This window comes from Collinsella aerofaciens (genome assembly GCF_039836695.1).
Lineage (GTDB): Bacteria > Actinomycetota > Coriobacteriia > Coriobacteriales > Coriobacteriaceae > Collinsella > Collinsella aerofaciens_BD.
In genome coordinates this window covers 1-55,655 of sequence record NZ_JBDPAC010000016.1, presented here as the reverse complement: position 1 = coordinate 55,655, position 55,655 = coordinate 1, and the positions used below count along the sequence as shown (strand labels likewise).

Genomic DNA, 55,655 nt, shown 5'->3' with positions numbered 1-55,655 from the left:
GCTTGCCCGTATCGTAGGCAATGCGCCGAATGCTCGCCATCGAAATTTATCGGTGGCCCACTTCAGACTGTAATGGGTACACCACCGCACGTGGACCGTTCCGGAAAATATATCCCGTTCTGGAGCCAAAAACTGGGCCGTAGTTTCCGCCAAGCATTCCATCCGGAAAGCGTGTCCCGTTCTGAGCCTGAATTCTGGGATGCACTTTCCGCTGAAGCTTCTACCGGAAAATGCATCCCATTCCGAGCGCTCATTCCGGGCCACGGTTTCCTCAGGTACAAGACGACGATCCGCCGCCCTTATCACATGCCTTCAAATATGCGATCCAGAAACACAAAACAGCAGATAGAATGCTCTTTTTTCAAAAAGTACACGTCCCGAAACTTACCAAGACTTCATATCCAGCTACCGTTCACGGTCGCCGATTACCGCCCACCGATTCAAACAAGAAATATGTCGCCAAAAGCAGGTCATCTACCTGCATGGTTAGATTTTGGTCAGCTTTTGGTCAGCTGAGCGGCAAGTTCCAGCTGATACGTTTTTGCTACCCAAAAGGAGGCGGTAGCTCATGACCCATTGCAATGACCAACTCATCGACCAGCTGTTGAACCAAGTCGAACAAGAGGGGCGCTGTCTGATTCCCCCGAGCGCGGCGATCCGAAAAGCGCTCCTTCGGCGCATCGGCAGCACGGTTGTCTCGCCCATGCCGGGGTTGTTTGCGCGAAAAACGCGCTGGGATGAACTCAACCGAGCGCAACGCCATTGCGAGATTATCCGCGCCCTTGCGATCATCCACCCCTATTGGTCGTTCTGCTCGTTTTCGGCAGCTTGCCTGCTGGGGCTCGAGGTCTCGTGGCGACACCTGAATGTCGTGCATGTTTGCAGCTCGACAAAGCCGTCGGCTCGCCCGGGCGCACATATTCAGCGACACCAGATTGAGTCGGCCGGAGCAATACGCAGAGCCGGCATATCGGTAACGCCGCCCATCCAAACGGCCACAGATTGCCTGCTGCAAACTGGTTTTGCCGACGGCATGCCCATTGCCGATTCGGCGATCTCAAAGCTCGGCCTTGCGTCGGAACAGCTGATGGAGGCCGTTGAGCAACGAGCGACTGCCCGCAATGGTCGCGCGATTCGCACCGCCCTCACAACGCTTCGATATGCCGACGCCCGCGCCGAGAGCGGCGGGGAATCGGTCGCCCGAGCCATCATGATCGAGACGGGCTTTGCGCCCGACTGGCTTCAATACGAGCTGACGGACCCCTTCGATTCGGCCAAGCCCATACGAACGGACTTTGCCTGGGAGCGCCAGGCGCGGGAACTCACGCTGGGCGAGCTCGACGGGCTCATCAAATATACCGACCAGACCATGCTGGCCGGACGCACCACCGCCGAGGCGCTCGTTGCCGAACGACAGCGTGAGGCGCACCTATCGCTCTACGGTCACCCTCTGCTGCGCTTTACCATGAACGAGGTCCGCTCGGCAGGAATGCTCGCCAAAAAGCTGCAGACGGCAGGCATCCGGCAGACCGCGCTGCCGACGTGGCTCAACGACGTGGAGCTGTAGGAGCTGCTAGGCCGTGCATCGCCGGATCGCATCCCCCCTATCTGGGCCGCGTTTTCCCAACGGCCACGCCAACGGAAAGCGCGGCCCAGCCTGGACGCTCAAAACGGGATGCACTTTCCGGATGGCGGGCCTGGCGGAAAGCGTGTCCCGGAATCAGGTCTCGGAACGGGTCGTGCTTTCCGGTTGAGTCCTTCAGCGGAAACCGCATCCCGGAATAAACGCTCAAACTGGGATGCACTTTCCAAACGGCCGGCCAGCGGAAAACACATCCCATTCTGAGGCACGATTCCGGGACGCAGTTTCCGCATGCGGCCCCGTTGGGAAAGTTAATCCCGTTCCGAGGCTGGATTCCGGGACGCAGCTTCCGCATGCGGAGGCGCTCCAAACAAAAGGCCCCGGCTCGCGATGGAGCCGGGGCCAAAGGCGCAGCGTATGTAGTTGATGCTGAGCGCGAACTGCCCGTCAGCAATGCCGTCCGCGCTCTACCCTACCCGCGGTGACGAGCGCGGCTGTAGGGCGTATCCACCATGGGCAGATCCGGACGCAGCTTGCCGTCAAATGCGCGATAGGCGTTCTGTACGGCGGGCGCCGTGGGGATCGTTGCGATCTCGCCGATGCCCTTGCCGCCGTATGCCACGGGCAGCAGCTCGTCCTTCTCCACGTAGATGGCGTGGATATCCGGTATTTCGGGCGCACGGAACAGCCCGAGCGTACCGTACCTTGCCTGGGGTACGCAGTCCTTGAGCGGCCAGTCCTCGGTAAGCGCATAGCCCATACCCATGAGCACACCGCCTTCGATCTGACCCTGGATGGAGATGGGGTTGACCACCTTGCCGGAATCGTGCGCGGCATAGACCTCGCTCACGCGACCGTCATCATCCAAAATGACCACATGCGTGGCAAAGCCGTAGCAGATGTGGCTCTTGGGGTTGGGAACGTCGGCGCCCAGCTTGTCGGTCGGCTCCAGGTACACGTAGCCAAACTCGCATCCCTCGAGCGCCTTGATGGCGGCCGCGGGATCCTGAGGATGCATACCCTGACCAGCGACGAGCTCCTGCGTGTGCAGCTGATAGGCGCGACCGTCGTCGTACTCGATCTTGACGCCGTCGCCATGTGCATTCACGGGAGCGGCGGGCGCAGACTTGCCGGCCTCGATGTCAAGCATGGCATCGCGCAGCAGGAAGGCGGCACCGCGCACGGCCTCACCGGTCACGACCGTCTGACGCGAACCAGACGTGGTGCCGGAGTCGGGAGCGTTCTCGGTGGAGCACTCGCCGTTGGCAATGCAGCGAAGCGGCAGGCCGCATGCCTCGGCAACGTCCTGCAAAAAGACGGTGTTGCAGCCCTGGCCGATGTCGGACGTGGCGGCATAGACCACAGCCACGCCGTCCTCGATGCGAATCTTGCAGCGGCCGGCATCGGGCAGGCCCACACCCACACCGGCGTTCTTCATGGCGCAGGCGATACCGGCATGTCCGGGATGCGCATAGTAGGCATCCTTGACCTCGAGCAGCGTCTCCTTAAGCGCCGTGGAGCAGTCGGCAATCTGGCCGTTGGGCAAAACCTCGCCCGGCTCGATGGCGTTTCGGTAACGAATCTCCCACGGATCCAGGCCGACCTTCTCTGCCAGCAGGTCGATCAGGCTCTCGAGCGCAAACTCGGACTGGCAAACGCCAAAGCCGCGGTACGCGCCGGCGGGCGGGTTGTTGGTGTAGTAGCCAAAACCGCGAATGTCAGTGTTCTGGTACTTGTAGGGGCCGACGGCATGCGTGCAGGCGCGCTCGAGCACCGGGCCGCACAGCGACGCGTAGGCGCCGGTGTCAAAGTTGATCTCGCAGTCCAGACCGGTAAAGTTGCCCTCGGCGTCGCAGCCCAGCGTAAAGGTACCGTCCATGGCATGGCGCTTGGGATGGAAAGCGAGCGACTCGGCGCGCGTGAGCTTGCACTTCACAGGACGCTGGAACTTATATGCGGCGAGCGCGGCCAGGTGCTGGATCGAAACGTCCTCCTTACCGCCAAAGCCGCCGCCCACGAGCATGGTCTCGACGACCACGCGCTCGGGCTCGTTGTCCCAGCCAAACATGTGGGCACACTCTTTGCGCGTGTCGTAGGCACCCTGGTCGGTCGACTGCACCTTGACGCCGTTCTTGTACGGGAAGGCAACGGCGCACTCGGGCTCCAAGAAGGCATGCTCGGTAAAGGGCGTGGTAAAGCGCTGCGTCACGGTGAACGCACTCTCCGCCAGCGCCTTGGCGGCGTCGCCGCGCGTCACATGGCGGCTCTGACACACGTTGTCCTTGAGCTCCACCGTGTTGCCGAAGGCAAAGAAGCTGTCGTGCAGGCGAGGGGCGTCGGCAGCCCTGGCCTCGACAATGTTACGCACGGGCTCCAGCGGCTCGTAATCGATCTTTACGAGCTTCTTGGCCTTCTCGAGCGTCGCCTCGTCCTCGGCAACCACCAGTACGATGGCGTCACCCACGCAGCGGGTGATATCGCCCGCCGCGATCATGACGTCCCAGTCCTGGATAAGGTGGCCGACCTGGTTGACCGGCACGTCCTCGGCGCGCAGGATGCCCACCACACCGGGCAGGGCCTCGGCCTTGGAGGTATCGATGGAGAGCACACGGGCGCGCGGATACTTGGAGCGCACGGCGCTGGCATAGGTCAGGCCCGGCTGATCGAGCTCGTCGATGTCGTCGGGATACTTGCCCTCGCCGAGCACCTTCTTGCGCACGTCAATACGGAAGGCGCGCTTGCCCACGCCGTAGTCATCGCCGCGCTCCAGGTCCTCGTCGATCTGCTTTTCGCCGCGGAGCACCGCAGCGGCCAGCGAGATGCCCTCGATAATCTTTTTGTAGCCGGTGCAGCGACAGACGTTACCGCGAATGGCGTACTTGATCTGCTCCTCGGTGGGCTCGGGGTCCTCGGCGATGAGCGCTGCGCCCGCCATGACCATACCGGGGATGCAAAAGCCGCACTGCACGGCGCCCACGGCGCCAAAGGCGTACACAAAGGCCTCGCGCACGTCCTCGGGCAGGCCCTCGACGGTCACGATGTTGCGGCCGGCGGCAAGAGCGGTGGTCAGCACGCACGCCTTGACGGCCGCACCGTCCACATGGATGGTGCAGGTACCGCAAGCACCTTCGGAGCAGCCGTCCTTGGCGGAATGGATATGCAGGTCGTCGCGCAGGTAGCGCAGCAGCGGTTTATTCTCCGTCGTCGTGCGCTCGACGCCGTTAACGGTAAAAGTGAATTCCTGTGCCATGGTGATTCCCTTCTACACGCCGGCGGCGATGCCGGTGCGGTCGTGGATGGCGCCATGCGGGCAGACGACGGCGCACATGCCGCACGACAGGCAGTCCACGCCGTCGATATGGGCGCAGTTGTCCTCGATGCGGATAGCGCCGGCAGGGCACTTTTTAGCGCACATGCCGCAACCGATGCAGCTCGTGTCGCAGATCTTGCGAGCGATGGCGCCCTTATCGGTGTTGTTGCAGCGCACCAGAATGTTCTGGTAGCCGGGGACGAAGGCAATCACGCGCTGCGGGCACGCCATGCCGCACAGGCCACAGCCCGTGCACTTGGAGCGATCCACGCGGGCGATGCCATCGACCAGCGCAATGGCGCCGTGGGGGCAGGCCGTGACGCAGGCGCCACAGCCAATGCAGCCTTCGCTGCAGCGGGCGTCGCCGCCTGCGGAAGCGCAACCACTTCCGCAGGCAACGTAGGCCACGTTATGTTGAATGGATTTGGCCATAAGAGACTCGCCTATTTCTTAAGAAGGTACGGATAGTTGTCGCGCACGGCCCTGATGGTCAGGCGGACGGCCTCGGGAAGACCGGTGTTGACGGCATCGACCGAGACGGTGCGGACCGTGCCGGCGACGCGGACCTTAAAGTGGTCCTCGTCCACGGCCAGGAAGCCCTCGTTCTCGGAGTTCTCCATGTCCTGCTCGCTCCAGAACAGGGTGAGCTTGTCCTTGTAGGGACGACCCTCCTGGTAGGGGCAGAACACGGCGCAGTTACCGCACTCGTTGCACATGCCGTCGACATGGACGACCTGATGCTTGGCCAGGCCCGGCACCTTAATTGCCACGTTGGCGCGGTTGGGGCACACGTCGCAGCAGACCTCGCACACCGAGCCGCAGCCCAGGCAGCGGGTCTTGGTGCAGTTGCGCTTGTCGCGGCACAGCGACCCCTTGCGCTCGTAGCAGGTATCCTCGCGGCCGGCCTGCTCGTTGCAGTCGGCGTACTTGTTAAAGTCCACGCCGGCGATGGCACGGGCGACCTCGGCGGCGTCGGCGATAGCCTCGACCACGGTGGCAGGACCGCGACGGCAGTCGCCCGCAGCCCAGACGCCCTCAACGCCGGTGGAGGTGGCGGCAAGACGGCCGCGACGGTCGTGCTCGACGCCCACGGCATCGTACAGGCTGGCATCGATGCCCTCGCCCACGGCGCAGATCACCGTGGTGGCGGAAAGCTCGACAGTCTCGCCCGTGGCGACGGGGCTGCGACGGCCGCTTGCATCCGGCTCGCCGAGCTCCATAACGTCGCAGGTCAGCACGGAGCCGTTGAGCGCCTTGGGCGCCAGCAGCTCGCAGAACTCAACGCCGTCGGCAAGAGCAAGATCGAGTTCTTCCTCGTCGGCGGGCATCTGCTTCTTGGTACGGCGATACACCAGGCGCACGTTCTTCACGCCGGCCAGGCGCTTGGCCACGCGGGCCGCGTCCATGGCGGTGTTGCCGGCGCCAATGACCACGACGTCCTCGCCCAGCTCGAGTTTCTCGCCCTTCTTGGCGGCCTCGAGGAACTCCAGCACATCGAGCTCGGCACCCTCGCCCAAGCCCGCAGAGCCGGGCATCCAGGCACCGGTGGCCACGACCACGTCAGTAAAGCCTTGAGCCTTGAGTTCGTCGATGGAATCAACGCGAGCGTTGAGCTGCACCTTGGCGCCAAAGGCCAGGCAGAGCTCGGCATCGTGGGAGATATCGTCGCTGGCGATACGGAACTCGGGGATCACGTGACGGACCACGCCTCCGAGCGAGTCGCGGGCCTCAAAGATGGTGACGGGCACGCCGGCACGCGTCAGGAAGAACGCCGTCGCCAGGCCGGCCGGGCCGCCGCCGATAACGGCAACGTTGCGCTCGCCGACGTTGGCAACAGCCTGGGCGCGCAGCTTGGGCAGCACGGCGGTCATGGCCTCGCGGGCGGCCTTGAGCTTGCTGGCGCGAATCTGGGCGCCCTCGGGCTCGTAGAACGCACGCTCGCAGGCACGGCCGCAGGGATGCGGGCAGATGGTGCCGGTAATGAACGGCAGGGCATTGCGCTCGATGATGATGTTGAGTGCGTCCTCGTAGCGGCCCTCGTCAACAGCCGCCAGGTAGGCGGGAATATCCTGCTGGATGGGGCAGCTCGTACGGCACGGCGTGGTAAAGCAGTCGGAAAGCGGGCTCTTGCCGGCAACCTTGCGGTCGGGCAGCGGGCGCAGCGGCTTCTTGTAGAGCGGGTTGGTGAGCGAGTCGGTCTGGATCGCAGTCACGGCCTCGAGAGAGACGCCCGCGAACGGCTTGCCATCCAGGTCGGTAAACTCACCGGCCATCTGGCTAAAGCGCTCGTAGCCACCGGGCTTGAGCACGTCGGTCGCCAGGGTGACGGGCCAAATGCCGGCATCGTACAGGGCGCGGATGTTGTAGACCGTAGCACCGCCGGAGTAGCTGATGCGCAGCTTGCCATCGAACTGCTCGGTAATGCGACGGGCGGCCTCGATGGTCAGCGAGAACAGCGAACGGCCGGACATGTACATCTCGGTGGAAGGCAGCTCGTTTCTCGTCACGTCGACGGGGAACGTGTTGGTCAGCTTGACGCCAAACTCCAGGCCGCGCTCGGCGCACAGGGCAATCAGGCGCTCGAACATAGGCACGGCATCGGCCCACTGCAGGTCCTCGCGGAAGTGCGTGTCATCGAAGACGATGTAGTCAAAGCCCAGCTCGTTCAGACGCTGGCGGGCAAACTCATAGCCCAGCAGCGTGGGGTTGCACTTGATGTAGGTGTTGAGGCTCTTCTCGGTGATCAGATAGGTCGCGATGCGCTCGATCTCGGCCGGCGGGCAGCCATGCAGCGTGGACTCGGTAATGGAGTTGGAGACGCGCGCCGGGATGGATTCGACAAATGCGGCGTCGACATGCTCAAACTTGTCCAGGTTGGCAAGCGCCCATGCGCGGCACTCATTCCAGACGTCAGAGCCGCTGGCGTCCTTCATGCCCTCGATGTAGGCATCGACCTTGGGGCTCTTGATGCCTTCCAGGTCATAGCCCACGGACATGTTAAAGACAAAGCCGTCCGGGCTGCCCAGGCCGTACTCGCGAGCGATCAGGTGGCAGGCAAACCATGCCTTCACGTACTCGGCAAAGGCCTGCGGAACCTCGAGCTCGGTCGACCACTCGCAGTTGTAGCACTCGTCCTGCGCCACGATGCAGGGCTTGTTGACGCACTTGGAGAGCTCCTCGCCGTCCATAACCTGAACGGTCTTAAGCTCAAAGAAGCGGGAACCGGCCACATAAGAGGCCACGATGTTCTGGGCAAGCTGCGTGTTGGGACCGGCGGCCGGGCCAAACGGAGTCTCGATGCGCTCGTCAAAAATGGGAAGCGCACCCTCCTGGTTGGTCGTGACCATCTTGCGCACGCCAAAGACGGCGCCCTGAGTCTTGTGCTCCTCGATGATCCAGTTCATCAGCTGCGAAAACGGGATCGGCCTCATGATGTCGCTCATAATGAGCTCCTCTCTGTAACGCCCGGCGAGACCGCGCGGCGGGCGCAAATACGGTGTAGCGCTAGCACAGCGCCGGCGACCCCGCGGAGGCCGCCTATACGCGCGTCGGATGCGGCGAAACATCCGACGCGCGTGAATCTACTTGTAATTAGTAGGCGCGATCGTTGAGCGTGCTCCAGAGCTTCTTGGACTCAGCCATGGTCCACGCGTTGATCTTGTCCTCATCAATACCGACAAACTCGCGATCCTTGTACAGGACGCGGCCGTTGATGATGGTGGTGCGGCAGTTTTTGCCCATCATGCCAAAGAGCATGTGGCCGTCGATATTCTCCTCGCTCAGCGGCGTAAAGGGCTTGTAGTCCATGACGATGACGTCGGCGGCAGCGCCGGCCTCGAGCACACCGAGCTTGCGATCGAAGTACTTGCTCGCCATCTTGGCGTTGTTCTCGAACAGCATGGTCATGGCCTCGCACCAGCCCACGTTGGGCATGGCGGCGTTGTGACGCTGAATGATCAGGAAGACCTTAAGGCTCTCGAGCATATCGTGGGTGTAGGCGTCGGTGCCCATGCACACGGGGATGCCGCGGCGGAAGAACTCGAGCACGGGGGCGCAGCCCACGGCGTTGCCCATATTGGATTCGGGGTTGTTGACGAGCCAGGTGCCGGACTCCTTGACGATATCCATCTCGGCAGGCGTCACGTGGATGCAGTGGCCCAGCATGGTGTCGGGACCCAGCAGGTTGTGCTGCAGCAGGCGCTCGACCGGGCTGATGCCACCGCGGTTGAGGCGGGAATCCCACACGTCGTTCATGCCCTCGCACACATGGATGTGGAAGCCGGTCAGGCCGTTGTTGGCCTCGGCCATCTTGTCCATGGTCTCGTCCGAAAGCGTAAAGGTGGCATGTCCGCCAAACATGGCGGCGATCATGTGGTTGTCGTTATCGCGACGCTCCTTGGCGGCCCACTGGGCAAATTCGGCGTTCTCGGCAATGGCCTGGTCGCATTTTTGCTGGCCGCGGCGATCAGAGACCTCGTAGCACAGGCACGAACGCATACCCAGCTCCTGAGCTGCGTCCTTAATGGTGAAGAGGCTTCCCGGGATCTCGCAGAAGCTCGCATGGTGATCGAAGATCGTGGTGACGCCATCGCGGATGGAGTCAAGAATCGTGGCGTAGGCGCTGGCCTTGGTGCCGTCGAGCGTCAGGTTGTCGTCAATCTTCCACCACTGCTGCTCAAGATTCTCCAGGAAGTTGGTGGGGTTGCAGCCCTTAATGGCAAGGCCGCGGGCCAGACCCGAGTAGATGTGGGTGTGGCAGTTGATGAGTCCGGGCATGATGAGGTTGCCCTGGGCGTCGACGTACTCGGCATCCGGGTACTTGGCCTTGAGCTCGCACTCGGGGCCCACTTCGACGATCGTATCTCCGTCAATGGCGACCGCACCGTTTGGAATGAACGGGGCCTGAGCATTGCGGGTAAAGACGGAACCGTTAGCGACCAGAAGCATGGATGCTCCCTTCGACATCAGGGGCGGGGTTTGACACCTCTGACATGGCGGAGTGCGAAGCGCCGGCCTACACCGGAAACGGGCCCTCTCCCGTCAACGCTTCACCAAAGGGACAAACCCTTTGAAGTGCGGCTTGGCGCCGCATGACGTCGGCGGACGAGGCGATGCGTCCGCCGACGAATAGCACCGAATTGGTTACTTCTTGCTCTCGGGCAAGACCAGATCCACGGCAGCGTCCTTGGCAGCATCGATGTGCTGAGCCACGACCGGCGTCTGCGGAAGAATCAGGTTAAGGACAATGGCCATGATGGCGGTGGGGGTTACAGCATTGGAGCCGATGACGGTGGGCACCCAGGTGGGCATACCCTCACCGGCAAGGCAACCGCTTGCCATCCAGATACCCAGGCCAAAGACGACGGAGGTACCGACGATGGTGGTAGTGCGCTGCGTGAGGCCCTCGCGGGTGAACATGCGCACGCCGTTCATGGTGATGGTGCCAAAGACGCCGACGGTCGCGCCGCCGATGACGGGCTGCGGGATAGCGGAAAGGACGGCAGAGAGCTGCGGGAACAGACCGGCGATGGCAAAGACGGCCGCGATGATCACAAAGACCCACTTGTTGACGACCTTGTTGGAGCAGATGATGCCCACGTTCTGGCCAAGGGCGCTGGTGGGAAGACCGCCCAGCAGGCCGCCGACCATAGAGGTGAGGCCCTGGGACACGATAGCGCCGGAGAGCTCGCGCTCGGTGGGCATACGGTCGATGGAGCCCAGGCAGGCGGCGGAGACGTCACCGATAACCTGAATAGCAACCATGGGGAACACGACGGCGAGGGTAATGCAGACCTCGGGATCAAACTCGAGCGCGTAGGGCATGAGCTTGGGAAGGGCGAAGACCTGAGCGGTGGCGACGCTGGAGAAGTCGATCATGCCAAAGGGGATGGAGACGATCATGCCGACGATCATGCCAAAGAACACGGATCCCAGCTTGAGCGTGCCCTTGCCAAAGTTGGCGAGCGCAAAGACCACGGCGAAGGTGATAAGAGCGACACACCAGGCCTGCGGGGTGCCCCACAGCGGCGTACCCATACCGCCGGCCATATACTTGACGGCCGTGGGATACAGCGAAACGCCGATGGAGAAGATGACCGTACCGGTCACGACGGGCGGGAACAGCCACTTGATCTTGCTGTAGGCCAGACCAAAGAGGACTGCGACGGCGCCGCCGACGATCTCGCCGCCCAGCAGCGCACCAAAGCTAAAGCCCGAGGCACCCATGGCCTGCAGGGCCGGCAGGAACGCGAACGAAACGCCCATGACGATGGGCAGGCCGCCGCCGATGCGACGGAAGGGAGCGAAGGCCTGAAGGGCCGTATCGATCGCCGAAAGAATGAGCGCGACCTGGATGATGTCGGTGCTCTGCTGGCTATTAAAGCCGTAGACGCCGGCCATGATGACCGCCGGGGTAATGATGCCGGCAAACGATGCCAGTACGTGCTGAAGGGCACACGGGATCATTTCCTTAACGGGAGGCATGCCTTCGCGAGTGAACAGGGCTTCAGTGCCGTTCGTAACCGTCTCCTGGGTCATTTGACCACCAATCCTCGAAGTAGTTGTTTTCGCATCTAACGCTCTATTGTGACGCAGCGCGGGGTTGAGGTTGTGCCTTCATTGCATATCGTATTAAAGATGATTCTCATTCTCAATAATAATTTTTTGTTATCAGACTATTCTTCAGCTGAAATAACGCATTTCCGCAGGTCAGGAAAGTGTCTGGTCAAAATAACATCTAACTTTTCTTTTGGTCAACCGTTTACCGCCAAATATCTACCGCTCATCTGTATTACGCAATGTACCTGCGGATATACGAGATGATGGGCAGCGTGTTACCATGAGAAAAAATTGTTATGAACATTTCCGATTTCACCCAAAGGAGTTGCCCGTGAACGAGACCGTACGCCGCTTTTTGCCGATGGTCGATTTTCTGGAGCAGATACTCGGCAAAAACAGCGAAATCGTGCTGCACGATTTCTCGGATCCCGACCACGCCATCGTCGATATTCGCAACGGCATCGTGAGCGGCCGCAAGGTCGGCGGCCCCGCCACCGATCTGGCGCTCAAGATCATGCACGACCCCAAGTATCGCGACCTGCCGTTTATTACGGGCTACGAGGGGCGCGGTGCCGGCGGCAAGACGTTGGAGTCAGCGACGTACTTTATCCGCGAGCATGACGAGATCGTCGGTATGCTCTGCGTCAACACCGATCTCTCGACCGTGCGTTCCATCAACGCCATGGCGCAGCAGCTCATGGCGTGCTTCGACGCAGCGCCGACGCGCACGGAGCCCGCCCCTATCGAGGTCGAAAGCCTTTCGGAGTCCACACAGGAGCTCATCGACCGCAGCATTGCCGAGTTGCTGAGCGCGCGCGGGCTGGATATAGCGTCGCTTGGTCAGAGCGACCGCGTGGACGTCATTCGCCACCTCAACGGCAACGGGGTGTTCATGCTCAAGGGCGCCGTGGCCTGCGCCGCCACCGCGCTGGGCATCTCGGAGCCCAGCGTCTACCGCTACCTGCAAAAAGTTCGCAAGGAGGGCTAACGAGCAAAATGGAGCGCGGCTCCACAAGCGATCCGTCACTTAACAAAAGACCCTGCAGCTCACACGCGCTGCAGGGTCTTTTTGCATGTCATGTTTAGTTGTTGCCAACGCCTTAGAGAGCGGCGACGACCTCGATCTCGACCAGACCGCCAGCCGGAAGGGCGGCAACCTGGAAAGCGCTGCGCGCGGGGAACGGAGCCTCGAACTTGGAGGCGTAGATCTCGTTCACGGCAGCGAAGTCGGCAATGTCGGCCAGGTAGACCGTGGTCTTGACGACATCGGCAAAGGTGGCGCCGGCAGCGGTCAGCAGGGCCTCAACGTTGGCGAGGGACTGCTTGGCCTGGGCCTCGACGCCCTCGGGCATCTTGCCGGTCGCGGGATCGATGCCCAGCTGGCCGGACAGGAACACCATGTTGCCGGCCTGGATACCGGGGGAATACGGGCCGATGGCTGCGGGTGCGTTATCGGAAGACACGACGGTCTTGCTCATGTTTTTCTCCTTACGATCAATTGAGAGAGCGCGAGCGCGGTGTTCACACCGGGAGGCACAGTTCGGTCTGAACACCGCGCTTGATTGGGATAGTACTCAAGGTTTCCGCGCGATGCAAGATTATTATCACGTTGCGAGAATATTTTATCGCCCAACGGTTTCCCTGAACCGCCGAACGGTTTTCCACGGGATCAGCCAGCCCAAGCCGCTGAAGACTTTGTCCTGCTTAGGCTGCGGGCGTCGCCCACCGCAGCGACGCCACTATACTTTTGAATATCTGAGCATTTTGAAAGGCAGGATATGACCGCAACCGCCAGTCGAACCACCAACCGCAGACCCGAGCTTTTAGCGCCCGCCGGAGGACCCGAGCCCTTTGCCGCCGCACTCGCCGCCGGCGCTGATGCCATCTACTGCGGCATGGGCAGCTTCAACGCCCGCCGCAAGGCCACCAACTTTACCGACGAGGCCTTTGAGCAAGCCTGCCGTGCTGCACACATGGCCGGGTCGCGCGTCTACGTCACGGTCAACATCGTTATCAAGCAGTCCGAGATGGACGATGCGCTGCAACTCATCCATCGCTGCTCCACGCTGGGCGCCGACGCCTTCATCATCCAGGACTGGGGCCTGTTCTTTGAGGTCAAGCGTACGATGCCCGGCATCGAGACGCACATCTCAACCCAAGCAAACATCCACGACGACCGCGGAACCCTTTGGTGCCGTGAGCAGGGCGCCGACCGCGTGACCTTGTCGCGCGAGCTCTCCATTGACGAGATCGCCGCCATCCACGACGCCGCACCCGATGTGGACCTCGAGGTCTTTAGTCACGGTGCCATCTGCTTTTGTTACTCGGGCCTGTGCCTGCTCTCGAGCTTTGCCATGGCGGGCCGCTCGGCCAACCGCGGCATGTGCGCTCAGCCCTGTCGCCTGCCTTACGAGCTGATCGACGAGAACGGCCGCTCGCTCTCCCCTGCCGGTCGCGAGCGCGCGCTGTGCCCGCGCGACACCAACACGTCGCTGCTTGTTCGCCGTCTGTATGACGCCGGCGCCGCATCGCTCAAGCTCGAGGGCCGCATGAAGGCGCCCGATTACGTGTACTCCATCGTTGATGTGTATCGTCATCAGATCGACGACATGCTGGCCGGGGTCGCCGTAGATAAGGACGAGGACGCCGCTCGCCAGCGCCAACTCAAGCGCTGCTTTAACCGCGACTTTACGCACGCCTATCAGGACGGCACCTCGGGCGACGAGATGATGAGTTACGAGCGCTCCAACAACCGCGGCCAGATTGTGGGCACGGTGCTGGGCAGCCGTCTGGCCAACCGCGACGTGCGCGGGCTCAAACCCGACGACCGTCGTCGCCGCGCCGCCATCGCCCGCATTGAGTTGTTTGAGCCCGTGGGCAAGGGCGACCTGCTGGAGCTTCGTCACGACAATGAGTTTGACCAGTTCCTGACCACCATCGCTGCCGAGGATGCCGCTGCCGGCGACATCATCGAGTGCCGCGTGCCCCGCAGCATGCCCGAGGGCTGCCGCGTGCGCATGATTCGAAGCCAGCGCGCCATCGATGCCGCCGGGGCTGCTCTCAAGCGCGATGTGCTGCGCCGCCGCGCCGTAGACGTGTCCGTTGTGGCGCGTCTGGGCGAGCCGTTTACTGTTACGCTCACCTGCTGTGACGACCCTTCACTTACGGCCACGGCCACGGGCTTTACCGTCGAGGCTGCCAAGACCCGCGCCGTCGAGGCATCCGATCTGGTTGAGCATGTGGGCCGCATGGGCTCCTCGCCCTTTGAGGCCGCGAGCTTTGATGTGGCGCTCGATGAGGGCTGCGGCATGGGCTTCTCCGCCGTGCATAAAGTGCGCGCCGCCGCTTGTAAGGCGCTGGAAGAGGCCATTCTGGCACCGTACGAGGAGCGCGCGAAAAAGCTCGAGTTGCCGGTGCTCGACAAATGTACGCGCCCCATGCCCGAGCACTACCGCGACGAGCCGCAGATCTGTACCACCGTCACCACGCTCGAAGCCGCCGAGGCAGCGCGCGCGGAGGGCGCCGCGCGCATCTACATGACCACCGACGCGCTCGATGCGGCCGGGCTCTCCCCTGCCGATACATTTGAGCAGGGTATCGTGCCCGTACTCGACGAGGTCTGCCGCGCCGTCGACCACGAGCGCGTCGATCCCTGGGTTGTTGCCGGCGCCACGGTCGCTATTGGCAACATCTCTGAGCTTGCCCTGGCCACCCAGGTTGGCGCCACGGCCGAGATTCGCTCTTGCCTGCCGGTTCACAACGCACCCTGCATGGAGGCGCTTGCCGAGCGCGGAGCCGGTGCGTTTTGGCTCTCGCCCGAAATCACGCTCGACGAGATTATCTCGCTCGGCACCGCCGCGCCCGCGGCTCTAGGCATCACCGTCTTTGGCCGCCCGCGCGTCATGACAAGCGAGCATTGCATTCTGCAGGTTGCCAACGGCTGCATCCACGATTGTGCCAACTGCCGCCTGCGTGCCCGCAAGCTCTCGCTCAAGAATATCGACGGAAAGGTCATGCCCGTCCGCACCGACATCCATGGCCGCTCTCGCTTGTACGACGCCTACCCCATCGACCTTACGCCGCAGGTACCACAGCTGCTCGATGCCGGCGTGCGTCGTCTCATGGTGGACGGAACGCTGCTCGATGCCGAAGAGGTGGGCCGCGCCGTCGCACGCGTCCGTCGCGCCGTCGAGGCGGCTCAAGCCGGCCGCAAGCCCGCCGCCCGCCTACGCGGGGCGACCTCGGGCTGCATGTTTGTGGGAATCAGCTAACCGAAAGGCTTACACGTGAACGAAGAACCTCAAGTCCTCTACTGCGACGCCTGGCTCATGGCCATCGACAAGCCCGCCGGCATGATCGTCCACGGCGACGGCACCGGCGAGCGCACACTTACCGACTACGCCAGCGACCTGCTGCTGGCGATGGGCGACGGCTTTGCCGCGACCGACATGCAACCGCTTAACCGCCTGGACCGAAACACCACCGGCGTGGTGTTGTTCTCGCTCGACAAGCAGACGCAGCCCGCTTTTGACCAGATGGTCATCGACCACGCGTTCGAAAAGCACTATCTGGCGCTCGCCGAGGGCAAAATCGACTGGAACGAGAAGCTCATCGACAAGCCTATCGCTCGCGATCGCCACGATAGCCGCAAGATGCGTGTCGGCGCCAGCGGAAAGCCCTCTCAGACGCGCGTCAAGGTGCTCAAGCGCCTTAAGAGCCGCCGTGGCCTGCCCACGCGCTCGTATATTGATGTCGAGTTGCTCACCGGCCGCAAGCATCAGATTCGCGTGCACCTGGCGAGCGAGCGTCATCCCCTGGTTGGCGACGACCTGTACGGAACGCCGCGCCCCTGCGGCCTGATGCTCCACGCCCACAGCGTGTCCTTCACGCATCCCGTAACCGGCGAGCATATCTATATCGAAGCCCCCTGCCCCTGGGAGCCCTAAACCACCACAATGGGGACAGGCACCTTTGTGGTAGTTTTGCCGCAATGGCTCAGCCGCGGTCCCAAAACGTCTCGATCTGTAACAGTTAGAACCCATTTTCCGGTCTATTTGTTATAGATCGAGACATTCGAATCCCTCTCAAGAAAAAATCTCAATCTGTAACACCTAGCCCACTTTTAACGGTCCAGTTGTTACAGACTTAGACAGAACCGGTAGATAACGAAAGCGGCAACGCCCGTGATGGACGTTGCCGCTTTTCTATTGAGAAAACTACTCGGTTTCCGTTGCTAACCACCACAATGGGGACAGGCGCCTTCGCGGCGGTTTTGGCCTTAGCCCGTCCCCTGCTGTTAGACCGTGATGACGTTGTCCATTGCCCGGTACTTGGCAGGGACCTCGCCTGCGGTAATAATCGTTGCGTCGCGGAAGTCCGCGAACTTGATGGGCGCCACCATGCCAAATTTACTGGCGTCCGAGATTACGAAGCGCTTGGCCGTATGGCGCATCGAGATACGCTTTACTTGCGCCTCCTCGATATCTGGCGCCGTGAAGCCCTGCTCGGCGGCAATGCCGTTAGAGCCCCAAAAGCCACAGTTGAAGTTGTAGCGGTCTAAGGTTGCCAAGGCATCGGGGCCAACGAGCGCCTCGGTCTCGGGTTTGAGCTCGCCGCCCAGCACCACGGTACGCATGCCGCGCAAAGCAAGGCGCTGAGCATGGAGCACGGAATCGGTCACATAGGTGACATCTTCAAGGTGTGGAAGATGCTCGATGAGCCTGAGCGTCGTCGAGCCCGAGTCGATGTATACAAAGCTCTCAGGCTCCACAAGCGCCGCCGCACGGGCGCAGATACGCTCCTTGTCATCGTTATGGAGGTCGCTGCGCTCATTAAGTGTTAGGTCGCGCGTCACGTGCGCGCGCTCAAGACTCGTCGCCCCACCGTGGACCTTGGCAATGCGGTGCGCTCGGTCGAGCGTCTGCAAGTCGCGCCGAATGGTAGACGCCGTCACGCCCAGGGCCTCAGCAAGCTCCGGCACGGTAACCGAGCCGGCTCGCTGCACCATCGACACGATCGCGTTGAGCCTATCTTCCGCAAGCATCGCTTACTCCTCCTCGGGGTACACAACTCCCCAGTCGGCGCGGAGCTTGGTCATAAGCTCCATAACATCAGAAGCATAGCCCAGAAGCTCACGCTTCGAATCATCGCCGGCAACGGCCTTCTCCAGGTCGGCCATCTCGTAGCACAGAGCGTATGCCTCGGTGCCAGCGTGGACCTCCTCACGGTGACCGTCTGCAGTCCACACGATGGTCGCGTGATCGGCACGCGGATAATCGTTGACCTCGATATAGCACTTGTCGAAGCTAATGACCGAACGCTTGGGCTGCTTGGAGTGGAGCGTGAGGCTCACCACGCCCAGCTGCTGTTCGGCATTACGGCAGACGATGCCGCCCGCAACGTCGACACCGGTCTCACAGGTGTTGCCCAGCGAAACGACCTCAGCGGGCTGGCTTGCCATAAAGAGGCGCATGACGGACAGGGCGTAGACGCCAATGTCGAGCATAGCACCGCCAGCAAGGTTAAGATTGTAGAAGCGGTTGGTCAGGTCGCCGTACTCCTTGTAGCTGCCAAAGTTGAGCTGAGCGAGGTTCATGTGGCCAAACTCGCCGGCATCCATGCGGCGGCGCAGCTCTTGATACAAGGGCATGTGGAGCACCGTGGTGGCGTCCATAAGGACAACGTTGTGCTCGTTGGCAATGGCGCGGGCCTCGTCGAGCTCGGCAGAATTGAGGGTGATGGCCTTTTCACAGAGCACGTGCTTGCCAGCTGCCAGAGCGGCTCGCAGGTAGGTGATATGCGTGTTGTGCGGCGTGGTGATATAGATTGCGTCAATGTTCGGATCGGCGTAGAGACCCTCGACCGTGTCATAGACCTTCTCAACGCCATACTGCTCTGCAAAAGCCTGAGCCTTGGACAGCGTGCGGTTGGCAACGCCCGCGAGCTTACGGCCGGCAAGGGCGAGAGACTGAGCCATTTGGTTGGCGATAACGCCACACCCAATTACAGCCCAACGAAGCTCGGGAGCCGTAAAAATGTTGTCGGGGAACGGCTGATCCTGGACCGAGGCGAACGCCGCCTTAGCGGCTGCTTCGGCGTCGAGCGGAGCCTGTTTGGAATCTGCCATGATGTGCCTCCTAAGTCATCGGAAGTCCTTCATTTCTAACAACCCTATATTCGCACAATTGCGCGCGTATCTGCTCGTGTTTGCGTATTTATTTGCTTGTCGGTCTTATTTAGCCATAGTTGGCAGATGTTTGCGCAGTTATGCGCATTGTCGCGCAAAACTATGCGCATAAATGCGCATGCGACGATCCTTGTGAAGCATAAAGAGGCGGAACACCAAAGCCCTAAAGAACAGAGTGGGCCGTGATACTCCACCCCTCTGAGGGCATCAGACATCAAAGGACCGTCCCAAACTGCCGGCAAAAAGGGAACGTCCCTATGTGCCGGCACCTAGAGACAGTCCCTATGTGCCGCTTTCGTTGAAGCCTATCCCAGATGACCAGATAAACAAATCTAAAGACTGTCCCCATCAACTAGCCGTTTAAGAACGTCCCCAACGACTACTCATTTAAGTCTGTCCCCAATGAGTAGGGATAGAAAAAGGCCCGGGTGCCGTGGGGCATCCGGGCCTTTGCTAGCAACTTGAAGTTGCGGGCAGCTTAGAACTTGTGGCCGCACTTCTTGCAGACGCGCAGCTTGTTCTTGCCGTCCTTCTCGTGACCGACGCGGGTAACCTTACCGCACTCGGGGCAAACGAGATTGACGTTGGAGGCATCGATGGGAGCCTCCTGCGAAACGATGCCGCCCTGCTGGTTGGCAGCGTTGGGCTTGACGGCCTTCTTGACGACCGAAACGCCCTCGACAACGACCTTGTTCTCGGCGGGGAGAGCACGCAGGATAACGCCCTGCTTGCCGCGATCCTTACCAGAGAGAACCTGGACCTTATCGCCCTTCTTGATATACATATATCTCCCCTAACTACAGGGTCTCGGGAGCGAGCGAGACGATCTTCATGTACTTCTTGTCACGAAGCTCGCGAGCGACGGGCCCGAAGATACGGGTGCCGACGGGCGAACCATCGTTGTTGATGACAACGCAGGCGTTCTCATCAAAGCGAATGTAGGAGCCATCCTTGCGGCGGATCTCCTTAACGGTGCGAACGACGACGCAACGGACAACGTCCTTCTTCTTGACGTTGGCGCCAGGGGTAGCCTCCTGGACAGCACCGATGAACACATCGCCGATGCCTGCATAACGACGCTTGGAACCGCCAAGCACCTTGATGCAGCGAATCTTGCGAGCGCCGGAGTTGTCGGCGACGTTCAGCATGGTTTGCATCTGAATCATGGTAGATGTTCCTCCGAACTAAGAACCGAAGAGAGGTGCGCAGCCTTTATACGGCCCGTGGTATGCAAGCCAGGCATACGCACATCTTCGGAAACGTACAAGTCGTAAGAGCGACTGCTTATTTAGCGCGCTCGACGACCTCGATGAGGCGCCAACGCTTCATCTTGGACATAGGACGGGTCTCCATAACGCGGACGGTGTCGCCCACGCCAGCCGTGCACTCCTCGTCGTGAGCGTGCAGCTTCTTGGAGCTGGTCATCATCTTGCCGTACTTGGGGTGACGCTTGCGCTCGGTGATGGTGACAACAATGGTCTTGGCACCGGAGACGGAGGTAACGACACCCGTACGGACCTTACGCGAGTTACGCGAATCAGTCATGTTCTCTCCTTAGGTCCTACTCGGCGACAGCGGACTTCTCCGCTGCGATCTCGCGGGCGCGCTGCTCCGTGAGGACGCGAGCGATGTCCTTCTTCACGGTGTTGACGCGAGCGGTGTTGTCCAGCTGGCTGGTGGCCATCTGGAAACGAAGGTTAAAGAGCTCGGCGCGCATTTCCTTCAGCTTCTCAACGAGCTGAGCGTCCGAGAGCTCACGAATCTCTGCGGGCTTCATTAGTTCTCCTCCTTGGCGGCGGCGGCGTCCTCAGCAGCCCACTTGGCCTCGAGAGCGGCCTCCTCAGCCATCTCCTTCTCGATGCGCTGCTCAGCGTTCTTAGCAGCAACAATCTTGGTCTTGATGGGAAGCTTGTGCTGAGCAAGACGCAGGGCCTCGCGAGCGACCTCCTCGGGCACGCCCTTGACCTCGAACATGATGCGGCCGGGCTTGACGACGGCCACCCACTCCTCGGGGTTACCCTTACCAGAACCCATGCGAGTCTCGGCAGGCTTCTTGGTGATGGGCTTATCGGGGAAGATCGTGATGTAGACACGACCGCCACGCTTCATGTAGCGGGTCATGGCAATACGAGCGGCCTCGATCTGACGGTTGGTGATCCAATGGGCCTCGAGAGCCTGGATACCAAACTCGCCGAAATGCAGCTCGGTATTACCCTTGGCCTGGCCCTTCATGGAGCCACGCTGCACCTTGCGGTGAAGAATACGCTTAGGGGCAAGCACTACTGACCCCTCCTCTCGGAGTTACGACGACGAGGACGGGAAGAGCCCTCGAGTGCAGGGTTGGGAACAGGCTGGCCCGGGAGCTTCTCGCCCAGGTAGATCCAGACCTTCACGCCGCAAGCGCCCATGGTGGTGCTGGCGACAGCCGTGCCGTAGTCGATCTTGGCACGGAGGGTGTGCAGAGGCACGCGACCCTCGCGGTACCACTCACGACGGCCCATCTCGGCACCGCCGAGACGACCGGAGCACTGGATACGGATGCCCTTAGCGCCGGCCTTGCGGGCGGACTGGACAGCCTTGCGCATAGCGCGACGGAAGGCAACGCGGCCCTCGAGCTGCTCGGCGATAGACTGAGCAACGAGGTTGGCGTCGAGCTCGGGGCGCTTGATCTCGACAACGTCGACGGAGAGCTGGCCCTTGGAGACGCCAGCGACCTTCTCGAGCTCGGTGCGGAGGGTATCGATCTCGGCACCCTTCTTACCGATGACAACGCCGGGGCGAGCGGTGAGGATGATGACCTTCACCTTGTCGCCAGCGCGCTCGATCTCGACGCGGGAGACAGCTGCGCGGGAAAGACGCTTCTCGAGGTACTTGCGGATCTCGAGATCGTTACCGAGGGTCTTAGCGTAATCCTTCTCTGCGAACCAGCGGGAGCGCCAGTTCTCGGTGATGCCAAGACGGAAGCCGGTGGGGTAGACTTTCTGACCCATACAGCTTTACGCCTCCTTTCGAGGAGCAACGACGACGGTGATGTGGGAAGTACGCTTCAGAATGCGAGAAGCGGAACCCTTGGCGCGGGGACGGATGCGCTTAAGCGTCGGACCCTCGTCAACATAGGCAGCGGCGACAACCAGGTTGTCGGCACGCAGACCGTTGTTGTTCTCGGCGTTCGCAACGGCGGAACGGAGAACCTTCTCGACATCCACGGCGACGGCACGGTCGCAGAAGTGGAGGATGTCGAAGGCCTGAGCAACAGGCTTGCGGCGGATCAGATCGACCACCAGGCGGGCCTTGCTGGGGGAAACACGCACGTACTTAGCGACGGCGCGAACCTCGGTGGCCTCAGTTTCAATAGACTTAGTTGCCATTTACGGTTAACCCCCTATTTGGCCTTGTGGCCACGGAACGTACGAGTCGGCGCGAACTCGCCGAGCTTGTGACCAACCATGGACTCGGTAACATACACGGGCACATGCTTGCGGCCGTCGTGGACGGCGATGGTGTGACCAACCATCTCGGGGAAGATGGTGGACGCGCGGGACCAGGTCTTCACGACGTCCTTCTTGCCAGCCTCGTTCATCGCGGTGATACGCGAGAGAAGGCGAGTCTCCACGAACGGGCCCTTTTTGAGACTTCTGCTCATAAGTGCTTTCTCCTAAAACTCGGTATCCGAAATTACTTCTTACGGCGACGAATGATGTGCTGGTTCGAGACCTTCTTCTTCTTGCGCGTACGAAGGCCCTTCGTCGGCTTACCCCAGGGGGTAACAGAGGGACGACCAGAGGTGTGGTTCTTGCCCTCGCCACCGCCGTGCGGGTGGTCGACAGGGTTCATGACGGTACCGCGGACGGTCGGGCGCACGTTCATGTGACGCTTACGGCCGGCCTTGCCGATGACGATGTTGGAGTGATCGGCGTTGCCGACCTCACCGACGGTGGCGCGGCAGGTAACGAGGATGCGGCGCATCTCGGAGGAAGGCATACGGACGATAGCGTACTTGCCCTCCTTACCCATCAGCTGGCAGGAGTTACCGGCGGAACGGGCGATAGCAGCGCCCTTGCCCGGCTGGAACTCGACGGCGTGGATGAGCGTACCGACGGGGATGTCGGCGAGGGGCAGAGCGTTGCCCGGCTTGATGTCGGCGTCAGAACCGGACATGATGGTCTGACCGACCTCGAGGCCCTTGGGGGCCAGGATGTAGCGCTTCTCACCGTCAGCGTAGTGCAGCAGAGCGATGCGAGCGGAACGGTTCGGATCGTACTCGATCGTGGCAACCTTGGCGGGCACGCCGTCCTTGTTGCGCTTGAAGTCGATCACGCGGTAACGACGCTTCACGCCGCCGCCCTGGTGGCGGGTGGTGATGCGGCCGTTGTTGTTACGACCGGCCTTCTTAGGCAGGGGCTCGAGAAGAGACTTCTCGGGCTTGGTGCAGGTGATCTCGGAGAAGTCGGAGATCGTCTGCCAACGCCTACCAGCGGAGGTCGGCTTAAGGTGCTTTACAGCCATTACAATCCCTTTCAATAGGAATCCGTTAGCCATCGCAGACAGGGATTCGAGGTTCTGCCTCGGGTGCGATGACACCGGACGTATACACGGTTCCGGGCGTGTCCATTATATACGCCCAAAACCTTGAGCTCCCGCCTCCCCTATTTGGGAGGCATGAGCTCACTCAACAGCAGCGAGTCTTAGGCCTGGTTGCCAAAGACCTCGATGGTGTCGCCCTCGGCCAGCGTGACGATGGCCTTCTTCCAAGAACGGGTCTTGCCGGCGACATAGCGCACGCGCTTGGTCTTGGGCTTGACCGTCAGGGTGTTCACGCGAACGACCTTGACGCCGAAGATCTCCTCGACAGCGTCCTTGATCTGATACTTGTTAGCATCCTTGGCGACCTCGAACGTGTACTTGTTCAGCTCCATGCCGGAGAAGGAACGCTCGGACACGATCGGACGGATGATGATCTCGTGGGCGGTCATTTATGCAAGCACCTCCCCGAAGTGAGCGGCGATGTCGGCGGGCATCAGCACAGCGTTGTTGTTGACGAGATCGTAGGTGTTGGCCTCGTCAGCGGTGATGATGAACGTCTTGGGAATGTTGCGGAACGACAGGTAGGCGTTGACGTCCTCATCGCGAACGATGATGGTCAGACGCTTGCCCTCAAGGCCGAGAGCCTTGAGCATGGCGACAGCAGCCTTGGTGGAAGGCTTCTCGAAGCCGTAGTCGTCGACGAGCACGAGCTCGCCATCGGCCAGCTTGGCGGACAGCGCGGAGCGCATAGCCAGCTTGACCTCCTTGTTGTTCATACGCTTAGCGTAGGAACGGGGCTTGGGGGCGAAGACAACGCCACCGTGACGCCACTGGGCAGCACGGATGGAACCCTGGCGGGCACGGCCTTTGCCCTTCTGACGCCAAGGCTTCTTGCCGCCACCGGAAACCTCAGAGCGACCCTTAGCAGACTGGGTGCCCTGACGCCAAGAGGCCATCTGGCACTTGACGATGTGGTGCATAACGTGGATGTTCGGCTCGATGCCGTACACCTCAGCGGCGAGCTCGGCCTCGGCGACCTTCTTGCCCTCGCTGTTCTTTACTTCAAACTTTGCCATTTAAGTGTTCTCCTTGGTATGACGCTGGGCTAAATGGGCTGGGCCCTTAGGCCATACGGATGGCGACGAGACCATTCTTGGCACCCGGGACAGCGCCCTTGACCAAGATGAGGTTCTGCTCGGCATCGATGCGGACAACGGAAAGGTTCTTGACGGTAACGCGCTCGTTACCCATGTGACCGGCCATCTTGACGCCCTTGAGGACGCGCGCAGGATAGGCGCACTGACCGATAGAACCGGGGTGACGCTGGAAGTGAGAACCATGCGTCATAGGACCGCGGCGCTGACCCCAGCGCTTGATGCGACCCTGGAAGCCCTTACCCTTGGAGGTACCGATGACGTCGACCTTCTCGACATCAGCGAAATCAGCGACGGTGACGACCTCGCCGACCTTGTGCTCCTCGCCGTTCTCGACGCGGACCTCACGAAGGAAGCGGACAGGCTCGACGCCAGCCTTGGCGAAGTGACCAGCCATGGGCTTGTTCACGTTCTTGGCCTTGATGTCGCCGAAACCGATCTGGACGGCGTCATAGCCGTCGGTTGCCTGAGTTTTAACCTGCGAGACAGCGCAGGGGCCAGCCTGGATGACCGTGACGGGAACGACGTTGTCGTCCTCGTCCCAAACCTGGGTCATGCCAATCTTGCGGCCGAGAATCATGCTGATCAAGATATGATCCCAACTCTCGCGTGGTCTTGGGACAATGCGTACACCACCGAGCGTACGCCCCTAGAGGACCACTACTTACACGACGTGCTCCCCAGCCTTGTATTTCGCCCCGACTACCTGACAACCCTATTAAGCAGGCATTTTGTCCAGCCAGAATACTCCCCTGGTTACACACAGCTGATTAGTATACACGGCTGCGGGCGTATCCATCGAGATTCATATTTCACTCACATTGTTTACGCAGGTAAAGTGCGTGGCACGTTCCCAGTGTGCGGCGGAGGGGGCGGGCCTGAGACATATTAAGGTTGCTGCTCTACAGTCCTGCTCACGACGGAGAGCACATTAAGTGCTCTCCTGTTCGTGCGGAACTCGCGACAACCTTAATATGTCTCAGGCCCGCCCCCTCCGCCGCACACTGGGAACGCCACGTTGATGTCTGCTAAACCTTGCTCGCTCAGGCTAATGACTTTGTTGGGGGTCCACTATTTGCTGGAGGGTGAACTTACATTGATGAGGCTCGCCTTCTGCTTGTGGCTTTGCCTCGTCAAAATCGAAGATCATGATGGCGCAGTTGGGGAGTTTTGCTGGGAGCTCGAAGCCCTCTGGGGCTGCAGCCTTGATGAATTGGCGGCTGGCGCTGCCGTGGCTTACTGCTAGAAGGGTTTCGATACCCTCGGAGCCCATGATATTGGTGAGGGTGTCTACCATGCGCTCTTGCAGTGCCTGGCTTCCTTCTCCTCCGAATGGAATTAAGTCCTCGCCCGGATCCCAGACGTCGGTGGGTAGCGCGTCGTGCGGACCTTCTTCGAAGGTGCCGTAGCAGCGCTCGATGATGCCTTCGCAGGACTCGACTACTGCGTCCGGGCCAAGGAGTTCGGTTGCGACGAGCTGAGCTGTGTCCATGGCTCGGCCTAAGGGCGAAGAGACCACTTTGTCGGGAACGACGTTGTGGGCTTTGAGCCACGCGGCTGCCATCCCGGCTTGCTGACGGCCCAGGTCGGTGAGCGGTGAATCGCAGCGGCCCTGGACCAGCTTTTTGACGTTGAACTCCGTCTGCCCGTGGCGGAGTAGATACAGTTTCTTCATGCTCTCCCCTTCTGCATAACCTGCTTTGCCGGCACAGCCTTACTCGTGGGTATGTCCTACGTAGTCTTCGTCGATCGTAATCTTGGCAATCGACCTGGGGTATTCCGATTCGACCCGTTGTGCCAGCGCGTGCTTTAAGTCTTCGGCACTCATTTGCAGATCCGAGGGACGCACGCAGTCAAAAATCACGTTGGTGTGCGTGGGGCCCGGCACGCAGCGCAAATCATGAATCGAAAGGCGGCTATCGATCTCTTGAGCCATAGCGTTGATGCGCAAGCGCATGCTCGCCACCTTTGGATCGTCGGTCACGATGGGGTCGTAGTGAAGTGTGACAATCATGCCGTCTTCGTTCCTAAACGACTGCTCGATGTTATCGAGCGTGTCGTGACTTTCCAGCGGGCTGGCTTCGGCCGCCATCTCGGCGTGAGCGCTTGCGAACTTCCTGCCCGGGCCGTAGTCGTGAACCATCAGATCGTGAACGCCCAAAACGCCGGGATAGCTCATGATCTTGTCTCGAATGTGCTTGACCAGCTTAGGATCGGGCGACTGGCCCAAAAGCGGGCTCACCGTATCCTGGATGAGTTCAAAACCGCTCCAGCCAATATAGGCGCCAACGGCAAGGCCGACCCATGCGTCAAGATTGATGTGCGTCACCTGCGAAACAATTGCGCACGCTAACACGGCGCCCGTAGCAAGAACATCGTTCTTGGAATCCTGCGCGGTCGCATGCAGCGTCTCGGACTCAATGCGATCGCCGAGCTTTTGGTTGAGAGCCGCCATCCAGAGCTTTACGACCATCGAAAGCACTAGAACTGCCACCAGGGCAAGCGAGAACTCGACAGGTTCGGGGTGGATGACGCGCTCGACCGAGGACTTCACCAGCTCAAGGCCGATCAGCAGCACGAGTGCAGCCACGACCAGACCCGAGAGATACTCGTAGCGACCGTGGCCGTAAGGATGCTCGGGGTCGGCCGGCTTGCTCGCCAGCTTAAAGCCCAGCACGCTCACGATATTCGAGCTGGCATCGGACAGGTTGTTCATGGCATCCGCCACAATCGAAACCGATCCCGACAGCACGCCAATTACGCCCTTCGCAGCGCATAGTGCCACATTGGCGAGAATACACACCACGCCCGTCAACGTGCCCACGCGCGCACGGTCGCCCTGCGCACGCTTAACAATCCACTCGACCATCTACATCTGCCCCCACGGTACTACCTATATATCTATTGCTCAAACGGATTGTAGTGTAGCCACTTTATCCCCCAGATACAAAAAAGGCCGCAACCCACACGGGCCACGGCCTTGGAATGTGGCAAAGGAATCGTCCTTGTGTCGCACAGGTTTACGCGCTTACTTCGGCCACGCTCTTCGAGGTTTCGGGTGAATCGGCTCCGTCCCCCATCGTCTGTCCCTTCGCCGGCACCACGCCAAAGCAGTAGCTCAGCGCCGCAGACACCGCAAATGCCACACCGCCGGCAGCACAGCACCATAGCAGGTTCGAGATGCCGCCCGTGGCAAAGCCAATGACCATGAGGACATTCGTCATGCCGATGGTATAGGCCGTAACGTGGCCCGCGGCTGCAACAAGGCCTCCGACGGCACCGCCAATGGCCATGCACGTCAGGCACCTGCCATATTTAAAGCCGCAACCGTACAGCGCCGGCTCGCTTACGCCGCCAAGCACGCCCGAGATTGAATAGCCCAGCATGAGGGCCTTCTCGTCCTTATCCGCAACGCGAAGCGACGCACCAAAGGGCATGCCCCAAACGGCAAACGTTGCCATCGTCGCGGCGATCAGAATGCACGAATCCGTTCCCACACTCATAAACTGCGCATAGGCGAGCGATAGGACAACGTTGCTGATGCCCGCAATCTTAAGGAACTCCCAACCCGCGGCAAGCCCCATGAGCGTGAGCAGCGACACGATGCCACCGGAATTGCCAAGCATAAACATAAGCTGGCCCAACAGCATGCCCAGATAGCTGCCCGCCGGCGCCGTAATACACAGCGAAACCGGAACCATGACAAGCATGGTCGCAAACGGAACGAACGAAAACGCCACGGCCTTAGGGATAACGCGCTGAAAGAAACACTCCACTCGCCATAGCACGGGCACCGAGATGAGAACCGGAATAACAGTCGTCGTGTAATCGTTGACCGGCGCGGGAAGCAGACCATACACGGAAGTCATCGATGCCCCCGTCGTCGATGCGGCATCGACGAGCTTAAGCAGATCGGGCGCAATCAATACGCCGCCCAGCATCATGCCTAGCTGCTCCGAGCAACCGAGCTGGCGGGCGGCCGCCCAACCAAGATAAATGGGCAAAAAGTAGTAGCCGGCGTTATAGAGCCAACTGTAGAACAGGCGATAGATTTCGGAATCGGCAGACCACAGGCCCAGCATACCTTCGCCCATAATGACGGCGACGGTGCGGAACAACGCCGCGCAGACAATAAACGGCAGCGCCGACATCATGCTTTTGGACAGATAGTCCACCACGGCCATGGCGTTTGATGAAACCGTCGTTGTAAACGAGGTGTTAGAAACTTGTGACATGGAACGCCTTTCCCAATGTGACATGCGAGCTTTCCCTTTGTCACATCGTGCGGTACTGACCGATTGCGCGGTACTTTTCGTAGCGGAGGTTTGTGAGGGTCGCGTCGTCGAGCTGCCCAAGCGTATCGAAGGCATCAAATGCCGAGGACATGACGGCACCGGCGATCTCCTCATGCGACAGGCCCCTATCGTCAACAATGCCGTCGATGATGCCGAGCGCCAACAGATCGGGGGCCGTGAGCTTAAGCGCCTCGGCGGCCTCATTCGCGCGCTCGGTATCCTTCCACAGGATCGACGCACAGGCCTCGGGGCTCACGACCGAATAGGCCGAGCTCGAGAGCATCAGGATGCGGTCGGCCACGGACAGCGCCAGCGCGCCACCAGAGCCGCCCTCGCCTGTCACCACCGAGACAATCGGCGTCTTAAGGCCGCTCATCTCCATGAGGTTCTGGGCAATCGCCTCGCCCTGACCGCGTTCCTCGGCACCGATGCCGCAAAACGCGCCCGAAGTATTGACCAGGCACAGAACCGGTCGACCAAACTTTTCGGCCTGGCGCATCAGGCGACGCGCTTTGCGGTAGCCCTCGGGATGTGCCATACCAAAGTTGCGACGCATACGCTCTTTAGTCGTGGTGCCGCGCTCGACGGCGATGACCGTTACGGGGCGTCCGTCTTTCCAGCCAATGCCAGCCACCACAGCAGCGTCGTCGCCAAAGTAGCGGTCGCCGTGCAGCTCCACAAATCCATCCAGGCCCAGCGAGATCATCTCGCCTGCCGTGGCGCGATCTGCCGAGCGGGTCTGCTTGACAATCTCGAGCGCGGTTTTTGGTGCGGCCGAGCGCTTGAACAAGTGTCCCAGCTTTTTGCCGCGGCGACCCGTATGCACGATCTCATGCGGTGCCCCCAGGCCGGGCGCGTGCCCTTCGTGCAGCGCCAGCAGCTCGCCTACCGTGAGCGCAATCTCGCCACGCGGAACAACGGCATCGCAAAAGCCGTGCTCCAGCAAAAACTCGGAGCGCTGGAATCCCTTGGGCAGGCGCTTGTGCATGTTCTGCTCGATCACGCGCGGGCCGGCAAATGCCGTCAGGGCATCGGGCTCGGCCAGGATAATGTCGCCCTCCATGGCAAAACTCGCGGTTACGCCTCCGGTCGTGGGGTCGGTGAGCACCGTGATATACAGGCCGCCCGCCTCGCTGTGGCGCCTAACCGCCGCAGAAATCTTGGCCATCTGCATAAGCGATGTCACGCCCTCTTGCATGCGCGCACCGCCCGAAACGGTAAAGCCGACAACTGGCAATCCCAGCTCGGTCGCTCGCTCAAATGTGCGACAGATCTTCTCGCCCACCACGGAACCCATCGAGCCCATCATAAAGTTGGCGTCCATAAAGAAGAGCGCCGTATCGCAACCGCAGATTTTGCCCTTGCCGCACACAACGGCATCGCGCTCGCCCGAACGCTCGCTCACGCTCTTGAGCTTGTCGGCATAGCCGGGAAACGAGAGGAAGTCCTCCGGCGCCAGATTGGCATCCCATTCCTCAAACGTGCCCTCGTCAACCGTCATGCGCATGCGGTCGCGCCCGCTCACGCGAAAGTGTTTGCCGCAACGAGGGCAGACCTCAAGGTTGTCGTGCAGGCGCGCCTCATCGATCACACGGCGGCACTCCGGGCACTTGATAAACACGTGACGCGCGGGAAACTCGGCGCACGACTCGGTCATTGGCCCCTCGAGGACGTTGACCGTCTTCGCTTTTCTATTCATCAGCATAGAGATGCCCCATCAGATCGGTGTGATACATGCCTGACAAGAACTCGTCGTTTGCCAGCACGTCGAGCTGAAGCTCGCTGTTTTCGCTCACGCCCTCAATCACGAGCTCGCCCAGGGCCGAGCGCATCTTACGAATAGCGCCGTCACGCGTGGGCGCACACACGATGAGCTTGCCGAGCATAGAGTCGTAGTACGGCGGAACGTTCGCACCGGTAAACATGGCGGAATCCCAGCGTACGCGCGGACCACCCGGCACACGCAACGCGGTGACCGTTCCACATGACGGCAGAAAGTCCGGCGTTTCGGCATTGATGCGGCACTCCATGGCGTGGTTGCGGACCGGCATGTCCTCCCGCTCAAAGGGCAGAGGCTGGCCGGCTGCCACGCGCAGCTGCCACTTGACCAAGTCGGTATCGGTCACAAACTCCGTAACCGGATGCTCCACCTGCAAGCGCGTGTTCATTTCCATAAAGTAGAAATTGCCGTCGTCCGAATACAAGAACTCGATGGTACCGGCCCCTTCGTAGCCGACGGCACGAGCCAAGTCACGCGCTGCCTTGTGCATGCGAGCACGAGTGTCGTCGTGTCCGTCGAGGCACGGCGCGGGGCTCTCCTCGATCAGCTTTTGATTGCGACGCTGAACCGAGCACTCGCGCTCGCCGAGCGAAAACACATGGCCCTGCTTATCGGCCATAATCTGCACCTCAACGTGGTGCGCCGGCGCGACGAACTTCTCCATGTAGCACTCGCCGTCGCCAAAGACGGCCTCGCCCTCGGCACGCGCCTCGATGAACGCCTTTGCCGCATCTTCCACGCGCTCGACCTTACGAATACCGCGACCGCCGCCGCCCGCACGCGCCTTAATAAGCACGGGGCAGCCAATGCGCTCAGCCTCGGCCGTTGCCTCCTCGGGACTTTTGAGCAAATCGCAGCCCGGTACGATGGGCACGCCCGCCGCGGCAGCCGTTCGACGTGCGGCGTCCTTGTCGCCCATGCTGTCGATGACCTCGGCCGAGGGGCCGACAAACGCCAGGCCATACTTGTCGCAGTCGCGCACGAAGCTCGCCTTCTCGGAAAAGAAGCCATAGCCGGGATGAATTGCCTTAGCTCCCGACTTCACGGCACAGGTGAGCACAGCATCGTCGTTGAGGTAGCTCTCGGCAAGACGCGGGCCGCCAATGCAATACGCCTCGTCGGCAAGCTGCACGTGCAGCGCGTCCGCATCGGCCGTGGAATAAACGGCGACGGTTTTGATGCCCATATCGCGGCACGCGCGAATAACACGGACCGCGACTTCGCCGCGGTTGGCGATGAGCACTTTGTCGAACATGAAGCCTTCCTTAACTTTCGTGCATGAGTGCAAAAGACATATCGGCGCGGCAGCAAACCTCACCGTTGACGCTCGCAGTACCCGTCGCAAAGCGGAACGGCCCGCGCGCACGCGTGATGGTGCACACCAGATCCACCGTGTCGCCCGGGCGCACCGGACGCTTAAAGCGCACCTTGTCCAGGCTCGTGTAGAACGGCGTCGCGCCGCGCGCCTCCTCATCGCCCATCAGCAGCACGCAACAGTTTTGGGCGAGCATCTCGCACTGAATCACGCCGGGGACCACCGGGTTTCCCGGAAAATGCCCCTGCAAAAAGTACTCGTCGCCCGTGATCGTGATCTTGCCGTGGGCCTCGTCGCCCACCAGCTCGGCCTCGTCGAGCAAAAGCATCGGCTCGCGATGCGGCAACAGCTTCTTGAGCTCTTCTTTGTTCATGGACATCACCTATCCGATCCTCATGAGGCAGCTGCCAAACTCCACGAGGTCGCCGTCGGCCACGCAGATCTCGAGCACCTCGCCGTCTGCCTCTGCCGTCACCTCGTTGAGAACCTTCATGGCCTCGATGATGCAGAGGGTCTCGCCGGCCTTGACCTTGGAACCCACGTGCACAAACGGCTCGTCGCCCGGCGCTGGGGCGGCATAGAAAACGCCGACCATGGGAGCGGTCACCTCGGTGCCCTTAAGCTCCGGCGCGGCCGCAGGTGTCTGCGCGGCAGGTTCCGGTGCGGCAGGCGCGACTGCGGGAGCTGCAACTGGAGCGGCCATGGCGCTCGGCATAGGCATGGGCACGGCAACCGGCTGCGCGGCGCTCGCGCGCTCGAGCTCGACCGCGGTGCCATCGGGCTCCTCAACGCGCACGCGCGTGAGGCCGCGGTCCTCCATAACATCGGCTATCTCGGCAAGTCTTTTGGAATCCATGCTCTAGCTCCTCGTATATCTACGCAGCGCGATGGCGGCGTTGTGTCCGCCAAAGCCCAGGTTGGTCGAAAGCGCCCAGGTAAGGTCGGCGCGAACCGCGCGATTGGGCGTGTAGTCAAGATCGCAGGCGGGATCGGGCGTGTGGTAGTTAATGGTCGGCGGCACCACGCCCTGCTCGAGCGCCATGGCGCAGGCCATGACCTCGATGGCGCCCGTGGCACCGATCATGTGGCCGGTCATCGACTTAGTCGACGAGACGTGCGCGGCGCGCGCCGCGTCCTCGCCGAGCGCGCGCTTAATGCCCGCCGTCTCGGACGAATCGTTGAGCTTGGTAGATGTGCCGTGGGCATTGATGTAGAGACCCTCGGAAGGCTTGACGTCGCCCTCGGTCACCGCCAGCGATATCGCGCGGGCAATGCCGGCAGCCTCGGGATCAGGGCTCGTGATGTGATAGGCATCATCGGTGTTGCCGTAGCCCACGACCTCGGCATAAATGTGCGCACCGCGCGCCTGCGCATGTTCCATGCTCTCGAGCACGAGCACGCAGGCGCCCTCGCCCATCACAAAGCCGTCGCGGTCTGCATCGAACGGACGGCAGGCCGTCGCGGGATCGGGGTTGGTGGTCAATGCGCGGCAGGACGTAAAGCCCGCAACGGCATCGGGGATAATTGCGGCCTCGGCGCCGCCCGCGAGGATCGCGTCGGCATAGCCGTGCTTGATGGCGCGGAACGCCTCGCCCACCGCATGGGCCGAGGTTGCGCACGCGGTCACCACGGGCAGGGTCGGGCCCTTTGCCTTGTGGCGGATTGCGATATTGCCCGATGCCATGTTGGGGATCATCATCGCGATCATATAGGGCGATGCGCGACGAGGCCCGCGATCGGCGATCGTGTGAACGTTGTCGACAAGCGTCTGCATGCCACCCACGCCTGAACCCACGTAGACGCCCAGGCGCTCGCGATCGATGGCGCCCTCGACATCAAAGCCCGCATCGTGCATGGCTTCGTCCGAAGCCGCCATCGCAAACTGAACGCAGGGGTCGAGATGCTTGGCGTCACGCTTGCCAAAGTACTCGTTGCCGTCAAAGCCCTTGACCTCGGCTGCCACCTTGACGGCAAACGCATCGGTATCGAAGTGCGTGATCGGGCCGATGCCGCACGCGCCAGCGCACATGGCCGCCCAGGTGGCAAGCGCGGTGTTGCCGAGCGGCGACACGGCACCGATACCGGTGATTGCAACTCTCTGTTCCATCATGGTCTCCTCATCCAAGCCGTTCTTCGGCCCTGGTTTCTACATCGCCATTCCGCCGTCGACGCGTACGACTTCGCCCGTAATGTAGGCAGCCGCGTCGCTCGCCAAAAAACGCACCACGCCGGCCACTTCCTCGGGACGCGCCATGCGCCTCAGGGGAATCTGCTCCTCGCACGCCGCACGCACCTTATCCGATAGCTTTGCCGTCATATCGGTCTCGACAAACCCGGGTGCGACCGCGTTCACTCGTACGCCGCGGGGCGCAAGCTCGCGCGCCACCGCCTTGGTCAGGCCGATCACGCCCGCCTTGGAGGCAGCGTAGTTGGCCTGCCCGGCATTGCCCATCAGGCCCACGACCGAGCTCATGTTGACGACGCAGCCGCCGCGCTGACGCATAAAGGTCTTGGTGAGTGCGCGCGTCGTGTTAAACGTTCCTTTAAGATTGACATCGAGCACGCGATCGAAGGCGTCATCGCCCATGCGCATGAGCAGGCTATCGCGGGTGATGCCAGCGTTGTTGACGAGCGCCCAAATGGAGCCAAAGTCGTTGAGGACCGCTTCCACGCACGCGATGACGGCAGCGGGGTCGGCCACGTCGCATTGATATGCGCGTGCCGCGGCGCCAGCCGCCTCGCAGGCTTCGCACGTCTCGCGCGCCGCATCGACGCTTCCGGCATAGACGACGGCGATATCAAAGCCGTCCTCCGCCAGACCGACAGCGCAGGCGCGGCCGATACCCCGCGAGCCGCCCGTGACCAGTGCCACGCGACGTGAGTCGTTGCGCTCGAGCGTGCCGTTGTTCAAGTTGCCCATGTCATTCCTTTCGGGTTACAGCCCTGTGGACTATGCGAGCTCGTCGGCAATAGCTGCGACCTGCTCGGCCGTTTCGCACGAATACACGCGAACGTCGCTCAGCGTACGCTTGACCAGGCCTGACAGCGTTTTGCCAGGGCCGACCTCAATAAACGTGTCGATACCCTGATCCTGCAGAGTGTGCAGCGTGTCGACCCAACGCACGGCATGGCTCACCTGGTTGGCCAAGACATCCGATGCCGCTCGCGGGTCCGCCGGATAGGGCGCCGCCGTCATGTTTGCCATAACCGGAATTAGCAGCGAAGACGGAACGTGGCCGTCTTGGATATACGTCGCCAGCCCCTCAGTCGCCTCTGCCATATAGGGGCTATGAAATGCACCCGACACCGCGACTTTCATAGCGCGGCCGCCAGCCTCTTTTACTAGGACGTCGAGCTCCTGCAGCGCCTCGGGCGCTCCGGCCACAACCGTCTGCTGCGGGCTGTTGTAGTTGACTGGCCAGCAGTCCTCGCCGGCCTGTTTTGCCAGGCCCTCGACTTGCGCCGCATCGAGCTTGATGACGGCGCGCATGCCGCCCGGATGGCGCTCGGCAGCCGCGGCCATCAGCGCCGCGCGCTCACACACAAGCCCAAAGCCCGCTCGCATATCGAACGCCCCCGCAAAGGTGAGCGCGGCGACCTCGCCCAGCGAGAATCCCGCACAGGCGGCAGGTACCACGCCGCGCTCACGCAGGGCGGCAGCCGCTGCCAGGTCGTGAACGAACACGCACGGCTGCGTGTTCTCGGTCTGCGAGAGCTCCTCCTTGGAGGCACTCCGGCACTGCTCGCTGGTCCCCGGGCGCACCTCGTCGGCAATGGTGAACACCTCGGCGGCCGCCGGCGATGTCTCGATCAGGTCGACGCCCATCGCGGGGTGTTGGGCACCCTGGCCGGCAAACAGAAACGCTACGCTACCCATGCGGACGCACCCTTCAGGACGCGCTCGGCGCCATCGACCAGATCGTCAACGATTTCGCGTGCGCTCTGGCGCTCGCTAACCATGCCGGCAATCTGTCCACACAAAAACGAACCCTCTTCGTAATTGCCGTCCTTGGCGGCCTTGCGAAGGGCGCCCGTGCCCATGGCCCCGAGCTCCTCGACACTTACGCCCGCCGCCTCGCTCTTGGCGTAGGCGTTGGTAAAGGGGCTCTTGAGGGCGCGCACCGGATGTCCCGTCGAGCGGCCGGTCGCACGCGTCGAAGTGTCGTTGGCCTTCAGGACCATCTCTTTGTACTGCTCCGAGACGGTGCACTCGTCTGCGACCAGAAAGCGCGTACCCACTTGCACGCCTTCGGCGCCCAGCATAAAGGCGGCCGCCACGCCGCGGCCGTCGGCAATACCGCCGGCGGCCACAACGGGAATGTCGACCGCATCGACGACCTGTGGCACCAGTGCCATCGTCGAGGTCTCGCCAATATGGCCGCCCGATTCGGTACCCTCGGCAACAACCGCCGTGGCTCCACGACGTGCCACGAGGCGCGCCAGCGCCACCGAGGCAACGACCGGGATGACCTTGATGCCCGCATCGTTCCAAGCTTTCATGTACTTGGTGGGATTACCGGCACCAGTCACCACAACGGGCACCTGCTCATCGATCACAACCTGTGCAACCTCGTCGGCAAACGGGCTCATGAGCATGACGTTAACGCCAAAGGGCTTATCCGTCTTGGTGCGCAGCTCATGAATCTGGTCGCGAAGCCAGTCGGCGTCGGCATTCATAGCCGCGATGATGCCTAGGCCGCCCGCCTCGGATACGGCCGATGCCAGTGAGGCGTCGGCAATCCAGGCCATGCCGCCCTGGAACACGGGCTTTTCGATGCCGAGCAGATTGCAGAGAGGAGTCTTGAGCATCTCTACTTCTCCAATGCCGCCTCGACCGTATCGGCGAACTCGCCGACCGTCTTGGGGTTCTCCTCGGTATCAAGCTGGATGCCAAACTCGTCCTCAACGGCGACGAGAATCTCGACGGTACCCAGGCTGTCGAGGCCAATCTCCTCGAGCGTGGACTCGGGCTTCATCTCGACGTCGTCAAGGCCAGCGGTCTCGCGGATAACGTCGCAAACGCGCTCGAAGGTCTTCTGATCTGCCATGGTAGTTCTCCTTTGGTTGTGCCCTAGGGGCGTTTTCATTTCCTATGTGCGACTACTTCCAACGAAGCAGATAGCCACCTATATCCAGACCGGCGCCAAATCCAACCAAGGCGATGGTGTCGCCTGTGTGAAGTGCACCGGCGTTTGCCAGCCGGTCGAGGGCAAGCGGAATGCATGCGCTCGAAATGTTGCCGGTCTCGCGCAACGTGCGAACCACACGCTCGTCCGGCACGCCCAGGCGCTTGACCGCCTGGCTCAGGATTCGTTCGTTAGCCTGATGGAATACAAAATGATCGATGTCTTCGACCGAAATGCCCGCATCGATCGCAAGCTTATGGACCGTGTCGCAGATGGCGTTGACGCCGAACTTGAACACGCGGCGGCCATTCATGGACAGCACGCTCGCGCTATCTGCGGAAGCCTTAAACGGCGAGGTGCCGAGCAGACCGGGAACGCGCAAGGTCTCGACGTCGGGCGCCGTCGAAAGCTCAACGGCAAGGGGGTTGTCTCCCCCAGTCCCAATCACTGCGGCTCCTGCCCCATCGCCAAAGAGCACGCACGTGGCACGGTCGGTCCAATCGAGCGCGCGCGTCATCTGCTCGGCCGCAACGACTAGCACGCACTCGGCACGGCTGCGGGCGATATAGCCCTCGGCGACATCGAGCGCAAATACGAAGCCGGCGCAGGCCGCCGAGACATCGAAGGCAGGGCACGTCGCGCCAAGTCGCTCTGCAACGGTACACGCCTCGGCGGGAACAAGGTGGTCACCCGTCGTCGTCGAGCAGACGATCAGATCCAGCTGGCTCGCGTCGATTCCGGACACCTGGAGTGCCCGCTCGCTCGCCGCTACGGCAAGGTCGTCAAGTGACTCGGTGGTGCAGACGTGGCGGCTCTTGATACCTGTGCGGGTAAAAATCCACTCATCCGAGGTATCGAGGAACTCAGACAGCTCGTCATTGGAAACACTGCGTTCAGGAAGTGCCGAACCTGTTCCAAGAATCGTGAAACCCATCACTAACCTCCTTTGAGTTGTTGACGTGTTTACATCGACCAAGAGAGGATAACGCATTTCAGTCTTTGTTGACGTGTTAACATTAAATTGTCCAAAAGCGACAAAGGCTTCACATTGTGTCTATCTCTCGACACCATTGCGCGATTGCCTTATTAACTTAGGAGGTAGCAGCTGTTATGGATTCTCGTTTAACGATAGTCGACGTAACCGGATCGACCAACGATGACCTGCTCGAAGCAGGAAAACAGGGAGCGCCACACGGCACAGGACTTGCCGCCCGCGCGCAAACGGCAGGACGCGGCCGGCGCGGCCACAAGTGGGATTCAACCGCCGGCAACCTATTGCTTTCGATTGTCCTGCGTCCATGCGTTAATCCCGCAAAGTACTCTGGTCTTGCCGCCGTCAGCGGCCTAGCGGTGCTTGCGGCGCTCGAAAAACAGGGCCTTGCAAACAAGATTCGCCTTAAATGGCCCAACGATCTGGTCGCGCGAGGACGCAAGCTCGGCGGCATTCTGGTCGAGGCGGCACGCGATAACGAAGGCAAACCTTTCGCCGTCTGCGGCATTGGCGTCAATGTGAACTATGTACCCTCGGAGGTTCCCGATGGCGGCCTGCCGGCAATCGGTCTCTCGGATCTCAACGAGAGCGTTCCCGCCGTCGACATGCTCCTCGATGAGGTCTATCACGCAGTTATAGACGCTGTAGATGCCTGGGCAGAGCGCCTCAACGCCAAGGAAGAAGACGCCGGTCCGCTCGCGCCCGTCCGCGACGAATATATCGCTCACCTCAATTGGATCGGGAAGCACGTTATCGCCCGCTCCCCCGCTGAGGACGAGCTGGCACGTGGCATCTTTAAAACGGTCGATGGCTTTGGTCGCGCGTGCATCGAAACGGAAGACGGCTTGCGATCCTTCCATTTTGAGGAGGCATCGCTGCGCCCCTTGAGCGAATAGGGCACCGCAGTCACCTGCTCAGCAGCACTACCAGGCAGTCCAAACCATCATTCAAAACAAAAGAGCCCCGCTACCAAGATGGCAGCGGGGCTCTATAAGCTATGAGCGATATCGCTTAGAGCTTGATGTCGATGTCGACGCCAGCGGGGAGGTCGAGACGCATGAGCGAATCAACGGTGCCCGAGGTGGGGTCGAGGATGTCGATGAGGCGCTTGTGGGTGCGCATCTCGAACTGCTCACGGGAGTCCTTGTTCACGTGCGGCGAGCGGATAACCGTGTACAGGTTGCGCTCGGTGGGCAGGGGGACAGGACCGGAAACGCGAGCGCCGGTCTTCTGAGCGGTCTCGACGATGAGCTTCGCGGACTGATCGACGACCTCGTGATCATAGCCCTTGAGGCGAATGCGGATCTTCTGGGTAGCCAACTTAAACCTCCAAAGAGTGCGAGAGATGTTCTCGCAGGATTACGTAACAGGGAGCTCGAACTTAGGCGTTCTTGCTCATGACCTCGTCCACGATGGACTTGGGCGCAGGCTCATAAGAGTCGAACTGCATCGTGTAGGATGCACGGCCCTGGGTCTGGGAGCGAAGGTCGGTAGCGTAACCGAACATCTCGCCCAGCGGCACCTTGGCACGGATGAGCTTACTGTTCTTGCGATCCTCCATGCCCTCGATCTTGCCGCGGCGACCGGAGAGGTTGCCCATAACGTCGCCCATGTACTGCTCGGGGGTCTCGACCTCGACAGCCATGATCGGCTCGAGCAGCTGCGGGTCGGACTTCTTGAGGGCGTCCTTGATAGCCATGGAACCGGCGATCTTGAAGGCGGCCTCGGAGGAGTCGACCTCGTGGTAAGAACCGTCGAACAGGGTGACCTTAACGTCGAGGACCGGGAAGCCGGCGATAACACCGGTGTTCAGGGCCTCCTGGATGCCCTTGTCGATGGACGGGATGTACTCCTTGGGCACGACGCCGCCGACGATAGCGTTGACGAACTCGTAGCCGAAGCCCTCCTCCATCTTCTCGAGCTTGATGACGGCATGGCCGTACTGACCGCGACCGCCGGACTGACGGACGAACTTGCCCTCAGCCTTCTCGACGTCGTGACCAGCGGTCTCGCGGTAGGCAACCTGGGGCTTACCAACGTTAGCGTCAACCTTGAACTCACGGAGCAGACGGTCGACGATGATCTCGAGGTGCAGCTCGCCCATGCCGGCGATGATGGTCTGGCCGGTCTCGTGGTTGGTGGACACCTGGAAGGTCGGGTCCTCCTCGGCGAGCTTGGTCAGAGCCAGGGACATCTTGTCCTGCTCGGCCTTGGTCTTGGGCTCGATGGCAACGTCGATAACGGGCTTAGCGAACTCGATCTTCTCGAGGACGATCTCCTTGCCCTCGGCGCACAGGGTGTCGCCGGTGGTGGAGTTCTTGAAGCCGACGCAAGCGACGATGTCGCCGGCGGCAGCGTCGTCACGGTCGATACGCTCGGCGGCGTTCATCTCGAGGATGCGGCCGAGGCGCTCGCGCTGACCGTTGGAAGCGTTGACAACGTAGGAGCCGGACTCGGCGCGGCCGGAGTAAACGCGGACGTAGGTGAGCTTACCGACGAACGGGTCGGTCATGATCTTGAAGACCAGGCCGGAGAAGGGCTCGTCGAAGGAAGGATGACGCTGGATCTCCTCGCCGGTGTCCGGATCGGTACCGGTGACGGCCTCAACGTCGAGCGGGCTGGGCAGGTAGTCGACGACAGCGTCGAGCAGCTCCTGAACGCCCTTGTTCTTGTAGGCGGAGCCCACGAAGACGAGGTTGAGCTCGTTGGCCAGAACGCCCTTACGCAGAGCCGCCTTGAGCTCCTCGACGGTGAAGTCCTCCTCCATGAGGATCTTCTCCATGAGCTCGTCGTCAAAGCTGGCAGCAGCGTCGAGGAGCTCCTCGCGCTTGGTGGCAGCGATGTCGGCGAACTCAGCCGGGATCTCGTCCATCGGCTCGGGGTAGGTCATACCCTTCTCGTCGGCCTTGAAGTCCCATGCAGTCATGGTGACCAGGTCGATGACGCCCCAGAAGTTGTCCTCGGCGCCCATCGGGACCTGAGCGGCCACGGCGTTAGCGTCGAGACGATCCTTCATGGTCTCGATAGCGTTGAAGAAGTCAGCGCCCACGCGGTCATACTTGTTGATGAAGGCGATGCGGGGGACGTTGAAGGTGGAAGCCTGACGCCAAACGGTCTCAGACTGGGGCTGAACGCCGGCAACGGCGTCGAAGACGGCGACAGCGCCATCGAGGACGCGCAGGCAGCGCTCGACCTCGGCGGTGAAGTCAACGTGGCCCGGGGTGTCGATGATCTGGATGCGGTAGTCCTTACCGTCCTTGTTCCAGAAGCACGTGGTAGCAGCGGAGGTAATGGTTACGCCGCGCTCCTGCTCCTGAACCATCCAGTCCATGGTGGCAGCGCCCTCATGGACCTCACCGATCTTGTGGGTCTTACCGGTGTAGTAAAGAATACGCTCGGTCGTGGTGGTCTTACCGGCATCGATGTGGGCCATGATGCCGATGTTACGGGTATCGGAAAGCTTGTACTTAGGCTTAGCCATGTTAGTTCCTTACCTTAACTTACCAACGATAGTGAGAGAACGCGCGGTTGGCCTCGGCCATCTTGAAGACGTCCTCACGCTTCTTGACGGAAGCGCCCAGGCCGTTGGAAGCGTCGAGGATCTCGTTGGCGAGACGCTCGGCCATGGTCTTCTCCTTGCGAGCGCGGGAGAAGTTGACGATCCAGCGGATACCCAGAGCGGTGGAACGACGGGAGTTGACCTCCATCGGGACCTGATAGGTAGCGCCACCGACACGCTTGGGCTTAACCTCGAGCGTGGGCTTGACGTTGTCCATAGCCTTCTTGAAGGTAGCGAGAGCGTCGCCACCCTCGGACTTCTCGGCAACGATCTCGAAAGCGGTGTAAACGATGCGCTCAGCGGTGGCCTTCTTGCCGTCAAGAAGGACCTTGTTGATGAGCTGAGTCACCAGGCGGTTGTTGTAAACGGCGTCAGGCTGAACCTCACGACGATTAGCTGCTGCACGACGCGGCATGTGAAATCTCCTTAAGTGTCTACCGTGCGGCGCTTAGGCGGCACACGGCGAAAGTATCAAAACGTTATCTGGCTTATTTAGCCTTGGGGCGCTTAGCACCGTACTTGGAACGGGCCTGCATACGGTTCTGGACCGGAGCAGCGTCGTAGGCGCCACGGATGACGTGATAACGGACACCAGGGAGGTCACGGACACGACCGCCGCGGACGAGCACGATGGAGTGCTCCTGCAGGTTGTGGCCCTCACCCGGGATGTAAGCAGTAACTTCGATGCCGTTGACGAGGCGAACACGGGCAACCTTACGAAGAGCCGAGTTCGGCTTCTTGGGGCTCGTGGTGAAGACGCGGGTGCACACGCCGCGCTTCTGGGAGTTGTGCTGCAGAGCAGCGTTCTTGGACTTCTTGGGCACGGAACGACGGCCCTGGCGAACCAGCTGGTTAATAGTAGGCAAAGCGTACTCCTTCTCGAATGATTCCAGCTTTCTGTAAAGTGCAACGGCTTGAATCGAGGGGTCAGCATCCCCCTACGAAACACGCAGTTCGATAGGATACGTGGCGTTAGCTGTGCCGTCAACAGACCACGCCGCCGGGCGTATCCCAAAATAGGCACATTTCCGCAAAGCCTACACAAAAGGAATCCCCTTCGGTGCGCGGGGGCGGATTCCCGGTCCGGGCGGCCCGCTGTTTAAGTTTGCTGCTCTACAGTCCTGCGCAAGACGGAAAGCACATTAAGTGCTTTCCTTTGCGTGCGGAACTCGCGACAAACTTAAACAGCGGGCCGCCCGGACCGGGAATCCGACGTGCTCGTCGGGGCAACGTTCCCTGCCAAAAAGGGACAGGTTTATTTTGGTCGGTTTTATCTGGGGAAACGTCGCGCTCCAGCGGTAATCTGCTCTCATCTGTCGCATGGAAATCGGCGGCGTTTCCATTTAACGCAAAAGAGGCCGCTTCCCCTAGTAGGAAGCGGCCCCAAATCTTACAAATAGACGATGGTAAAGGGTACTTCTGTTTCGGTCTCTCCTGTTGACGTGCACCTCGTGCCCTCAAGCGTTACTGAGACCACTTGGTCGACATCAATCAACTTCGTTGGCACCCAGTTGTTCTCTCCGCTATTGCGCGCCAGCGAAACATAGAAGTTGAACACCCCTGCGTCGTCATCTTCGACAATCTGCTCCGATCCATCCTTGTAGGTGACGGTCAGTTTATGATCAACTGCTTCATAGCCCAGATCATCGATATGCGTCTGGATGGAAAACGGACTGATCTCGAGAGGCGAGTCATCGGAGCGGAGCTCCTTTGTATCGACGTGCGCTCCGACGTTAAACTCTGGCGTCGATACCTCGATCACCTTCGCATCCTCACCTTTGCCCTCCGTCCAGCTGATATTCCAGGTGACCGCATGTCCCAAATCTCGCTCGCGATCCCACGAGGCAAAGTACATCGTGCCATTAATGACCGTGTCGCTTGATGTGTCCTTATCAATGGTGCAGCGTGTGTCAGCCCATTCCTCGCCGAAGTTCATGCTGGGCGTGCCGATGCCTTGTTCTTCTTCACCATAGAGAACAAGTTCGCCTGTCTCTGCTGCCGGCTTGTAGTAGTTAACGCCATTTGGATTGGACAGCGTAAACGTCACGGCGCCGCAACCGTTTTTATCGATAGCCATCTCATGGATATCAAGCGTATAGCCGTTACCCTCGACGGACAGATTAACCTTCTGGACTGTGCCCTCCAGGCTTTGGGGCGCAATGCCGTCACCAAACTCTCTGGTGTAGGTGTATTTAGTCCCCGATGAGCCGCCATTAGTCCAGGTAATGGAATCCCCGTTGCCGTGGTTTCCCCAGGCTGAGGCAAAATAGCCGGAATTGACAACGGCGTAGGCGACCCCTCCGGTCGCCAACACTCCGGCAAGACATCCGATTACGGCAACATAGAGAGGCTTCGCGTGGCCCTTTCGATGAAGCGGCTCGCCTGCCGCAGCATCAATAACACGGTCGGCAAGATCGCTATCGGCTTGGATGGACTCGAAGGCCTGCTTGATTTGATTGGATTTCACGGTCGCCCTCCTCTAGGATGAATTTGAGCTTCGATCGACCGCGAGCTAAACGCGTTCGAACGGTCGCGGCTGGCACATGCAACAACTCGGCAATCTCTGAGGTCGAGAAGCCCAGATAGTAATAGAGCACGATGGGAACGCGGAATCGCTCCGGAAGTCGCATAACGTCTGACAGGACCGCCTTGGTCTCATCCTGCGCTGCCGAGAGCGAATCGGCTAGGTTCTCAATATCCTCCACGCGCCTCCATGGCTTTCGGAAGAGCGATTTGCATTCATTGATCGTGACCCGGATAAGCCATCGGCGAAGATGCTCCCAACTCTCAAAATGTCCATCGCTTTTAAGCAGCTTAAGAAAGACATCCTGGGCAACATCGTCGGCGTCGGCACGATCGCGCAGGTACGTCAATGCGATTCGAAACACGACATCCCGGTGATCCTCGACCGCCTGTCTAAATGCTTGTTCTTCCATAATCACCTCCCGGTGACGGTAATGATTCTTGCTGAGGCCCTCACCATAGATACGCTTTGACCGAACGAAATGTTTCAAATTCAAGCAGGAATAACCTACCAAAATAAACCTGTCCCTTTTTGGCAAAAGGAATCCCCTTCTGTGCGCGGGGGCGGATTCCCGGAACGGGCCGCCCGCTGTTTAAGTTTGCTGCTCTGCAGTCCTGCGCAAGACGGAAAGCACATTAAGTGCTTTCCTTTGCGTGCGGAACTCGCGACAAACTTAAACAGCGGGCGGCCCGTTCCGGGAATCCGACGTGCTCGTCGGGGCAACGTTCCTCACCAAAAAAGACCCGCTTCCCTGTTGGGAAACGGGTCTTTGGAAGGGCGGTTAACGTACTAGGAAATTATTCCTCGTCGTTGTCCTTGGCCTCTTCGGCGTCGTCGGTGTCCACGAGCTGGTTGAGCAGCTCGTCGAGGGAAGCCATGTCCTCGTTGATCGCGCCGTTGGCGGGAGCCTTCTTGTCGTCGATCGGGGCGCCCAGGAGCTCCTCGTCGGCGTCGGCGTGATGCGTCGGAGCGGAGGTACCCAGCAGGATATCGTCCGGACCGTCGGGGCTAAAGACCATCTGCAGCAGCTGCGAGAGGTCTTCCTCGTCGGCAACGTCGTCGTTGTTCTCGAGGATGTAGAGCAGATCGTGGGCCTCCAGGCCGTCACGGAGCTCCTCGATCGCCTTGGCACCGATGCCATCGATGCGCAGCAGATCCTCCTCGGACTTGCCGACCAGGTCGCCGACCGTCTCGATGCCAACCTCGCTGAACTTGTTGGTCCAGCGCTGCGACACGCCCAGGTCGTCGAACAGGTACAGGCGAGCCTTCTCGGCGGAGATGGTGTGGCCGTTGCGGGTGAACGAACCGTCAGCACCACCGAACTCATCGTAGCCGGCCCAGTCGAGCTGCTGCGGGAGCTGCTCGTCCAGGTCCTTGAGCTCCACAGGAGCCCACTCGGGCAGCGACTTGGCGTTGGGCGAAGCCGGGCCGTCGATGTCCACGTAGCCGTCGGCCGTGCGATACGTCAGCTTGGCGTTGGCGTACGGCTTGAGGCCGGTACCAGCCGGGATCTTCTTACCGACGATGACGTTGGACTTAAGGTCGAGCAGGTGGTCGACCTTGCCCTCAATGGCAGCCTCGGTAAGGACGCCGGCGGTACGGATGAACGAAGCGCTCGACAGCCAGGAATCGATGTTGGACGCGACCTTGAGCGTACCCAGGATGACGGGCTCGGCCACAGGAGCCTGACCGCCCAGACGGGCAACGCGCTCAACCTCGTCGGCAAACTCGTAGCGGTCAACGTACTGACCAAGCAGGTACTTGGAGTCGCCGGGGTTGGTGATCTGAACGCGACGCAGCATCTGACGTGCGAGCACCTCGATGTGCTTGTCGTTCAGGTCGACGCCCTGGCTGGTGTAGACGTCCTTAACGCTCTCGACGAAGGTGTGCATCGTCGACTCGATATCGGTCAGCTTGCGCAGGTTGCGGAAGTTGACGAAGCCCTTGGTGATCTGGTCGCCGGCGCGAACCTCGCAGCCGTCCTCGATCTCGGGCATGAAGCGCACCGAAGCGGGGACGCGACGCTCATCGAGGACACGGGTGTGATCCTCGGAGTCGGTGAGCGTCAGCACGTACTCGGACTTCTCGGGCTTAATCGAGAGGTGACCGGAGTACGGAGCCAGCTCGGCCTCGCGACCCAGAATCTTCTCGTTGACGTTGCCGACGATATCGAACATACGGCTGACCGTAGGCAGACCCTGCGTAATATCGTCGACGCCAGCGACGCCGCCGGAGTGAATGGTACGCATCGTAAGCTGCGTACCGGGCTCGCCGATGGACTGGGCGGCAATAATGCCGACGGCAGTACCGATGGCGACCGGACGACGGGTGGAAAGATCCCAACCGTAGCACTTCTGGCACACGCCGTACTTGGAGCGGCAGGTGAGCAGCGCGCGGAGCTTGACCTTCTTGAGGCCCGCATCGACCATCTTCTGGATGTCGGCGACCTTCTCGATGTAGCCGTCCTGCTCAAAGAGCACGGTGCCATCGGGAGCCACGACGTCCTCAATGAAGCAACGGCCGACGAGGTCGGTGTTGAGGTCGGTGGTGCCGGGGATGATGAGGTTGTAGGTGACGCCCTCGTGCGTACCGCAGTCCTCCTCGCGGACGATGACGTCCTGGGCCACGTCGACCAGACGGCGGGTCAGGTAACCAGAGTCCGAGGTGTGGGATGCGGTATCGACCAGGCCCTTACGCGCGCCGTAGGTCGAAATGAAGTACTCGAGCGGCAGCAGGCCCTCGCGGAAGTTCGCCTTAATGGGAAGGTCGATCGTCTCGCCGGACATGTCTGCCATCAGGCCACGCATGCCGCCGAGCTGACGCAGCTGGGTCTTAGAACCACGGGCACCGGAGTCGGCCATCATGTACAGCGGGTTCTCCTCGTCGAACATGTCGAGCATAAGCGCTGCAACCTTATCGGTACAAGCGGTCCACTCGTTAACGACTTCGATGTGGCGCTCCGTCTCGTTGATGAAGCCCTCCTCGAAGTACTCGTTGATCTGGTCGACGTTGGCCTGGGCGCGATCGAGCAGCTCCTGCTTCTCGGCAGGGATGAGAGCGTCCCACACCGAGATGGTGAGGCCGGCGCGGGTAGCGTAGTGGAAGCCGGAGTACTTGATGGCGTCGAGGATCGGGCCGACCTTGGCCTCGGGGTAACGATCGCAGCAGTCCGCAACCAGCTTGGCCACGTCGCCCTTGACCATCTTGTAGTTCATGAACTCATAGTCTTCGGGCAGGCACTGGCGGTTGAAGATGATGCGGCCGATAGAGGTCTCGAAACGCGCGGTCTTGTTGCCGGTGACGTCGTAGTCGACAAACTCGTTCTTGCCGTTCTTGACGCGGAAGATACGGGTGCCGTCCTCGTTGATGACATTGGCATCGGCAGCGGACACGCGGACCTGAATCTTGGCCTGCATGTCGACCTCGGAGCGGCAGTCATAGGCGTGCAGCGCGTCGTCGAAGCTGGCGAACACGTGGTTCTCGCCCGGCAGACCGTCGCGGACCTGGGTGAGGTAGTACACACCGATGATCATGTCCTGCGAGGGGATGTTGACCGGCTTGCCGGATGCCGGCGAGCGCAGGTTGTTCGCAGAGAGCATGAGCACGCGGGCCTCGGCCTGAGCCTGGCTGGACAGCGGCACGTGGACAGACATCTGGTCGCCGTCGAAGTCGGCGTTGAAGGGCGAGCAGACCAGCGGGTGCAGGTGGATAGCCTTGCCCTCGACCAGCACCGGTTCAAAGGCCTGGATGGACAGACGGTGCAGGGTCGGTGCACGGTTGAGCAGCACGACGCGGCCGTCGATGACCTCTTCGAGGATGTCCCACACAAAGGTGGCACCACGGTCGATAGCGCGCTTTGCGCCCTTGATGTTCTCGACCTTGCCGAGCTCGACCAGGCGCTTCATGACGAAGGGCTTGAAGAGCTCCAGCGCCATGGTCTTGGGCAGACCGCACTGGTGCAGCAGCAACTTGGGGTCGGTAACGATAACCGAACGGCCGGAGTAGTCGACACGCTTACCCAGCAGGTTCTGACGGAAACGACCCTGCTTGCCCTTGAGGGCCTCGGCGAGCGACTTGAGCGGGCGACCGCCACGGCCAGAGACCGGGCGACCACGACGGCCGTTGTCGAACAGGGCGTCCACGGACTCCTGGAGCATGCGTTTCTCGTTGTTCACGATAATCGCAGGGGCGTCCAGGTCGAGCAGGCGCTTGAGTCGGTTGTTACGGTTGATCACGCGACGATATAGATCGTTGAGGTCGGACGCGGCGAAGCGGCCGCCGTCGAGCTGGACCATCGGGCGCAGATCGGGCGGAATGACCGGGATGACGTCCAGGATCATGTTCGCGGGGCTGTTGCCGCCCTTCAGGAAGGCGTCAACGACCTCAAGGCGCTTGACGGCCTTCTCGCGCTTCTGCTTCTGGGAATCCTCGTCGGCGATGATGGCCTTGAGCTTCTCGGCCTCGGAGGGGAGATCGATGGCAGCGAGCAGGTCGCGGACGGCCTCGGCACCCATACCACCCTTGAAGTACATGGAGTAGTAACGGGTCATCTCGCGGAACAGCGGCTCATCGGAGATGAGGTCGCGCTCAGTGAGCTTCATGAAGGCGTTGAAGGCGTCCGTGCGGAGCTGCTTCTCGTCCTTGCACTCTTCCTCGATGTCGACGATGCCGGAGGCGATCTCCTCGGGGGTCAGCGGCTCCTCGTCGGAGAACTCGTCAAAGTTCTCGGGGTCGCCCTGCTCCTTGAGGGACTCGATCTGGCGGGCGCACTCGGCATCGATCTCTTCCAGATCGGCGGCGAGCTCCTCGCGCAGGTCGTCGGCGTCGGCCTCGCGAGCCTCGTAGTCAACCTCGGTGATGATGTAGCTGGCAAAGTACAGAACCTTCTCGAGGTCCTTGGACTTGATGTCGAGCATACGGCTCATCGGGAAGCTCGTGGGGCTCTTGAAGTACCAGATGTGGGACACGGGAGCGGCGAGCTCGATGTGGCCCATGCGGTCACGACGCACCTTGGCCGAGGTGACCTCGACGCCGCAGCGCTCGCAGACGATGCCCTTAAAGCGGATGCCCTTGTACTTGCCGCAGGAGCACTCCCAGTCCTTGGCGGGACCGAAGATCTTCTCGCAGAACAGGCCATCCTTTTCGGGCTTGAGGGTACGGTAATTGATGGTCTCCGGCTTCTTGACCTCACCGTGCGACCAGGAACGGATCTGGTCGGCGGAGGCAAGGGAGATCTTTACCGAGTCAAAATCAGTAGCTTCGAAATCTGCCACAGTCAACTACTCCTTATCAGTGGTCGTGGCGGCGACAGCCTCGGGTGCCTCGGCGGTCTCGGCATCCTGGGCCTCGACGTCGGCGTCAACGCCGGCGAGCGCAGCCAGGTCGTCGAGAGCAGAGGTCTCCTCGGCGGTCACAGGGGCGGAGGCGTCCTCGTCGGCATCGTGCATGGGCTCGATGTCCAGTGCGAGGGAGCGAATCTCCTTGACGAGAACCTTGAAAGACTCGGGGATACCCGGGACAGGAACGTTCTCGCCCTTGACGATGGACTCGTAGGTCTTGACGCGGCCCACGGTATCGTCGGACTTGACGGTCAGGATCTCCTGCAGGACGTTGGAAGCACCGTAAGCGTACAGTGCCCAAACTTCCATCTCGCCGAAGCGCTGGCCGCCGAACTGGGCCTTGCCGCCCAGAGGCTGCTGGGTAACCAGGCTGTAAGGGCCAGTCGAACGGGCGTGGATCTTGTCGTCGACCATGTGGCCGAGCTTGAGGATGTAGGACGTACCCACGGTAATGGGCTCGCGGAACTCCTCGCCGGTGCGGCCGTCGAACAGACGGGTCTTGCCGCGCTCGTCAAGCTGGGTGACGAACTCGGGACGCATGTGATCGCCAAAGGCAGCGGTGGCCTTGTTGAGCATGTTCTTGTTAGCACGACGAATGACCTCGGCGATCTCGTCCTCCTTAGCGCCGTCGAAGACGGGCGTGGCGGTGAAGAACGGACCGGGGACGTACTTGTCGGAGTCGGCCTGCTCGGTATCCCAACCGCAGGCAGCAGCCCAGCCAAGGTGGCACTCGAGCAGCTGGCCGACGTTCATACGCGAAGGAACGCCCAGCGGGTTGAGGATAACGTCGATCGGGGTACCGTCAGCCATGTAGGGCATGTCCTCGACCGGCAGAACGTTGCAGATAACACCCTTGTTGCCGTGGCGGCCGGCGATCTTATCGCCCTGCTGGATCTTACGACGCTGGGCGACGTAGACGCGCACCTGCTCGTTGACGCCGGGAGCCAGATCGTCGCCGTTCTCGCGGCTAAAGCGGACGACGTCGATGACGCGGCCGTAAGCGCCGTGAGGCATCTTAAGGGAGGTGTCGCGGACGTCGTGGGCCTTGGCACCGAAGATGGCGCGCAGCAGGCGCTCCTCGGCGGTCAGAGCGCTCTCGCCCTTAGGGGTAACCTTGCCGACCAGGATGTCGCCAGGGCCGACCTCGGCGCCGATGCGGATGATGCCGTCCTCGTCGAGGTTGGCAAGCATGTCCTCGGAGAGGTTCGGGATCTCGCGGGTGATCTCCTCGGGGCCGAGCTTGGTGTCGCGGGCATCGATCTCGTGACGGGTGATGTTGATGGTCGTCAGCAGGTCCTCGGCCACCAGGCGCTCGGACACGACGATACCGTCCTCGTAGTTAAAGCCTTCCCACGGCATGTATGCCACGGTGAGGTTCTGGCCCAGTGCGAGCTCGCCATGATCGGTCGAAGGACCGTCAGCCAGGGGCTCGCCCTGCTCAACGGTGTCACCAACGCGCACAAGCGGACGGTGGTTGATGCAGGTGGACTGGTTGGAGCGCTGGTACTTGGCCAGGTGATACTCGTCCATGCCGCCGGCATGCTTGACGATGATCTTGGCGGCGTCGGCAAAAATGACCTCGCCGGCGTTCTTGGCCAGGGTGACCTCGCCGGAGTCCAGGGCGGCGCGACGCTCCATGCCGGTACCGACATAGGGAGCGGCAGGGTGAACCAGCGGCACGGCCTGACGCTGCATGTTGGCGCCCATCAGCGTACGCTTGGCGTCGTCGTGCTCGAGGAACGGGATCAGCGTGGCTGCGACGGAGAGCATCTGACGCGGCGAGACGTCCATGTAGTCGACGTCCTCGACGGGCACGTCGGCGGGAGCGCCGAAGGAGCCGTCGAAGTCGCGGGTACGGGCGATCACGGTGTGCGGGCGGACAAGCTTGCCCTCGGCATCGGTCGTGATGAACTCGTTGGTCTTGGGATCGAGCGGCGTGTTAGCCGGCGCGATGACGTGCTTCTCTTCCTCGTCAGCGGTCATCCAGTCGATCTGGTCGGTGGCAACGCCGTTCTCGACGCGACGGAACGGAGCCTCGATGAAGCCGTACTCGTTGACGCGGGCGTAGAGGGCGAGCGAGCCGATCAGGCCGATGTTGGGGCCTTCGGGGGTCTCGATCGGGCACATGCGGCTGTAGTGCGAGTTGTGAACGTCGCGGACGGCCGTCGGCACGTTGGTGCGGCGGCTGGAGCCGGACTTGTGGCCGGCAAGACCGCCAGGGCCGAGTGCGGACAGGCGGCGCTTGTGGGTCAGACCGGTCAGGGGGTTCGCCTGGTCCATGAACTGCGAGAGCTGCGAGGAACCGAAGAACTCCTTGATGGAGGCCACGATCGGGCGGATGTTGATGAGCGACTGCGGGGTGATCTCGTCGATGTCCTGGGAGCTCATGCGCTCACGGACGACGCGCTCCATACGGCTCATGCCGATACGGAACTGGTTGGCGACGAGCTCGCCGACGGTGCGGATGCGGCGGTTGCCAAAGTGGTCGATGTCATCGACCTTGAAGCCCTGCTCGCCGGCAGCGAGGGACAACAGGTAGCGCAGCGTCGCGACGATATCCTCGTCGGTGAGCACCGTGACCTCTTCCTCGGTGGTGAGGTTGAGCTTCTTGTTGACCTTGTAACGACCGACGCGGGCCAGATCGTAGCGCTGCGGGTTAAAGAGCAGGCCCTCGAGCAGGCTGCGGGAAGCGTCCACGGTGGGAGGCTCGCCCGGGCGCAGGCGACGGTAGATCTCGATAAGGGCATCCTCGCGGGTGAGGGCGGTGTCGCGCTCCAGGGTGCGCTTGATCACATCGGAGTTGCCGAGCAGCTCGATGATGTCGTCATTGGTGACGGCAATACCAAGGGCGCGCAGGAACATCGTGGCGCTCTGCTTGCGCTTACGGTCGATGGAGACCATGAGCTGGTCGCGCTTGTCGACCTCAAACTCGAGCCAGGCACCGCGGGACGGGATGATCTGGGCCTTGTAGATCTGCTTGCCCGAATCCATCTCGGAGCTGTAGTACACACCCGGGGAACGGACGAGCTGCGAGACGACGATACGCTCGGTACCGTTGATGATGAAGGTGCCCTGATCGGTCATCATGGGGAAGTCGCCCATGAAGACGAGTTGCTCCTTGATCTCGCCGGTCTCCTTGTTGGTGAGACGGACGTCGGTCAGAAGCGGGGCCTGATAGGTCATGTCCTTCTCGCGGCACTCCTCGACGGTGTGCGCGGGGTCGCCGAACTGATGCTCGCCGAAGGTAACCTCGAGAACATGGTTCTGGCTCTGGATGGGGCTGGATTCCTTGAACGCCTCACGAAGGCCCTCGTCCTTAAAACGCTCAAAGGATTCCCTTTGAACAGAGATAAGGTTGGGGAGCTCCATGGCCTCCGGGATTTTCCCGAAGCTGACGCGCTTGCGCTCAGTGGCAGTGTATGCGTAGGTCACCAGGTTTTTCCTCCTTCACGGAAATGCTCGGTGGGTTGGCGAGGCATAGCTTCGCCAGTTATCGCAACCTAATAGTCTATCAGGTACCGACCGTTGGGCAAGAAAAGCCTTGACGCGATTGAGTTTTTGGAGTAGCAAAGTTTTTCGACAGAAAACACTCAGGTAGATGTATGTGTATCGAACATATGTTCATATATTTTCTGTGAACAGAGAGCCGGCAATCGCAGCTCTTATAAAAAACGGGCGCGAACCGAGGTCCACGCCCGTAAATGTCGATGCCCGAAGGCTTACTTGCGCATCAATCCGCCGCGCTCGTCGATGGCGTCCCAGAAGGCATCGGCAAAGCGGGGGTCGCTTGCAGCCATGAGGGCGTTAGTGGCCATCCAGCCAGAGGGAGTGCCGGTGTCGTAGCCCGACAGCGGGTCGATGACGACTGCATACATGGCCTCACGGTCGAGCGAACGGGCCATGGCGTCGGTGAGCTGGATCTCGCCGCCCTTGCCGGCCTGCTGATCTGCCAGCAGGTCCATGACCAGCGGGCTCAGCAGGTAGCGGCCGACGATGTACAGGTTGGACGGAGCAGCCTCGGGAGCGGGCTTCTCGACCAGACCGCCGATGCGCCAGACAGCGCCCGGCTCGGCATCGGCAACGTCCTCGGCGCCCTCGAGCGAACCGACGCGCTCGCCGGCGATAACGCCGTAGCGGCTGACTTCCTCGGGCGAACAAGCAGCGACGGCGATAACCGAAGCGCCACCGTGCTCCTTGGAAACGGCGAGCATCTTGTCGCAGATGTCGCGGTTAGGCACAACGTAGTCGCCCAGAAGAACCAGGAAGTTCTCCCCTGCCACGGCGTCGGCAGCAGAGCGAATAGCATGGCCGAGGCCCTTGGGCTCGTACTGATAACGGAAGTCGACCGGCATACCGCCAGCGTGGGCGACGGCATCGGCATAGGCGTTCTTGCCGCGCTCGCGCAGCAGGTTCTCGAGCGAGCGATCAGGCTGGAAGTAGTTCAGCAGCTCAGGCTTGCCGGGAGAAGTAACGATGATGGCATCGTCGACCTCCTCGGGGTCGAGCGCCTCCTCAACGACATACTGAATGACGGGCTTGTCGAGCACCGGCAGCATCTCTTTGGGCGTGCACTTGGTGCCAGGCAGAAAACGCGTGCCAAGACCGGCGGCGGGGATGATTGCCTTCATGTTATTCAAAGATCCTTTCGCAGGCGCAAAAGCGCCCCATGCGTGCGGCACACAGCCGCAGACCAAATTGCGATACCCAAGCATCTTACCGCTGGAACTATATGTCGCTACAAGGCAGAGACAATTCTTCAGCAGGTCAACGCAAATTATTGCTCGAATGGTGCAATTTTATTGCCCAACGGCAAGGCAGCCGATACGACGCAAATCACAGAACATGGCAGTTTGAGCAACCGACGTCGAGGGACCGAAAAACAAAAAAGACGGGGCTCGCAATGCGAACCCCGTCTGCAAAGAAATCTGGCGAGAAAGCCTGATTACTTGAGGGTGACAGCAGCGCCAGCAGCCTCGAGCTTCTCCTTGGCAGCCTCGGCGTCCTCCTTCTTGGCACCCTCGAGAACAGCCTTGGGAGCGCCCTCGACGACCTCCTTGGCCTCCTTCAGGCCAAGGTTGGTGAGCTCACGGACGGCCTTGATGACCTGGATCTTGTTGTCGCCGAAGCCCTCGAGCACGACGTCAAACTCGGTCTTCTCCTCGGCCTCAGCAGCGCCAGCAGCGGGAGCGGCGACAACAGCGGCAGGAGCAGCGGCGGAAACGCCGAAGGTGTCCTCGATAGCCTTGACGAGCTCGGAAGCCTCGAGAAGGGTCATTTCCTTAAGAGCATCGATGATCTCATCGGTGGTAAGCTTAGCCATTTCTAAGTCCTTTCGGTTTCCGTGCGGATGCACGGAGATCAGTTAAAACACGGCGCGAATGCGCCAGGGGTGCGGCGTTGCCGCCGCGGGTGAAAACAGCAACTAGGCTGCCTTCTGCTCGGAGACCTGCTGGATCGAACGAGCGAGACCAGAGGAAACGCCGTTGACGCAGACAGCGATGTCGCGAGCGAAACCGGAGATGAGACCGGCGATCTGGCCGAGAAGCTGATCCTTGGTGGGCAGCTCGGCGATAGCCTTAACATCATCAGCGGAAACGGCCTTGCCGTCGGAGATACCGCCCTTGATCTCAAGGACGCCCTTGGACTTAGCGGAGAAGTCCTTAAGGGCCTTAGCGGCCTCGACCGGCTCGGTCTCGTAGAACACATAAGCGACGGGGCCGGCGAGGATCTCGTCGATCTCGGGCTGCTCCTGGTTCTTGAGGGCGATCTTGACCAGGTTGTTCTTGTAGACCTTCATCTCGGCGCCGCACTCGCGAAGCTGATGACGCAGCTCCTGAGCCTGCTTAACCGTCAGACCGTTGTAGTTGACGACGAACAGACCGGCGTTCTCGGCGATACGGGACTCGATCTCTGCAACCTTGTCGATTTTGTACTGCTGGGGCATGAATTACACCTCCTCGAATTCTTTCCGGGCACGGTCCGCCACAAGGACGTGACGGGGGCATGTCCAAAAAGAAAGCCCCCGCGCTGCATGAGCGACGGGGGCGAGAAGACATATCTACTCGACCACCTCGGCTGGCGGGATATCCCATTAAGCTCGCGGGCGATGCCCGTTTGCACCGGCTGTCTCTGGCAGCGGATTCGTGCGTGAACCGAAAGTATTATGGCGGGGACCCCGGCGTCGGTCAACGGGCGCGAGGATTCGTACACAAACCCTGCATACGCTCCGACCGGGAGGGGCAGGGCGAGTTTTCCGCTCGATCAAGTCCTGGGCTCGCACGAAGGCCACATTAAGTGGCCTTCGGCTCGTGCGGAATCTACGGAAAACTCGCCCTGCCCATTACAGTCTGAAGTGGGCCACCGATAAATTTCGATGGCGAGCATTCGGCGCATTGCCTACGATACGGGCAAG

At 61.1% G+C, this 55,655-nt stretch carries 49 protein-coding genes and 1 pseudogene; 6 read left to right on the top strand and 44 right to left on the bottom strand.

The window, feature by feature from the left end; translation table 11 throughout:
* A partial coding sequence (locus ABG996_RS08035; protein WP_347487200.1) for a hypothetical protein occupies positions 1-516 on the top strand: 516 nt, incomplete at its 5' end.
* 52 nt (positions 517-568) lie between these two features.
* Complete coding sequence (locus ABG996_RS08030; protein ID WP_347479773.1) at positions 569-1,567, top strand: hypothetical protein; 999 nt, start codon at positions 569-571, stop codon at positions 1,565-1,567.
* 487 nt (positions 1,568-2,054) lie between these two features.
* Here ABG996_RS08030 and xdh read toward each other — a convergent pair whose 3' ends face one another.
* From xdh to ABG996_RS08005, 5 genes are all read right to left on the bottom strand, one after another.
* A complete protein-coding gene (gene xdh / locus ABG996_RS08025) occupies positions 2,055-4,832 on the bottom strand; it encodes a selenium-dependent xanthine dehydrogenase (protein WP_347479774.1) in 2,778 nt (925 codons plus the stop codon).
* 12 nt (positions 4,833-4,844) lie between these two features.
* Entirely contained in the window at positions 4,845-5,324 is a 480-nt protein-coding gene (locus tag ABG996_RS08020) for a 4Fe-4S binding protein (RefSeq protein WP_006235055.1), read from the bottom strand.
* Between the two features lie 11 nt (positions 5,325-5,335).
* Positions 5,336-8,335 carry a putative selenate reductase subunit YgfK gene (gene ygfK, locus ABG996_RS08015; RefSeq protein WP_347479775.1) on the bottom strand — a complete coding sequence of 1,000 codons (3,000 nt, stop codon included), beginning with the start codon at positions 8,333-8,335 and terminating at the stop codon, positions 5,336-5,338.
* Between the two features lie 148 nt (positions 8,336-8,483).
* Positions 8,484-9,839, bottom strand: coding sequence for a putative aminohydrolase SsnA (gene ssnA / locus ABG996_RS08010; protein ID WP_347479776.1), 1,356 nt, complete (start codon positions 9,837-9,839; stop codon positions 8,484-8,486).
* 195 nt (positions 9,840-10,034) lie between these two features.
* Positions 10,035-11,429 (bottom strand): uracil-xanthine permease family protein, encoded by a 1,395-nt coding sequence (locus ABG996_RS08005; RefSeq protein WP_006235052.1) that lies wholly within the window; start codon positions 11,427-11,429, stop codon positions 10,035-10,037.
* Positions 11,430-11,781: 352 nt separating this feature from the next.
* On the opposite strand from ABG996_RS08005, the gene ABG996_RS08000 reads away from it, so the two are divergent.
* The gene (locus ABG996_RS08000) at positions 11,782-12,438 is read left to right on the top strand and encodes a helix-turn-helix transcriptional regulator (RefSeq protein WP_347479777.1); all 657 of its coding nucleotides are present in this window, start codon (positions 11,782-11,784) and stop codon (positions 12,436-12,438) included.
* A gap of 112 nt (positions 12,439-12,550) precedes the next feature.
* Here ABG996_RS08000 and ABG996_RS07995 read toward each other — a convergent pair whose 3' ends face one another.
* On the bottom strand, positions 12,551-12,928 hold the full coding sequence (locus ABG996_RS07995; RefSeq protein WP_055285184.1) for a RidA family protein: 378 nt from the start codon (positions 12,926-12,928) through the stop codon (positions 12,551-12,553).
* A 300-nt stretch (positions 12,929-13,228) separates the two neighbouring features.
* Between ABG996_RS07995 and ABG996_RS07990 the strand changes: the two genes are divergently transcribed.
* Entirely contained in the window at positions 13,229-15,721 is a 2,493-nt protein-coding gene (locus ABG996_RS07990; protein ID WP_347479778.1) for a U32 family peptidase, read from the top strand.
* 15 nt (positions 15,722-15,736) lie between these two features.
* Positions 15,737-16,396 (top strand): RluA family pseudouridine synthase, encoded by a 660-nt coding sequence (locus tag ABG996_RS07985; RefSeq protein ID WP_271758624.1) that lies wholly within the window; start codon positions 15,737-15,739, stop codon positions 16,394-16,396.
* 350 nt (positions 16,397-16,746) lie between these two features.
* Here ABG996_RS07985 and ABG996_RS07980 read toward each other — a convergent pair whose 3' ends face one another.
* From ABG996_RS07980 to ABG996_RS07850, 27 genes and pseudogenes are all read right to left on the bottom strand, one after another.
* The gene (locus tag ABG996_RS07980) at positions 16,747-17,493 is read right to left on the bottom strand and encodes a DeoR/GlpR family DNA-binding transcription regulator (RefSeq protein ID WP_347479779.1); all 747 of its coding nucleotides are present in this window, start codon (positions 17,491-17,493) and stop codon (positions 16,747-16,749) included.
* 3 nt (positions 17,494-17,496) lie between these two features.
* On the bottom strand, positions 17,497-18,576 hold the full coding sequence (locus tag ABG996_RS07975) for a Gfo/Idh/MocA family protein (RefSeq protein ID WP_347479780.1): 1,080 nt from the start codon (positions 18,574-18,576) through the stop codon (positions 17,497-17,499).
* A gap of 538 nt (positions 18,577-19,114) precedes the next feature.
* Positions 19,115-19,420 carry a 50S ribosomal protein L24 gene (gene rplX / locus ABG996_RS07970; RefSeq protein ID WP_099432059.1) on the bottom strand — a complete coding sequence of 102 codons (306 nt, stop codon included), beginning with the start codon at positions 19,418-19,420 and terminating at the stop codon, positions 19,115-19,117.
* Between the two features lie 13 nt (positions 19,421-19,433).
* Complete coding sequence (rplN, locus tag ABG996_RS07965) at positions 19,434-19,802, bottom strand: 50S ribosomal protein L14 (RefSeq protein WP_006235041.1); 369 nt, start codon at positions 19,800-19,802, stop codon at positions 19,434-19,436.
* Between the two features lie 118 nt (positions 19,803-19,920).
* A complete protein-coding gene (gene rpsQ / locus ABG996_RS07960) occupies positions 19,921-20,181 on the bottom strand; it encodes a 30S ribosomal protein S17 (protein WP_006235040.1) in 261 nt (86 codons plus the stop codon).
* A gap of 16 nt (positions 20,182-20,197) precedes the next feature.
* Complete coding sequence (rpmC, locus tag ABG996_RS07955; RefSeq protein ID WP_006235039.1) at positions 20,198-20,413, bottom strand: 50S ribosomal protein L29; 216 nt, start codon at positions 20,411-20,413, stop codon at positions 20,198-20,200.
* A gap of 86 nt (positions 20,414-20,499) precedes the next feature.
* Positions 20,500-20,916: pseudogene (rplP, locus tag ABG996_RS07950) on the bottom strand (50S ribosomal protein L16); the annotation flags it as partial.
* Positions 20,916-21,626: a 30S ribosomal protein S3 gene (rpsC, locus tag ABG996_RS07945; protein WP_006235037.1), complete on the bottom strand. Its 711-nt coding sequence runs from the start codon at positions 21,624-21,626 to the stop codon at positions 20,916-20,918. The gene rpsC and the pseudogene rplP, both read right to left, overlap by 1 nt.
* A 6-nt stretch (positions 21,627-21,632) precedes the next feature.
* Complete coding sequence (rplV, locus tag ABG996_RS07940) at positions 21,633-22,004, bottom strand: 50S ribosomal protein L22 (protein ID WP_006235036.1); 372 nt, start codon at positions 22,002-22,004, stop codon at positions 21,633-21,635.
* Between the two features lie 14 nt (positions 22,005-22,018).
* Positions 22,019-22,279, bottom strand: a complete 261-nt coding sequence (rpsS, locus tag ABG996_RS07935; RefSeq protein ID WP_006235035.1) for a 30S ribosomal protein S19 — start codon at positions 22,277-22,279, stop codon at positions 22,019-22,021.
* 32 nt (positions 22,280-22,311) lie between these two features.
* A complete protein-coding gene (gene rplB, locus ABG996_RS07930; protein ID WP_022094198.1) occupies positions 22,312-23,142 on the bottom strand; it encodes a 50S ribosomal protein L2 in 831 nt (276 codons plus the stop codon).
* A gap of 179 nt (positions 23,143-23,321) precedes the next feature.
* Positions 23,322-23,609 carry a 50S ribosomal protein L23 gene (gene rplW / locus ABG996_RS07925; RefSeq protein ID WP_022094197.1) on the bottom strand — a complete coding sequence of 96 codons (288 nt, stop codon included), beginning with the start codon at positions 23,607-23,609 and terminating at the stop codon, positions 23,322-23,324.
* On the bottom strand, positions 23,610-24,236 hold the full coding sequence (gene rplD, locus ABG996_RS07920) for a 50S ribosomal protein L4 (RefSeq protein WP_347479627.1): 627 nt from the start codon (positions 24,234-24,236) through the stop codon (positions 23,610-23,612).
* Between the two features lie 46 nt (positions 24,237-24,282).
* Positions 24,283-24,903, bottom strand: coding sequence for a 50S ribosomal protein L3 (gene rplC, locus ABG996_RS07915; protein WP_035137484.1), 621 nt, complete (start codon positions 24,901-24,903; stop codon positions 24,283-24,285).
* A gap of 459 nt (positions 24,904-25,362) precedes the next feature.
* A complete protein-coding gene (locus ABG996_RS07910; RefSeq protein WP_347479625.1) occupies positions 25,363-25,989 on the bottom strand; it encodes a histidine phosphatase family protein in 627 nt (208 codons plus the stop codon).
* Between the two features lie 39 nt (positions 25,990-26,028).
* Entirely contained in the window at positions 26,029-27,183 is a 1,155-nt protein-coding gene (locus tag ABG996_RS07905) for a cation diffusion facilitator family transporter (protein WP_347479623.1), read from the bottom strand.
* A gap of 151 nt (positions 27,184-27,334) precedes the next feature.
* The gene (locus ABG996_RS07900) at positions 27,335-28,549 is read right to left on the bottom strand and encodes a PTS sugar transporter subunit IIC (RefSeq protein WP_347479621.1); all 1,215 of its coding nucleotides are present in this window, start codon (positions 28,547-28,549) and stop codon (positions 27,335-27,337) included.
* 40 nt (positions 28,550-28,589) lie between these two features.
* Entirely contained in the window at positions 28,590-30,314 is a 1,725-nt protein-coding gene (gene accD, locus ABG996_RS07895) for an acetyl-CoA carboxylase, carboxyltransferase subunit beta (RefSeq protein ID WP_347479619.1), read from the bottom strand.
* Complete coding sequence (locus ABG996_RS07890; RefSeq protein ID WP_347479617.1) at positions 30,301-31,644, bottom strand: acetyl-CoA carboxylase biotin carboxylase subunit; 1,344 nt, start codon at positions 31,642-31,644, stop codon at positions 30,301-30,303. The genes accD and ABG996_RS07890 overlap by 14 nt, the downstream gene beginning before the upstream one ends.
* Positions 31,645-31,654: 10 nt before the next feature.
* A complete protein-coding gene (fabZ, locus tag ABG996_RS07885) occupies positions 31,655-32,077 on the bottom strand; it encodes a 3-hydroxyacyl-ACP dehydratase FabZ (RefSeq protein ID WP_022094192.1) in 423 nt (140 codons plus the stop codon).
* A gap of 9 nt (positions 32,078-32,086) precedes the next feature.
* Positions 32,087-32,560 carry an acetyl-CoA carboxylase biotin carboxyl carrier protein gene (accB, locus tag ABG996_RS07880; RefSeq protein ID WP_347479614.1) on the bottom strand — a complete coding sequence of 158 codons (474 nt, stop codon included), beginning with the start codon at positions 32,558-32,560 and terminating at the stop codon, positions 32,087-32,089.
* 3 nt (positions 32,561-32,563) lie between these two features.
* Complete coding sequence (gene fabF, locus ABG996_RS07875) at positions 32,564-33,811, bottom strand: beta-ketoacyl-ACP synthase II (protein WP_347479612.1); 1,248 nt, start codon at positions 33,809-33,811, stop codon at positions 32,564-32,566.
* 39 nt (positions 33,812-33,850) lie between these two features.
* The gene (fabG, locus tag ABG996_RS07870; protein WP_022094189.1) at positions 33,851-34,624 is read right to left on the bottom strand and encodes a 3-oxoacyl-[acyl-carrier-protein] reductase; all 774 of its coding nucleotides are present in this window, start codon (positions 34,622-34,624) and stop codon (positions 33,851-33,853) included.
* 30 nt (positions 34,625-34,654) lie between these two features.
* Positions 34,655-35,581 (bottom strand): ACP S-malonyltransferase, encoded by a 927-nt coding sequence (locus ABG996_RS07865; RefSeq protein ID WP_022094188.1) that lies wholly within the window; start codon positions 35,579-35,581, stop codon positions 34,655-34,657.
* Positions 35,569-36,513, bottom strand: coding sequence for an enoyl-[acyl-carrier-protein] reductase FabK (gene fabK / locus ABG996_RS07860; protein ID WP_347479609.1), 945 nt, complete (start codon positions 36,511-36,513; stop codon positions 35,569-35,571). The genes ABG996_RS07865 and fabK overlap by 13 nt, the downstream gene beginning before the upstream one ends.
* A gap of 2 nt (positions 36,514-36,515) precedes the next feature.
* Positions 36,516-36,752, bottom strand: a complete 237-nt coding sequence (locus tag ABG996_RS07855; RefSeq protein WP_006235019.1) for an acyl carrier protein — start codon at positions 36,750-36,752, stop codon at positions 36,516-36,518.
* Between the two features lie 52 nt (positions 36,753-36,804).
* Positions 36,805-37,764 (bottom strand): 3-oxoacyl-ACP synthase III family protein, encoded by a 960-nt coding sequence (locus ABG996_RS07850; RefSeq protein ID WP_347479607.1) that lies wholly within the window; start codon positions 37,762-37,764, stop codon positions 36,805-36,807.
* Between the two features lie 176 nt (positions 37,765-37,940).
* Between ABG996_RS07850 and ABG996_RS07845 the strand changes: the two genes are divergently transcribed.
* Complete coding sequence (locus tag ABG996_RS07845) at positions 37,941-38,717, top strand: biotin--[acetyl-CoA-carboxylase] ligase (protein WP_347479604.1); 777 nt, start codon at positions 37,941-37,943, stop codon at positions 38,715-38,717.
* Between the two features lie 115 nt (positions 38,718-38,832).
* Here the strand turns inward: ABG996_RS07845 and rpsJ are convergent, their stop codons facing one another.
* From rpsJ to rplJ, 11 genes are all read right to left on the bottom strand, one after another.
* Positions 38,833-39,141 carry a 30S ribosomal protein S10 gene (rpsJ, locus tag ABG996_RS07840; protein WP_022094184.1) on the bottom strand — a complete coding sequence of 103 codons (309 nt, stop codon included), beginning with the start codon at positions 39,139-39,141 and terminating at the stop codon, positions 38,833-38,835.
* 61 nt (positions 39,142-39,202) lie between these two features.
* The gene (gene fusA, locus ABG996_RS07835; RefSeq protein ID WP_022094183.1) at positions 39,203-41,302 is read right to left on the bottom strand and encodes an elongation factor G; all 2,100 of its coding nucleotides are present in this window, start codon (positions 41,300-41,302) and stop codon (positions 39,203-39,205) included.
* A gap of 19 nt (positions 41,303-41,321) precedes the next feature.
* Positions 41,322-41,795: a 30S ribosomal protein S7 gene (gene rpsG / locus ABG996_RS07830; protein WP_006235013.1), complete on the bottom strand. Its 474-nt coding sequence runs from the start codon at positions 41,793-41,795 to the stop codon at positions 41,322-41,324.
* 73 nt (positions 41,796-41,868) lie between these two features.
* Positions 41,869-42,246: a 30S ribosomal protein S12 gene (gene rpsL, locus ABG996_RS07825; protein ID WP_006235012.1), complete on the bottom strand. Its 378-nt coding sequence runs from the start codon at positions 42,244-42,246 to the stop codon at positions 41,869-41,871.
* A 524-nt stretch (positions 42,247-42,770) separates the two neighbouring features.
* On the bottom strand, positions 42,771-43,847 hold the full coding sequence (locus tag ABG996_RS07820; protein ID WP_347479601.1) for a DUF4179 domain-containing protein: 1,077 nt from the start codon (positions 43,845-43,847) through the stop codon (positions 42,771-42,773).
* Positions 43,798-44,316 (bottom strand): RNA polymerase sigma factor, encoded by a 519-nt coding sequence (locus ABG996_RS07815; RefSeq protein WP_195239354.1) that lies wholly within the window; start codon positions 44,314-44,316, stop codon positions 43,798-43,800. The genes ABG996_RS07820 and ABG996_RS07815 overlap by 50 nt, the downstream gene beginning before the upstream one ends.
* 385 nt (positions 44,317-44,701) lie before the next feature.
* Positions 44,702-49,177 carry a DNA-directed RNA polymerase subunit beta' gene (locus ABG996_RS07810; RefSeq protein ID WP_022094180.1) on the bottom strand — a complete coding sequence of 1,492 codons (4,476 nt, stop codon included), beginning with the start codon at positions 49,175-49,177 and terminating at the stop codon, positions 44,702-44,704.
* Positions 49,178-49,183: 6 nt separating this feature from the next.
* Positions 49,184-52,675 (bottom strand): DNA-directed RNA polymerase subunit beta, encoded by a 3,492-nt coding sequence (gene rpoB, locus ABG996_RS07805; RefSeq protein ID WP_271738607.1) that lies wholly within the window; start codon positions 52,673-52,675, stop codon positions 49,184-49,186.
* A 287-nt stretch (positions 52,676-52,962) separates the two neighbouring features.
* The gene (locus tag ABG996_RS07800; protein WP_055250255.1) at positions 52,963-53,871 is read right to left on the bottom strand and encodes a UTP--glucose-1-phosphate uridylyltransferase; all 909 of its coding nucleotides are present in this window, start codon (positions 53,869-53,871) and stop codon (positions 52,963-52,965) included.
* Between the two features lie 314 nt (positions 53,872-54,185).
* On the bottom strand, positions 54,186-54,563 hold the full coding sequence (gene rplL / locus ABG996_RS07795) for a 50S ribosomal protein L7/L12 (protein WP_006235005.1): 378 nt from the start codon (positions 54,561-54,563) through the stop codon (positions 54,186-54,188).
* Positions 54,564-54,665: 102 nt separating this feature from the next.
* On the bottom strand, positions 54,666-55,187 hold the full coding sequence (gene rplJ / locus ABG996_RS07790) for a 50S ribosomal protein L10 (protein WP_055250258.1): 522 nt from the start codon (positions 55,185-55,187) through the stop codon (positions 54,666-54,668).
* Between the last annotated feature and the right edge of the window lie 468 nt (positions 55,188-55,655).

Excerpts from the sequence above, each read along its gene's own strand:
- ABG996_RS07905 (WP_347479623.1), bottom strand. The coding sequence starts at position 27,183 with ATGGTCGAGTGGATTGTTAAGCGTGCGCAGGGCGACCGTGCGCGCGTG.
- rpsS (WP_006235035.1), bottom strand. The coding sequence starts at position 22,279 with ATGAGCAGAAGTCTCAAAAAGGGCCCGTTCGTGGAGACTCGCCTTCTC.
- xdh (WP_347479774.1), bottom strand. The coding sequence starts at position 4,832 with ATGGCACAGGAATTCACTTTTACCGTTAACGGCGTCGAGCGCACGACG.
- rplX (WP_099432059.1), bottom strand. The coding sequence starts at position 19,420 with ATGTATATCAAGAAGGGCGATAAGGTCCAGGTTCTCTCTGGTAAGGAT.
- rpsQ (WP_006235040.1), bottom strand. The coding sequence starts at position 20,181 with ATGACTGATTCGCGTAACTCGCGTAAGGTCCGTACGGGTGTCGTTACC.
- ABG996_RS07980 (WP_347479779.1), bottom strand. The coding sequence starts at position 17,493 with ATGCTTGCGGAAGATAGGCTCAACGCGATCGTGTCGATGGTGCAGCGA.
- ABG996_RS08030 (WP_347479773.1), top strand. The coding sequence starts at position 569 with ATGACCCATTGCAATGACCAACTCATCGACCAGCTGTTGAACCAAGTC.
- ABG996_RS08005 (WP_006235052.1), bottom strand. The coding sequence starts at position 11,429 with ATGACCCAGGAGACGGTTACGAACGGCACTGAAGCCCTGTTCACTCGC.
- ssnA (WP_347479776.1), bottom strand. The coding sequence starts at position 9,839 with ATGCTTCTGGTCGCTAACGGTTCCGTCTTTACCCGCAATGCTCAGGCC.
- rplW (WP_022094197.1), bottom strand. The coding sequence starts at position 23,609 with ATGACCGCCCACGAGATCATCATCCGTCCGATCGTGTCCGAGCGTTCC.
- rplN (WP_006235041.1), bottom strand. The coding sequence starts at position 19,802 with ATGATTCAGATGCAAACCATGCTGAACGTCGCCGACAACTCCGGCGCT.
- accB (WP_347479614.1), bottom strand. The coding sequence starts at position 32,560 with ATGGATTCCAAAAGACTTGCCGAGATAGCCGATGTTATGGAGGACCGC.
- rpsC (WP_006235037.1), bottom strand. The coding sequence starts at position 21,626 with ATGGGTCAGAAAGTCTACCCCACCGGCTTCCGTCTTGGCATCACCGAG.
- ABG996_RS07850 (WP_347479607.1), bottom strand. The coding sequence starts at position 37,764 with ATGGGTTTCACGATTCTTGGAACAGGTTCGGCACTTCCTGAACGCAGT.
- ABG996_RS07855 (WP_006235019.1), bottom strand. The coding sequence starts at position 36,752 with ATGGCAGATCAGAAGACCTTCGAGCGCGTTTGCGACGTTATCCGCGAG.
- rplB (WP_022094198.1), bottom strand. The coding sequence starts at position 23,142 with ATGGCTGTAAAGCACCTTAAGCCGACCTCCGCTGGTAGGCGTTGGCAG.
- ABG996_RS07975 (WP_347479780.1), bottom strand. The coding sequence starts at position 18,576 with ATGGCAGATTCCAAACAGGCTCCGCTCGACGCCGAAGCAGCCGCTAAG.
- rpmC (WP_006235039.1), bottom strand. The coding sequence starts at position 20,413 with ATGAAGCCCGCAGAGATTCGTGAGCTCTCGGACGCTCAGCTCGTTGAG.
- accD (WP_347479619.1), bottom strand. The coding sequence starts at position 30,314 with ATGCTGATGAATAGAAAAGCGAAGACGGTCAACGTCCTCGAGGGGCCA.
- fusA (WP_022094183.1), bottom strand. The coding sequence starts at position 41,302 with ATGGCTAAGCCTAAGTACAAGCTTTCCGATACCCGTAACATCGGCATC.
- ABG996_RS07995 (WP_055285184.1), bottom strand. The coding sequence starts at position 12,928 with ATGAGCAAGACCGTCGTGTCTTCCGATAACGCACCCGCAGCCATCGGC.
- rplV (WP_006235036.1), bottom strand. The coding sequence starts at position 22,004 with ATGGCAACTAAGTCTATTGAAACTGAGGCCACCGAGGTTCGCGCCGTC.
- ABG996_RS07910 (WP_347479625.1), bottom strand. The coding sequence starts at position 25,989 with ATGAAGAAACTGTATCTACTCCGCCACGGGCAGACGGAGTTCAACGTC.
- rpsG (WP_006235013.1), bottom strand. The coding sequence starts at position 41,795 with ATGCCGCGTCGTGCAGCAGCTAATCGTCGTGAGGTTCAGCCTGACGCC.
- ABG996_RS07845 (WP_347479604.1), top strand. The coding sequence starts at position 37,941 with ATGGATTCTCGTTTAACGATAGTCGACGTAACCGGATCGACCAACGAT.
- rplL (WP_006235005.1), bottom strand. The coding sequence starts at position 54,563 with ATGGCTAAGCTTACCACCGATGAGATCATCGATGCTCTTAAGGAAATG.
- rplD (WP_347479627.1), bottom strand. The coding sequence starts at position 24,236 with ATGGCAAAGTTTGAAGTAAAGAACAGCGAGGGCAAGAAGGTCGCCGAG.
- ABG996_RS07890 (WP_347479617.1), bottom strand. The coding sequence starts at position 31,644 with ATGTTCGACAAAGTGCTCATCGCCAACCGCGGCGAAGTCGCGGTCCGT.
- fabG (WP_022094189.1), bottom strand. The coding sequence starts at position 34,624 with ATGGGCAACTTGAACAACGGCACGCTCGAGCGCAACGACTCACGTCGC.
- fabZ (WP_022094192.1), bottom strand. The coding sequence starts at position 32,077 with ATGAACAAAGAAGAGCTCAAGAAGCTGTTGCCGCATCGCGAGCCGATG.
- ABG996_RS07990 (WP_347479778.1), top strand. The coding sequence starts at position 13,229 with ATGACCGCAACCGCCAGTCGAACCACCAACCGCAGACCCGAGCTTTTA.
- rplJ (WP_055250258.1), bottom strand. The coding sequence starts at position 55,187 with ATGCCCCAGCAGTACAAAATCGACAAGGTTGCAGAGATCGAGTCCCGT.
- fabF (WP_347479612.1), bottom strand. The coding sequence starts at position 33,811 with ATGGAACAGAGAGTTGCAATCACCGGTATCGGTGCCGTGTCGCCGCTC.
- fabK (WP_347479609.1), bottom strand. The coding sequence starts at position 36,513 with ATGCTCAAGACTCCTCTCTGCAATCTGCTCGGCATCGAAAAGCCCGTG.
- ABG996_RS07800 (WP_055250255.1), bottom strand. The coding sequence starts at position 53,871 with ATGAAGGCAATCATCCCCGCCGCCGGTCTTGGCACGCGTTTTCTGCCT.
- ABG996_RS08020 (WP_006235055.1), bottom strand. The coding sequence starts at position 5,324 with ATGGCCAAATCCATTCAACATAACGTGGCCTACGTTGCCTGCGGAAGT.
- ABG996_RS07865 (WP_022094188.1), bottom strand. The coding sequence starts at position 35,581 with ATGGGTAGCGTAGCGTTTCTGTTTGCCGGCCAGGGTGCCCAACACCCC.
- ygfK (WP_347479775.1), bottom strand. The coding sequence starts at position 8,335 with ATGAGCGACATCATGAGGCCGATCCCGTTTTCGCAGCTGATGAACTGG.
- ABG996_RS07815 (WP_195239354.1), bottom strand. The coding sequence starts at position 44,316 with ATGGAAGAACAAGCATTTAGACAGGCGGTCGAGGATCACCGGGATGTC.
- ABG996_RS07900 (WP_347479621.1), bottom strand. The coding sequence starts at position 28,549 with ATGTCACAAGTTTCTAACACCTCGTTTACAACGACGGTTTCATCAAAC.